The 57,161-nt window shown below is 61.1% G+C and carries 49 protein-coding genes, 2 tRNA genes and 2 pseudogenes (1 of these 53 only partly in view); 37 read left to right on the forward strand and 16 right to left on the reverse strand.

Annotated elements, in window-relative coordinates:
- Window positions 1–86 precede the first annotated feature (86 nt).
- A pseudogene (locus tag HX851_RS15290) lies at window positions 87–1,126 on the reverse strand (DMT family transporter).
- Here HX851_RS15290 and HX851_RS15295 point away from each other — a divergent pair.
- From HX851_RS15295 to relB, 15 genes and pseudogenes are all read left to right on the forward strand, one after another.
- Window positions 1,121–1,684, forward strand: a complete 564-nt coding sequence (locus tag HX851_RS15295; RefSeq protein ID WP_177060899.1) for a helix-turn-helix domain-containing protein — start codon at window positions 1,121–1,123, stop codon at window positions 1,682–1,684. The pseudogene HX851_RS15290 and the gene HX851_RS15295 sit on opposite strands and share 6 nt — an antisense overlap.
- Window positions 1,685–1,984: 300 nt before the next feature.
- Complete coding sequence (locus HX851_RS15300) at window positions 1,985–3,187, forward strand: SfnB family sulfur acquisition oxidoreductase (protein ID WP_177065898.1); 1,203 nt, start codon at window positions 1,985–1,987, stop codon at window positions 3,185–3,187.
- Between the two features lie 9 nt (window positions 3,188–3,196).
- Window positions 3,197–3,652, forward strand: a complete 456-nt coding sequence (locus HX851_RS15305) for an acyl-CoA dehydrogenase family protein (RefSeq protein WP_177060897.1) — start codon at window positions 3,197–3,199, stop codon at window positions 3,650–3,652.
- The gene (locus tag HX851_RS15310; RefSeq protein WP_177065896.1) at window positions 3,642–5,039 is read left to right on the forward strand and encodes an LLM class flavin-dependent oxidoreductase; all 1,398 of its coding nucleotides are present in this window, start codon (window positions 3,642–3,644) and stop codon (window positions 5,037–5,039) included. Before HX851_RS15305 ends, HX851_RS15310 begins: the two co-directional genes overlap by 11 nt.
- Window positions 5,040–5,251: 212 nt before the next feature.
- On the forward strand, window positions 5,252–6,247 hold the full coding sequence (locus HX851_RS15315; RefSeq protein WP_177065894.1) for an acyl-CoA synthetase: 996 nt from the start codon (window positions 5,252–5,254) through the stop codon (window positions 6,245–6,247).
- The gene (locus tag HX851_RS15320; RefSeq protein ID WP_177065892.1) at window positions 6,244–7,020 is read left to right on the forward strand and encodes an ABC transporter ATP-binding protein; all 777 of its coding nucleotides are present in this window, start codon (window positions 6,244–6,246) and stop codon (window positions 7,018–7,020) included. The genes HX851_RS15315 and HX851_RS15320 overlap by 4 nt, the downstream gene beginning before the upstream one ends.
- Window positions 7,020–7,901, forward strand: a complete 882-nt coding sequence (locus HX851_RS15325; RefSeq protein ID WP_177060891.1) for a branched-chain amino acid ABC transporter permease — start codon at window positions 7,020–7,022, stop codon at window positions 7,899–7,901. The genes HX851_RS15320 and HX851_RS15325 overlap by 1 nt, the downstream gene beginning before the upstream one ends.
- Before the next feature lie 3 nt (window positions 7,902–7,904).
- The gene (locus tag HX851_RS15330) at window positions 7,905–8,954 is read left to right on the forward strand and encodes a branched-chain amino acid ABC transporter permease (RefSeq protein ID WP_177060890.1); all 1,050 of its coding nucleotides are present in this window, start codon (window positions 7,905–7,907) and stop codon (window positions 8,952–8,954) included.
- Between the two features lie 36 nt (window positions 8,955–8,990).
- Entirely contained in the window at window positions 8,991–10,331 is a 1,341-nt protein-coding gene (locus HX851_RS15335) for an ABC transporter substrate-binding protein (RefSeq protein ID WP_177060888.1), read from the forward strand.
- 3 nt (window positions 10,332–10,334) lie between these two features.
- On the forward strand, window positions 10,335–11,102 hold the full coding sequence (locus HX851_RS15340; protein WP_177065890.1) for an ABC transporter ATP-binding protein: 768 nt from the start codon (window positions 10,335–10,337) through the stop codon (window positions 11,100–11,102).
- A 15-nt stretch (window positions 11,103–11,117) separates the two neighbouring features.
- Window positions 11,118–12,572, forward strand: coding sequence for an FAD/NAD(P)-binding protein (locus HX851_RS15345; RefSeq protein WP_177065888.1), 1,455 nt, complete (start codon window positions 11,118–11,120; stop codon window positions 12,570–12,572).
- A gap of 148 nt (window positions 12,573–12,720) precedes the next feature.
- Window positions 12,721–12,794: transfer RNA gene (locus tag HX851_RS15350), tRNA-Cys, on the forward strand.
- Window positions 12,795–12,956: 162 nt separating this feature from the next.
- Window positions 12,957–13,079: pseudogene (locus HX851_RS15355) on the forward strand (type II toxin-antitoxin system RelE/ParE family toxin); the annotation flags it as partial.
- Window positions 13,080–13,404: 325 nt separating this feature from the next.
- Window positions 13,405–13,830 (forward strand): hypothetical protein, encoded by a 426-nt coding sequence (locus HX851_RS15360; RefSeq protein ID WP_177065886.1) that lies wholly within the window; start codon window positions 13,405–13,407, stop codon window positions 13,828–13,830.
- Between the two features lie 24 nt (window positions 13,831–13,854).
- Window positions 13,855–14,055: a type II toxin-antitoxin system RelB family antitoxin gene (gene relB / locus HX851_RS15365; RefSeq protein ID WP_177060880.1), complete on the forward strand. Its 201-nt coding sequence runs from the start codon at window positions 13,855–13,857 to the stop codon at window positions 14,053–14,055.
- Between the two features lie 135 nt (window positions 14,056–14,190).
- Here relB and HX851_RS15370 read toward each other — a convergent pair whose 3' ends face one another.
- Both HX851_RS15370 and HX851_RS15375 read right to left on the reverse strand, forming a co-directional pair.
- Window positions 14,191–14,505, reverse strand: coding sequence for a hypothetical protein (locus HX851_RS15370; RefSeq protein WP_177060878.1), 315 nt, complete (start codon window positions 14,503–14,505; stop codon window positions 14,191–14,193).
- A 633-nt stretch (window positions 14,506–15,138) separates the two neighbouring features.
- Window positions 15,139–15,402, reverse strand: coding sequence for a helix-turn-helix domain-containing protein (locus tag HX851_RS15375; protein WP_177065883.1), 264 nt, complete (start codon window positions 15,400–15,402; stop codon window positions 15,139–15,141).
- Window positions 15,403–15,494: 92 nt separating this feature from the next.
- Between HX851_RS15375 and HX851_RS15380 the strand changes: the two genes are divergently transcribed.
- Complete coding sequence (locus HX851_RS15380) at window positions 15,495–15,680, forward strand: DUF1737 domain-containing protein (RefSeq protein ID WP_177065881.1); 186 nt, start codon at window positions 15,495–15,497, stop codon at window positions 15,678–15,680.
- An 85-nt stretch (window positions 15,681–15,765) separates the two neighbouring features.
- Here the strand turns inward: HX851_RS15380 and HX851_RS38705 are convergent, their stop codons facing one another.
- Window positions 15,766–15,900, reverse strand: a complete 135-nt coding sequence (locus HX851_RS38705) for a hypothetical protein (protein WP_017129131.1) — start codon at window positions 15,898–15,900, stop codon at window positions 15,766–15,768.
- 202 nt (window positions 15,901–16,102) lie between these two features.
- Here HX851_RS38705 and HX851_RS15385 point away from each other — a divergent pair, with 202 nt between their 5' ends.
- Window positions 16,103–17,323 carry a putative DNA modification/repair radical SAM protein gene (locus tag HX851_RS15385; RefSeq protein WP_177065879.1) on the forward strand — a complete coding sequence of 407 codons (1,221 nt, stop codon included), beginning with the start codon at window positions 16,103–16,105 and terminating at the stop codon, window positions 17,321–17,323.
- On the forward strand, window positions 17,320–18,168 hold the full coding sequence (locus tag HX851_RS15390) for a TIGR03915 family putative DNA repair protein (RefSeq protein ID WP_177060874.1): 849 nt from the start codon (window positions 17,320–17,322) through the stop codon (window positions 18,166–18,168). Before HX851_RS15385 ends, HX851_RS15390 begins: the two co-directional genes overlap by 4 nt.
- Before the next feature lie 139 nt (window positions 18,169–18,307).
- Here the strand turns inward: HX851_RS15390 and HX851_RS15395 are convergent, their stop codons facing one another.
- From HX851_RS15395 to nfsB, 5 genes are all read right to left on the reverse strand, one after another.
- Window positions 18,308–19,210: a DMT family transporter gene (locus tag HX851_RS15395; protein WP_177060872.1), complete on the reverse strand. Its 903-nt coding sequence runs from the start codon at window positions 19,208–19,210 to the stop codon at window positions 18,308–18,310.
- A 39-nt stretch (window positions 19,211–19,249) separates the two neighbouring features.
- A complete protein-coding gene (locus tag HX851_RS15400; RefSeq protein WP_177065876.1) occupies window positions 19,250–22,795 on the reverse strand; it encodes an amino acid adenylation domain-containing protein in 3,546 nt (1,181 codons plus the stop codon).
- Between the two features lie 36 nt (window positions 22,796–22,831).
- Window positions 22,832–24,139, reverse strand: a complete 1,308-nt coding sequence (locus HX851_RS15405; protein WP_177065874.1) for an aminotransferase family protein — start codon at window positions 24,137–24,139, stop codon at window positions 22,832–22,834.
- 92 nt (window positions 24,140–24,231) lie between these two features.
- Window positions 24,232–25,482: an iron-containing redox enzyme family protein gene (locus HX851_RS15410; RefSeq protein WP_177065872.1), complete on the reverse strand. Its 1,251-nt coding sequence runs from the start codon at window positions 25,480–25,482 to the stop codon at window positions 24,232–24,234.
- Window positions 25,483–26,074: 592 nt separating this feature from the next.
- Window positions 26,075–26,731 (reverse strand): oxygen-insensitive NAD(P)H nitroreductase, encoded by a 657-nt coding sequence (gene nfsB, locus HX851_RS15415; protein WP_177060864.1) that lies wholly within the window; start codon window positions 26,729–26,731, stop codon window positions 26,075–26,077.
- Window positions 26,732–26,837: 106 nt separating this feature from the next.
- On the opposite strand from nfsB, the gene HX851_RS15420 reads away from it, so the two are divergent.
- The 10 genes from HX851_RS15420 to HX851_RS15465 all read left to right on the forward strand — a co-directional run bounded on the left by HX851_RS15420 (window position 26,838) and on the right by HX851_RS15465 (window position 35,463).
- Window positions 26,838–27,755 (forward strand): LysR family transcriptional regulator, encoded by a 918-nt coding sequence (locus HX851_RS15420; protein ID WP_177060862.1) that lies wholly within the window; start codon window positions 26,838–26,840, stop codon window positions 27,753–27,755.
- A 269-nt stretch (window positions 27,756–28,024) separates the two neighbouring features.
- Window positions 28,025–28,111, forward strand: a tRNA-Leu gene (locus HX851_RS15425).
- 291 nt (window positions 28,112–28,402) lie between these two features.
- Window positions 28,403–29,572: an ABC transporter ATP-binding protein gene (locus HX851_RS15430; protein ID WP_177065865.1), complete on the forward strand. Its 1,170-nt coding sequence runs from the start codon at window positions 28,403–28,405 to the stop codon at window positions 29,570–29,572.
- Window positions 29,573–30,454, forward strand: coding sequence for an ABC transporter permease (locus HX851_RS15435; protein WP_218170682.1), 882 nt, complete (start codon window positions 29,573–29,575; stop codon window positions 30,452–30,454).
- 5 nt (window positions 30,455–30,459) lie between these two features.
- On the forward strand, window positions 30,460–31,248 hold the full coding sequence (locus tag HX851_RS15440) for an ABC transporter permease (protein ID WP_177065863.1): 789 nt from the start codon (window positions 30,460–30,462) through the stop codon (window positions 31,246–31,248).
- Between the two features lie 168 nt (window positions 31,249–31,416).
- Window positions 31,417–32,460, forward strand: coding sequence for an ABC transporter substrate-binding protein (locus tag HX851_RS15445; protein ID WP_177065861.1), 1,044 nt, complete (start codon window positions 31,417–31,419; stop codon window positions 32,458–32,460).
- Window positions 32,461–32,561: 101 nt separating this feature from the next.
- Window positions 32,562–33,545 carry an aldo/keto reductase gene (locus HX851_RS15450; RefSeq protein ID WP_177060836.1) on the forward strand — a complete coding sequence of 328 codons (984 nt, stop codon included), beginning with the start codon at window positions 32,562–32,564 and terminating at the stop codon, window positions 33,543–33,545.
- 8 nt (window positions 33,546–33,553) lie between these two features.
- Complete coding sequence (locus HX851_RS15455; protein ID WP_177060834.1) at window positions 33,554–34,423, forward strand: amidohydrolase family protein; 870 nt, start codon at window positions 33,554–33,556, stop codon at window positions 34,421–34,423.
- Between the two features lie 4 nt (window positions 34,424–34,427).
- Window positions 34,428–35,012, forward strand: coding sequence for a DUF1349 domain-containing protein (locus HX851_RS15460; RefSeq protein WP_177065859.1), 585 nt, complete (start codon window positions 34,428–34,430; stop codon window positions 35,010–35,012).
- A 10-nt stretch (window positions 35,013–35,022) separates the two neighbouring features.
- Window positions 35,023–35,463 carry an RbsD/FucU family protein gene (locus HX851_RS15465; RefSeq protein ID WP_177065857.1) on the forward strand — a complete coding sequence of 147 codons (441 nt, stop codon included), beginning with the start codon at window positions 35,023–35,025 and terminating at the stop codon, window positions 35,461–35,463.
- Between the two features lie 133 nt (window positions 35,464–35,596).
- Here HX851_RS15465 and HX851_RS15470 read toward each other — a convergent pair whose 3' ends face one another.
- Window positions 35,597–37,153 (reverse strand): UxaA family hydrolase, encoded by a 1,557-nt coding sequence (locus HX851_RS15470; RefSeq protein ID WP_177065856.1) that lies wholly within the window; start codon window positions 37,151–37,153, stop codon window positions 35,597–35,599.
- Window positions 37,154–37,312: 159 nt separating this feature from the next.
- Entirely contained in the window at window positions 37,313–38,230 is a 918-nt protein-coding gene (locus HX851_RS15475) for a LysR family transcriptional regulator (RefSeq protein WP_177065854.1), read from the reverse strand.
- Between the two features lie 266 nt (window positions 38,231–38,496).
- On the opposite strand from HX851_RS15475, the gene HX851_RS15480 reads away from it, so the two are divergent.
- The 4 genes from HX851_RS15480 (at window position 38,497) to HX851_RS15495 (ending at window position 43,234) form a co-directional block, all read left to right on the forward strand.
- A complete protein-coding gene (locus HX851_RS15480; RefSeq protein ID WP_177065852.1) occupies window positions 38,497–39,306 on the forward strand; it encodes a shikimate dehydrogenase family protein in 810 nt (269 codons plus the stop codon).
- Between the two features lie 33 nt (window positions 39,307–39,339).
- Window positions 39,340–40,587, forward strand: a complete 1,248-nt coding sequence (locus HX851_RS15485; protein ID WP_177065850.1) for a DegT/DnrJ/EryC1/StrS family aminotransferase — start codon at window positions 39,340–39,342, stop codon at window positions 40,585–40,587.
- Between the two features lie 60 nt (window positions 40,588–40,647).
- Window positions 40,648–41,571, forward strand: a complete 924-nt coding sequence (locus HX851_RS15490; RefSeq protein WP_177065847.1) for a dihydrodipicolinate synthase family protein — start codon at window positions 40,648–40,650, stop codon at window positions 41,569–41,571.
- A 97-nt stretch (window positions 41,572–41,668) separates the two neighbouring features.
- Window positions 41,669–43,234: an aldehyde dehydrogenase (NADP(+)) gene (locus tag HX851_RS15495; RefSeq protein WP_177065845.1), complete on the forward strand. Its 1,566-nt coding sequence runs from the start codon at window positions 41,669–41,671 to the stop codon at window positions 43,232–43,234.
- Between the two features lie 52 nt (window positions 43,235–43,286).
- On the opposite strand, the gene mrdA is transcribed toward HX851_RS15495, so the two are convergent.
- The 4 genes from mrdA to HX851_RS15515 form a co-directional block, all read right to left on the reverse strand.
- Window positions 43,287–45,179: a penicillin-binding protein 2 gene (gene mrdA / locus HX851_RS15500; RefSeq protein ID WP_177060822.1), complete on the reverse strand. Its 1,893-nt coding sequence runs from the start codon at window positions 45,177–45,179 to the stop codon at window positions 43,287–43,289.
- 194 nt (window positions 45,180–45,373) lie between these two features.
- Window positions 45,374–46,087: an ABC transporter ATP-binding protein gene (locus tag HX851_RS15505; RefSeq protein WP_177060820.1), complete on the reverse strand. Its 714-nt coding sequence runs from the start codon at window positions 46,085–46,087 to the stop codon at window positions 45,374–45,376.
- A gap of 2 nt (window positions 46,088–46,089) precedes the next feature.
- Complete coding sequence (locus HX851_RS15510; RefSeq protein ID WP_177065843.1) at window positions 46,090–46,920, reverse strand: ABC transporter permease; 831 nt, start codon at window positions 46,918–46,920, stop codon at window positions 46,090–46,092.
- A 33-nt stretch (window positions 46,921–46,953) separates the two neighbouring features.
- Window positions 46,954–47,946 carry an aliphatic sulfonate ABC transporter substrate-binding protein gene (locus HX851_RS15515; protein ID WP_177060816.1) on the reverse strand — a complete coding sequence of 331 codons (993 nt, stop codon included), beginning with the start codon at window positions 47,944–47,946 and terminating at the stop codon, window positions 46,954–46,956.
- Window positions 47,947–48,407: 461 nt separating this feature from the next.
- Between HX851_RS15515 and HX851_RS15520 the strand changes: the two genes are divergently transcribed.
- Window positions 48,408–49,532, forward strand: coding sequence for an MFS transporter (locus HX851_RS15520; protein ID WP_177060814.1), 1,125 nt, complete (start codon window positions 48,408–48,410; stop codon window positions 49,530–49,532).
- Window positions 49,533–49,698: 166 nt separating this feature from the next.
- Here HX851_RS15520 and HX851_RS15525 read toward each other — a convergent pair whose 3' ends face one another.
- Window positions 49,699–50,664 (reverse strand): aliphatic sulfonate ABC transporter substrate-binding protein, encoded by a 966-nt coding sequence (locus tag HX851_RS15525; protein WP_177060812.1) that lies wholly within the window; start codon window positions 50,662–50,664, stop codon window positions 49,699–49,701.
- Window positions 50,665–50,881: 217 nt separating this feature from the next.
- Between HX851_RS15525 and HX851_RS15530 the strand changes: the two genes are divergently transcribed.
- The 4 genes from HX851_RS15530 to HX851_RS15545 all read left to right on the forward strand — a co-directional run.
- Window positions 50,882–52,012 carry an AAA family ATPase gene (locus tag HX851_RS15530; protein ID WP_177065841.1) on the forward strand — a complete coding sequence of 377 codons (1,131 nt, stop codon included), beginning with the start codon at window positions 50,882–50,884 and terminating at the stop codon, window positions 52,010–52,012.
- Window positions 52,009–52,440 carry a bpX5 domain-containing protein gene (locus HX851_RS15535; RefSeq protein WP_177060808.1) on the forward strand — a complete coding sequence of 144 codons (432 nt, stop codon included), beginning with the start codon at window positions 52,009–52,011 and terminating at the stop codon, window positions 52,438–52,440. Before HX851_RS15530 ends, HX851_RS15535 begins: the two co-directional genes overlap by 4 nt.
- A gap of 68 nt (window positions 52,441–52,508) precedes the next feature.
- A complete protein-coding gene (locus HX851_RS15540) occupies window positions 52,509–54,329 on the forward strand; it encodes a hypothetical protein (protein ID WP_177065839.1) in 1,821 nt (606 codons plus the stop codon).
- Window positions 54,322–57,161 carry the 5' portion of a bpX6 domain-containing protein gene (locus HX851_RS15545; protein ID WP_177065837.1) on the forward strand. Its footprint extends 88 nt past the window's final position, so only the first 2,840 of its 2,928 coding nucleotides appear in the window; its start codon is at window positions 54,322–54,324; its stop codon lies beyond the right edge, outside the window. Before HX851_RS15540 ends, HX851_RS15545 begins: the two co-directional genes overlap by 8 nt.

A 57,161-nucleotide genomic window follows, 5' to 3' on the forward strand; every position in this document is an offset into this window, starting at 1 on the left:
TTCTGGACGCTCTGCGTCCGCTTTGTGACGCAGAGCGTCACGGGCTGCATTGCCCACGCGGAGCGTGGGAACGATCAACACGCGGTCTATGGGTTGTTCGAATCCAGCACTTCGTTCTCCACTTCGTCTTCGGTCGGCTCGGCCGCTTTGCCCTTGGTCTTCAGCTCGCTGACAATCACCGCGGCGACGATCAAGGCCGCCCCGACCAGCGCCAGCCCTGGCAGGCGTTCACCGGCCAGGCGTCCGGCGATCCCGGCCCAGACCGGTTCGCCGGCATAGATCAAGGTCGCGCGGGTCGGCGAAACGCTTTTCTGTGCCCAGTTCATCGCCACCTGGATCGCCGCGCTGGCCGCCCCCAGGCCGACCGCGCTGACCAGCAGCAGCCAGGAAAACTCCGGCAGCGCCTCCTGGGTCGGGACGATCATCAGGAACGCCAGCACCGAGGCGGTGCCCAGTTGCACCACGGTGACGCGACGCACATCGACCTTGCCCGCGTAGTTGCTGATCAGGATGATTTCGGCGGCAATGGCGATGGCGCTGATGATGGTGGCGATTTCCCCCGGGCTGAATTTCAACTGGGCGCCGTTCGGCCCGGACAGCAACATCAACCCGGTAAAGGCGAGCATGATGCCGATGCTCGGCATCAGCCCCGGCCGCTTGCCCAGTACCAGCCATTGCAGCAGCGGTACGAAAGGCACGTAGAGCGCGGTGATAAAGGCAGACTGGCTGCTGGGAATGCTCTGCAGGCCCACGGTTTGCAAGCCGTAGCCGAGCATGATCGCCGTGCCGATAAAGATCCCGGCCTTCATCTCGAAGGCGGTCATGCCCCGCAGGCTGCGCGCCGAAAACAGCGCGACGATGCAGGCCGCCGCGGCAAACCGCAGGCCGACGAAGAACATCGGTCCGCTGACGGTCATGGCGTTCTGTACCAGCAGGAAAGTGCCGCCCCAGATCATGGTGATCAGGATCAGCACGCACTCGGCTTTGCTGAACCGCAGGGTCGAAGGTAACAAACTGTTGGATTTCACCGGAGTCATGGCCTTGCGCGCTACCTGGGTGAGACGCACAATGCGCCGGAGCTGGGCAGTATACTGCGCAAACCCACTAAGTGAGCAATATAGTGCACAAAGAAACTTCGCAACGCGCCTCGGTCCTGCAACACGTCAGCCAGAATGTGCGGCGCCTGCGGCATGAGGCCCAGTTGAGCCAGACCGCGCTGTCGGAGAAATCCGGGGTGAGCCGGCGGATGCTGGTGGCCATCGAAGCCGGGGAAAAGAATGTCAGCCTGACCACCCTCGACCGTGTGGCCGAAGCCCTCGACGTGGCCTTCAGCGACCTGATCCAGGCCCCGGAGGCCCGTGACCCGAGTCGTATCAACGAACTGGCCTGGGCCGGGCTGATTCCCGGGAGCAAGGCGGTCCTGCTGGCCAAGGCGGTTGCCAGTCGCGAGGTGGAACTCTGGGAGTGGCGCCTGGAGCCGGGCGAGCACTACCACTCCGAGCCCGATGGCGATGGCTGGAGCGAGCAACTGTACGTTTTCGAGGGTTGCCTGACACTGTTGCTCGGCGAACAGGAGCAGCAGATCCATGCCGGCGAGTTCTTCATGTTCGCCAGCAACCAGCCCCACGGCTATCGCAACGATGGCGAGGTGGCAGCGCGCTTTGTGCGTAATGTGGTGATCTAGGGGCGCCCGATCGTTCCCACGCTCCGCGTGGGCAATGCAGCCCATGACGCTCTGCGTCACACAGCGGACGCAGAGCGTCCAGAGAGGCATTCCCACGCAGAGCGTGGGAACGATCAATCTAGACAGTCGGGCGCTGTTGGCCCAGCAACAGTTGATGGACAGTTTGCTGTTTTTCGTCTGTGAAAGTTTCTAGGTTTTAGTAATAAATATCTGATTTATAAGGTTTATTGTTTGTGGCATGGCTCCTGCTATGTCCTGTGCATGCGTTTTTCGCACTCATCAGGACTCTGGAGTCGGTCTATGACAACTGCCGCCAAACCCACCTACACCGCCCATGTCATTCGCTCGGATGAAGAGGCCATTGCCGCCGCCAGGACCCTCGCCGCGCGTTTTGCCGTCGAGGCGGGCGTACGCGACCGTGAACGACGCCTGCCGGCCGCCGAACTCGATGAATTCGCCGCCAGCGGCCTGTGGGGTATCACCGTGCCCAAGGCCTACGGCGGTGCCGGGGTGTCCTATGTGACGGTGGCCGAAGTGATCAAGATCATTTCCGCGGCCGACTCATCCCTCGGCCAGATCCCGCAGAACCACCTCGGCGTGCTCGACATCCTGTTGCAGACCGCCACCGAGGAGCAGAAGCGTCACTACTTCGCCAAGGTGCTGGAAGGCTACCGTTTCGGCAATGCCTTCTCCGAAGCCAAGAGCAAGCATGCCGGGACCTTCGATACCCGTATCCGCTTCGACGGCGACACGGCCTATATCGATGGCGAGAAGTTCTACTGCACCGGCGCCTTGTTCGCCCATATCGTCCCGGTGGTCGGCCTGGACGAAGCGGGCAACGCGCAGATCGCCTTTGTCGAGCGCAATGCCCCGGGCCTGACCATCGTCGACAACTGGGACGGTTTCGGCCAGCGCACCACGGCCAGCGGCAACGCGCTGTTCGTCAATGTCAGTGTGCCGCGCAGCAGCGTCATTCCAGCCCACCAGGCCTTTGACCAGCCCACCGCCAACGGTCCGATCTCGCAGATCATCCAGGCCGCCGTCGACACCGGCATTGCCCTCGGTGCCCTCGAAGAAACCAAGCGTCATGCGCGCCAGGCCCGGCCCTGGATCGACAGCCAGCAGGAGCATGGCTGGCAGGACCCGTTCAGCCTCGCCGCTATCGGTGACTTGGAGTGGCGGGTGCACGGCACCGAAGCGATCCTGGAAAAGGCCGGGCGGGCAGTGGACCACGCCCTCGCGCAACCGGGCATCGACAGCGTGGCCGAGGCCTCCGTGGTGGTGGCCCAGGCCAAGGTGCTGTCGGCCGAAACCGCCTTGCTCGCCAGCAGCAAGCTGTTCGAACTGGCCGGGACCCGCTCGGTGCTCGGCAAGCACAACCTCGATCGCCACTGGCGCAACGCCCGGACCCACACCTTGCATGACCCGGCGCGCTGGAAATACCACCTGATCGGCAACTACCTGCTCAACGGCGTCAAGCCGGCCCGGCATGCCTGGAACTAGGAGTTCGTGATGAACGCATTGAATCATTCCATTGCCCCTGATGCTTCGCTGGCCCGTGCCGGCGATGACCTGCTGGCGGCCCGCGCCGGACTTGAACGTACGCTCGCCGCCGTGCGCGCCCAGCCACGCCAGGCGCAAGACCCGCAGGTGATCAGCCAGTTCGGCGACCTGCACATCCGTATCGATGTGGCCGCCGCCCTGATCGAACGCGCCGAGCGTTTTGCCGTCGGCCCGCAGGACGAGGCCGAGAAAATCATTGCCGCTACCGAAGCGGCGATTGCCAGTGCCGACGCCTTGCAGCAGGTCGGCAATGTCGAGTGGGCGCTGACCGGGCAACGGGCGCAACTGGCGCCCGGCCATGATCCGCTGCAAGACCCCCTGCATCTGAAATACACGCTGATTGGCAACTTCCGCCTCAATGGCGTCGTGCCTGACCGTTCCAGGAGTGCTGTCGATGTCCCGTGAAATCCGTCTCAATGCCTTCGACATGAACTGCGTGGGCCACCAGTCCCCGGGTTTGTGGGCTCATCCACGGGATCGTTCCTGGCAATACAAGGACCTGGAGTACTGGACCGACCTGGCGAAAATCCTCGAGCGCGGCAAGTTCGATGGCCTGTTCATCGCCGATGTGCTGGGCATCTACGACGTCTACAACGGCAACGGCGACGCGGCGATCCGCCAGGCCGCGCAGGTGCCGGTCAACGACCCGTTGCAACTGATCCCGCCGATGGCGCTGGTGACCGAGCACCTGGGCTTCGGCCTGACCGCTTCGTTATCGTTCGAGCACCCGTATCCGTTCGCCCGTCGCCTGTCGACCCTCGACCATCTGACCAAGGGCCGTGCCGGCTGGAATATCGTCACCTCGTACCTGGAGAGCGGGGCGAAGAACCTCGGCCAGAGTGCCCAGACCGAACATGACGCGCGTTATGACTACGCCGAAGAATACCTGGAGGTCTGCTACAAACTCTGGGAAGGCAGCTGGGAGGACGGCGCGATCCTGCGTGATCGCGAGCGCAAGTTGTTCAGCGATCCGAGCAAGATCCACGAGATCCAGCACTTCGGCAAACACTTCCAGGTGCCCGGCATCCATCTGTGCGAGCCATCGCCGCAGCGTACGCCGGTGCTGTACCAGGCCGGCGCGTCGAGCCGGGGCAAGCAGTTCGCCGCCGAGCATGCCGAATGCGTCTTCGTGGCCGCGCCCTCCAAGGTGCTGCTGAAGAAGGTCGTGGCCGATATTCGTCGGCGCGCGGCTGAAGCCGGACGGGACCCGCGCAGCATCCTGATTTTCAACCTGCAGACGGTGATCCTCGGCGAGACCGATGCCAAGGCCAAGGCCAAGTTCGAGGAATACAAATCCTATGTCAGCTACGAGGGCGCCATGGCGCTGATCTCTGGCTGGACCGGGATCGACTTCAGCCAGTTCAAACCGGACGAACCGCTGCGGCATGTGCACACCAACGCCATCCAGTCGGCGGTGGAGACCTTCTCCACGGCGGACCCGAACCGGATCTGGACCCCCAACGAACTGGCCGACTGGGTCGGTATCGGCGGCTTCGGCCCGCTGTTTGTCGGCAGCCCGGAAACCGTCGCCGACCTGTTGCAGGAGTGGGTCGAGGACACCGATGTCGATGGTTTCAACCTGGCTTATGCGCTGACCCACGAAACTTTTGTCGACGCGGTCGAGTTGCTGGTGCCGGAGTTGCAGAAGCGTGGCGTGTACAAGACCGAGTACGCCCCGGGCACCTTGCGCGAGAAGCTGTTCGGCGCCGGGCCGAAGCTTTCGGATATCCATCCGGGAGCGGGCTTCCGGGATCTGGCGGCCTTGCGGGAAAAAGGGCTGCGTTCGGCTTGACGGTGAGGGTGGTCGGGAAGGCCCTTTCGCGGGCAAGCCCGGCTCCTACGGGTTTTGTGTCGTCCACAACGTTTGCGGACACGCTTTCCTTTGTAGGAGTCGGGCTTGCCCGCGAAGAGGCTCGCAAAATCGCCACTGCCCTCAAAGACAGACATGAACTCCACATCCGCCAGCGGACCACCGCACGCCAAACGACTGAACGAGGTGAGCCCATGAGCGTGCACGAACTGAAGCGTCCGCCGGTTATCCATCCGCCCCACGGCGAAACGGTCTCGATCTTTCCCGGTGCCCTTGAGCAATTGCGCCACTGGGCACAGGTCAGTCCGTTGCAGGGCGCCCTGCGCCACAAGCGCCATGGACAATGGCACAGCTGGCGCTGGATCGATGCCCTGCGCGAAGTCGAGCGCCTGGCCGATGGTCTGCGTCAGCAAGGTTTCAATGCCGATTCGCGCCTGGCGGTCAGCGGTGCGCTGGAGCCGAACCTGTTGTTGCTGGCATTGGCCGCCCATTCCATCGGCGGCCAGGTCCTGGGCCTCGCTCCGGAACTGAGCACCGAAGCCCTCGGCCAGGCGTTCTGGCGCCTGCAACCGAGCCACGGTTTTGTCGACAGTCGCCAGCAACTGCTCGACTGGCTGGATGTCGGCGATTCCGGCGCCGCTCCTGGCGTGCTGATCGCCAATCAGTTGCCGGGCCGCCTGCCGGGGTCGCCGAGGCAAACCGTCCTGGCCTTCGCCACGCTTTCGGGTGATAGCCAGGAACCGCGGCCGCTGGTGCTGTGGCGCACGGCAAGTGCCCAGTCGCAACTGTGGAGCGAGGAGGACACCCACTGGCAGGGCGGCTTGAGCGTGCTGCTGGAGCAATGGTTGCACACCGGTCACAGCCTGGCCTTCCCGGAAAGCAGCGACAGCGCCAGTCGTGATCGACGCGAGGTCGCACCCTCCGGGTTGCTGCTGTCGGCGGAGCGCCTGCAAGCCCTGGCGGACGAGATCGAACAGCGTCTGGCGCCGCAGGAAAGTTGGCGCCGACGCCTGTGTGAATGGGCCCTGGCCCATCCCGAACGATGGGTGGCCCGCCTGTTCAAGCAACGGGTGCGGCGCCTGCTGGGCTTCCAGCACCTGCAATACATCTGGCAAGCGTCGAGCCCGGCGCAATTGCCGGCCACCTTCAATCAATGGCGGGTCGATGCCCCGGGACGGAAAAGCGCATGAGTGTGGCCGAGTCGATTCTGCAGGTGCGTGGCGTGTCACTGTCGTTCAAGGGGGTCAAGGCCATCAATGAACTGTCGTTCGATGTCCGTCGCGGTGAGATCTGCGCCCTGATCGGCCCCAACGGGGCGGGCAAGAGCTCGCTGCTCAACCTGTTGAACGGGGTCTATCGCTTCGACAGCGGCGAGATCGTTTTCGAGCAGCGCCGCTTTCGCCGTATCGATCCCCTGCAGGCGGCCCGCCAGGGCATTGGCCGGACGTTCCAGAACAATGCGTTGTTCAAGAAGATGAGTGTGATCGACAACCTGCTGACCGGGCTGTCGCGGCATATGCGCAGCCATTTTCTCGAACAGGCCCTGGGATTGCCCCGGGCCCGCCGCGAAGCCGAGGCTTTTCGCCGCAAGGCCCAGCACATTCTCCAACTGCTTGAGCTGCAGGCGCTGCGCGACGTGCCGGTGGGCACGCTGTCCTACGGCCTGCAAAAGCGTGTGGAGCTGGGTCGGGCGCTGATCGCCGGGCCCACGCTATTGCTGCTGGACGAGCCCATGGCCGGCATGAACGCCGAAGAAAAGCAGGAAATGGCGCGGTTTATCGCCGACGTCAATCGCGATCTCGGCACCACCGTGGTGCTGATCGAACATGACATGGGGGTGGTGATGGGCTTGTCCGATCATGTGGTGGTGCTCGATTACGGGCGCAAGGTCGGCGACGGGACGCCGGCCGAGGTGCAAGGCAATGCCGAGGTGATCGCGGCCTACCTGGGAGCGGTGCACTGATGGGCTTTTTCCTTGAAACCCTGATCGGTGGGCTGCTCGCCGGCACCCTCTATTCGCTGGTCGCCATCGGCTTCGTGCTGATCTACAAGGCCAGTGGCGTGTTCAATTTCGCCCAGGGCTCGATGCTGCTGTTCGCCGCCCTGACCTTTGTCAGCCTGCACGATCAGGGCGTGCCCTTTGTCCTGGCGCTGCTGCTGGCAGTGCTGGTGATGGTGATCGGTGCGCTGCTGATCGAGCGCCTGGTGCTGCGGCCGCTGGTCAACCGCTCGCAGATCACCCTGTTCATGGCGACTCTCGGCCTGTCGTTCATTATCGAAGGCCTGGCCCAGGGGCTGATGGGCTCGCAGGTCCGCGCATTGGACCTGGGCATCGACGACGTGCCGCTGTTTATCCACGGGGTGATGCTCAGCCAGTTCGACCTGATTGCCGCCGCCACCGCCGTGGTGCTGGTGGTGGTCCTGGCGCTGTTGTTCAACAAGACCCGCATCGGCGTGTCGCTGCGGGCGGTGGCCGACGACACCACGGCGGCGCTGTCCATTGGCATCAACCTCAATCGCATCTGGCAGATCGTCTGGGCGGTGGCCGGCTGCGTCGGCCTGGTGGCGGGGCTGCTCTGGGGCGCACGGCAAGGGGTGCAGTTTTCCCTGTCGCTGGTGGTGCTCAAGGCCTTGCCGGTGCTGATCATCGGCGGCTTCACCTCGATTGGCGGGGCGATTGTCGGCGGGCTGATCGTCGGCGCCGCCGAGAACCTCGCCGAAGTCTATATCGGCCCGCTGATCGGCGGCGGCATCACTCCCTGGTTCGCCTATGTCCTGGCGTTGGCCTTCCTGTATATCCGCCCGGCCGGCCTGTTCGGCGAGCGGGCCATCGAGCGAGTCTGAAGCATGTCTGTTCCCGTGATAAGTGAAACGGCGCCCTGGGTGCTGGTCGAGCGGCGCTTGCCGTGGTCGCTGCTCGGCCTGCTGGTGCTGGCCTTCGGCGTGGTGCCGCTGGTGGGCAACGATTATTGGCTCAGTGCAATCCTGATTCCGTTCCTGGTGCTGTCCCTGGCCGGATTGGGGCTCAACCTGCTGACCGGCTACACCGGGCAGACCTCGGTCGGCGCGGCCGGCTTCATGGCGGTGGGGGCCTTTGCCACCTACGGTTTTCTCCTGCGCCTGCCGGAGCTGGGCCTGCCTTTGGCACTGCTCGGCGGTGGCATCATCAGTGGTGGGGTGGGCCTGCTGTTTGGCTTGCCCAGCTCGCGGATCAAGGGTTTCTACCTGATGGTCACCACTCTGGCCGCGCAGTTCTTCCTGGAGTGGCTGTTCGTCAAGTTTCCCTGGTTCTACAACTACGGTTCGTCCGGGACCATTTCCGCGCCGAGCCTGTCGCTGTTCGGGCATGACCTGAACACGCCACTGGGACGCTATCTGCTGACCCTGGTCACGGTGCTGCTGTTGACCTGGGTCGCGCGCAACCTGGTGAACAGCCAGACCGGGCGCAACTGGATGGCGATCCGCGACATGGACACCGCGGCGGCGGTCATCGGCATACCGGTGGCCCGCTACAAGCGCCTGGCCTTTGCTGTCAGTTCGTTCTACCTGGGCATCGCCGGGGCGTTGTGGGCGTTCGCCTACCTGGGTACGGCGAGTGCCGGCAGCTTCGATATCAACCGCTCGTTCCAGATCCTGTTCATCATCATTATCGGCGGCATGGGCAGCATCGCCGGCAACTTCGTCGGCGCGGCCTTTATCTGTCTGCTGCCGATCCTGCTCAGTCACCTCGGCCAGGCCCTGCTCGGCGGGGCGGTGGATGCCGGGCAGTTGCAGAACCTGCAGAAAATCATCTTCGGCGTGCTGATCATCCTGTTCCTGATCAAGGAACCGGACGGGTTGATCCGCCTGCTGGGCAATACCCGCGACCGACTGCGGCACTGGCCGTTGCGTTTCTGACTTCCCGACTTCCCATCCCTGGAGAACGATTCCACCATGCGTGCACTTTTCAAACGTTCACTGACCGCCGCGGCCCTGGCCCTGACGGTGCTCGGCACCGCCGTACCGATGGCCCAGGCCTCGCCCGACCAGCAGTTCTTTCCCCTGGCCACCTACAGGGTCGGTGCCTACGCCTCCAGCGGCGTGCAGGTATGGGCCGGGATGATCGACTACCTCAACTACATCAACGAAGTGGAAGGCGGCATCAACGGCGTCAAGCTGGTGTGGCAGGAGTGCGAGACCGAATGGACGGCGGAGAAGGGCATCGAGTGCTACGAGCGCTTCAAGAACGGCCTCGACGGCGCGCCGGTGGCGGTCTACCAACCTAACGGTGCGCCGGCGGCCTATGCCCTGAGCGAACGCGCGGAAGTCGACAAGATCCCGCTGATCACCCTCGGCTACGGGCGCACCGAGGCCACCGACGGCAAGGTGTTCCCCTACAACTTCCCGGTGATGCTGACCTTCTACAGCGAAGCCTCGACCCTGGTGAACTACATCGCCCAGCGCGAAGGCGGCTTCGACAAGCTCAAGGGCAAGAAGATCGCCACCGTCTACCACGACTCGGCCTATGGCCGCGAAACCCTCGGTCCGTTGAAACTGTTGGCGGAAAAATACGGCTTCGAGAATATCCAGATCCCGGTGGCCGACCCGGGCAACGAACAATCGGCGCAATGGCGGCAGATTCGCCAGCTCAATCCGGACTGGGTGTTCCTGCGGACCTGGGGCGTGTCGACGCCGGTGGCGGTCAAGACCGCCGCGCGCTTCGGCTTCCCGGTGGATCATATCGTCGGCGATATCTGGGCCAGCTCCAGCGAAGACGTACTGCCGGCGGGCGCGGCGGCCAAGGGTTACCTGGCGTTGACACCGTATCCGGCGGGTGCCGACTTCGAGATCCACAAGCGCCTCAAGCAGTACATCCTCGACAAGGGCAAGAGCGATCTCAAGGACCTGAACAACTTCGGCAGTGTCTACTACAACTCCGGTCTGGTGAACGCGGCGATTGCCGTGGAAGCGATTCGCACCGGCCAGGGCAAATTCGGCAAGCGGCCGCTGCACGGCGAAGAAGGGCGCTGGGGCCTGGAGCACCTGGACATCGACGATGCACGACTCAAGGCCATGGGCTTCTACGGCCTGATGCAGAACCTGAAGCTGTCCTGCAGCGACCATGAAGGCGGCGGTTCGGCGCGGGTGCAGCAATGGGACGGCGCCCACTGGAGCCTGGTCAGCGACTGGATCGCGGCGGATCGGGCGTTGCTGCGGCCGTTGATCGACGAGAAATCGGCAGCCTTTGCCCAGGAAAAACACCTGACCCCGCGCACCTGCGCGGCAGGCGAATAAGCCATGGGCCAGCCGGCACTTGAAACGGGTGCTGCGCCGCTGTTGCAGGTGGCAGACATCGAGGTGATCTACGACCGCACGATCCTCGCCGTGTCCGGGGTCTCCCTGAGCGTGCCCAAGGGCGGTATCGTCGCCTTGCTCGGGGCCAACGGCGCCGGTAAAAGCACCACTCTCAAGGCCATCTCGGGGCTGGTGCGGTCCGAGCGGGCGCAGGTCACGCGCGGCAGCATCCACTTCCGGGGAACGGATAGCCTGGAGGTCGATCCGAGCCAGCGCGTGCGTGACGGCCTGGTGCATGTACTGGAAGGTCGCCATGTGTTCGGCCAACTGACGGTGGAGGACAACCTGCGCAGCGGCGGTTTTGTCCGCGGCCTCGGGCGGCGGCAGATGCAGGAGGACCTGGAGCGGGTGTATGCCTGGTTCCCGCGCCTGAAAACCAAGCGCAAGACCCAGGCCGGGCTGACCTCCGGCGGCGAGCAGCAGATGGTCGCCATTGGCCGGGCCTTGATGACACGACCGACTTTAGTCTTGCTCGACGAACCTTCCATGGGCCTGGCGCCTATTATCGTCCAGGAGATCTACGAAATCGTCGCCCAGCTCAATCGCGAACAGCAGGTCAGCTTCCTGATTGCCGAACAAAACATTAACGTAGCGTTGAAGTATGCGACCCAGGCCCATGTGCTCGACACCGGCCGGGTGGTGCTCAGCGGTACGGCGGATGAATTGCTGGCCCGGGGCGACCTGCACGATTTCTACCTGGGCAAGCACTGAACAAGAGAGCGAATGATGAGTGAAACCCTGAGCGGACAGGCGACACACGCCATCCCGGCGGCCGATGTGGTGATTGTCGGTGGTGGCCTGAGCGGCGCGATGCTGGCGGTGCAATTGCTGCGCCTGCCGGGCCGGCGGCGGATCCTGATCGTCGAGCCGCGTGCCGAACTGGGGCGGGGTGAGGCCTACAGCGCCACGGAGCTGGGCCATACGCTGAACGGCAATGCGGCGCGGATGAGCGTCGACCCGGACAATCCCGATGACCTGACCCAATGGTTACAGGCCCATATCGCCGCCGGCGGCTGGCCCGAGTCGGACCGGCAGCATGTACCGGTCAGCGAACTGTTCCCGCCTCGCGGGCTTTTTGGCGTGTACGTCCAGCAGCGCCTGGCCGAAGCCCGGGAGCAGGGCGCGACCCGGGGTTCGACGGCCGAGCATGTGCATGGCGAGGTGGTTGATCTGCAAAGCGACAGCGACGGCGTACGCCTGACCCTGGCCGACGGCCAGCAACTACAAGGCACCCGTGCCGTGCTGGCCACCGGCATGTTCCCGGCGGCGCGCACCCGCCAGAAGCAATCCAGTGGCTTGAATGCGGCGGCGGTGGACCCCTGGGATGTGGCGACCATGTCGCGGATTGATCCGCAAGGCACGGTACTGATCATCGGTTCCGGCCTGACCATGGTCGATGCCGTGGTGTCCCTGGAGCAGGCCGGGCATCGCGGACCGATCCGGGTTATTTCCCGGCACGGGCTGCTGCCCCATGTACGCCGCCAGCCACCGGCCTGGGTGGATTTCCTGGCGGCGGATCACAGTCTCCGCAGCCCTCTGCAGTTGCTGCGCGAGGTGCGTCGCCAATGCACCTTTGCGCTGGAGGCCGGGATTGACTGGCAGGCGCCGTTGGACACGGTACGGGCGCATATCGGTCGGTTGTGGAGCCAGGCCAGCGATGTCCAGCGTCGACAGTTCGTCCGTCACGTCCGTCCGTGGTGGGAGAGCCATCACCACCGTTCGCCGCCTCTGAGTGCCGAACTGATGGAGCGCCTGCACAGGGAAGGGCGGCTGACCATCGAAGCGGCGTCGCTCAAGGGCCTGGGCGAGCCACGGGACGGCGAGGTGAGTATCGCCATCCGGCCACGGGGCGAGTCGCAGACGCTGACGATCAGCGGCGCGGCCTTGATCAACTCCACGGGTATTGAATATGACTGGCGCCGGGTGGATCGCCCGCTGCCCCAGCAGTTGCTGGCGCGCGGACTGATCCGACCGGGGCCATTGGCCTTGGGGATCGCGGCTGATCCGGGCGGCGCGGTGGTGGATGCCGGGGGCGACACCTCCACGCGGCTGTTTGCCATGGGGCCGCCGTTGCGGGGGCAGTGGTGGGAGAGCACGGCGGTCACCGATGTGGCGAGCCAGGCCAAGGCGCTGGCGGCGCGCCTGGCGCACCTGGAGGTTGCGCAGAAAGCCCTGGGCTGACCTAAAAATTATTAGAATTCAGGGGGTTGCCAGTGTCATTCAACTAGGACATAATGCGCGCCATCAGCTCGGACGGCAACGTCGCGAACGCTGAAGAATCAAGGAGTTGCGGCAAGCCAGTCTTGCAAGGGCGCTCGATTCGACCTGAGGCCGAGTAGCAAAATGGTTATGCAGTGGATTGCAAATCCATCTACGCCGGTTCGATTCCGACCTCGGCCTCCACTATTCGAAAGCCCCGTAGATTAGCGTCTACGGGGCTTTTTCTTTGCTTCGGAAAAGTAAGTCGCTGCACACGGACAATGGATGCCATTATTGAAGAGGCAAAGCGCAAGCAGAAAAACATCGCTTGATGTTACCGATTATCTGGCTTGAAGAGGTGCTTGCCGACATTCGGGTACGCGCGAGCTTGTTGTCCACCCGAACTACATGATTGTTTATCGGGTCGCGGCAGATAGAATCGAAATCGTGAACGTTTTGCATACTCGGCAAAACTACCCTGCGCCTTAGGCGCTCGGCGTGCGAACAAGCTGACCAAGAAAACTCATATTTCCCACATGCTTCAGGCGTGGGAGAATATTGCGTGCGCCAAAGGCCGAGGCTACTGTTCAAGTGTCGCTGCAAATTCAGCGACACGGGTGTGGAAACTCGTAAAGGAATCGGCGCACATTGCCGCATAAGCGGCATTTTTGTACTCGCTTTATGGCGGGCTGTGCGTGGGACACCTATGGTGTGCCGGGTTCCTATTCTCCGGTTTTCCACCCCGCGTACAGTTCGCCACCCTTCGCGTGGAAACGAATATGGCGAACTCCTAAATCTGAATAGGGAGGTCACCATGACCAAGAAAATTACGCCCGATCCACCGACTGCTGGCAAAGTCCCAAACACCCACGACAAGGATGTGTTCCTGTGTCAGATCCTCAACGACCCTTCGAGGCCTGACGAGTCGGAAGTGGCGAACGCACCGCGTTTACTCGATACCCTCACGTTCACATGCTCCAAGCCTGTTACGCCACAAGCCCGGGATAAGCCTTCATTGTTCGCCATCCAACCGGGCATCAATGCCCAGGATGCACTGACCTACGTTTCCCATCTGCTCGAAGCGGCAGAGCTCAACGGTGATGAAATCAGCCTGCACGCCAATCCCGTCGAACGGGCATTGTTCTGGAACATGTTGCATTCGGTGGAGGTGGCGCGTGCGGTGGTGGATGCGCTGCTTGAGGGCTCTTCCTCGTCTGATCAGGCATTGCCCGAGGGCTGATATCCCTGTCCATAGGAGGCCATCATGAGTACTCGACTTTCCCCGGTCGTTTCGGAGTTCGAGACAGAAGAGCAGGCGGCCAGTTATGACCGTTGGTTTCGTGCCAAGGTGCAGGCGTCGCTTGATAATCCGGGTCCTGGCATTCCGCATGACCAAGCGATGGCTTTAGTGCAAGCGGCTCTGGACGAACGCAGGTCGGCTCGTACGAAGCGCTCGCTGGACTAAAAGACCGCCAGTGACCTGGTGGAATCGTCGATTATTTTGAGTTGCACAACGGTCCTTCTATACGAAAAGAGAGCAGATTTACTTTCACGATTGTTGTAGACGTGAAAGTAAAGCTGCCCCCGTTTTCTATTGATATCAGCTGTAGTCTTTAAACGTCTTGTCCTGCCATTCGCCGGAGTTTGGGTTGTACACTTTGTCCGGTTTTTGTACTGATCCCGAGGCACCAGACCCTGTGTAACCCCTTTGGATCGAGGTGATTCCGCTTATTGGGACTTCATTGATCTGGCCGCTGTAGGTCGTCGATTCAAGAAAGGCCTTTCCTGCCAGGGTGTCCACATTCCTCAGCTTGCCCTGTATGCATTGGGGCGACATGGCTCCAGGAAATTGCCCCCAGATACGAAGGTATTCACCAGTAGGAATACTGTTAAGTTCTTCAGCGAAATTACTCATTCTGGTTCCCTCAGAAAGTTATAAAAATAAGCAGGTGCCTGGAAAATATAATCGCTCGATTTTTGGCTGTTAGAACTTTTGCTATTTTTGCATATAGCGTTTTATTTTTTGTTGGATGCTGATCATGTGCTATTGGGCGTCTCGATACCTGTAGATGGTTCGCGTGGTGGTGTTTTTCGAGGCGTGTTTATATGTTTAATTATTTATGGTTTTTGTTTAAATTTGTTAGTGGTGTATCGTATGTTTCTTTAGATTTAAAAACCTGCGCCGAACCAGCTAAAGCTCCCTTAGCGCCTATGAAATATTTGTCAGTTGTCCCGAACCGCTACGACACGGGGCGTGGCTCGGAATCAACGGCAATCATGCTATTTCAACACGAGGGAAATCTGTTCCATGCATCAGAAAAAATGCTCACCGCGGCACACTGTCATCAGAGGACGAAAAATGACCAGCAAAGCGCCCCAACCAATGCCGTCGTCCGGACGCAAGGGAATTGCGCATGACGGTAAAAACCCTCCACCGCCGAGAGCTGTTATCAGGCCAACTGCTCCTTCGGCTCCTCCTCCGCCCAAGAGATGAGAATGGAGCCCCGGCGTCAGGAAGGTCGTCGGTGTGGCATCAATCCTGGCTGAGTCAAGTTGCCAGAGCGTTGAGCACATGCACAGGGTCATTATGAATGGCTCTCAGAAGTGCTTTCGCTGGACCAGTGGGTTCCCGCCGACCTTGCTCCCAGTTGCGCAGGGTGCCCAACTGGACATCGATCATCGCTGCGAACTTGGCCTGGCTCAGCCCGGTAGCCTTGCGAATTTCTTTGATCTGCAAGGCGTCGACGGTAAATTCGCGAGAGGGCTGACGTTCACCTCGCACAATTTCGTCCATTTGCTGAACGCTTTCCATCAGCTCAAGTCTCGCTCCATCCACGCATCATCGGACAAACCCAGGCCAGGTAATCCAGGCAGGTTTCCTTATCCATTCATACAGGTGCAGCCATGCAGAAGCCCCCTCCCGAAGGCTTACCCATTTATCGGATCCTGACAGGCAAGGATGACGCGTCATTCTGCCATCGAGTGTCTGAAGCCCTTGCCCTGGGCTACCAGCTTTATGGCTCGCCAGCGGCAACGTTCAACGGCGAGTTTGTGGTGGTGGCGCAGGCTGTCATCTGGCCGGGCAGGTAGGTTTCCTGTCGGGCAACAGGCCCCCGGGCCGTTCGCCGGGCCTTGTGTATCGGGCAGGCATGAAGCCGTTCGAAAGACCGGGTCGCTACTCCACGGTGCAGACCCAGCGATGGTTGTGCCGGTAGGGGGCCCGGGTAAACGCAACGTCCGCTACCAGTATCATGCCGCGTTCTTGCAGCGCTTCGGTCAGTTGTACGAGTGTCTCTGCTTCGATAGTCATTGCTGTTACCTCGTCAGATTGACTGCGTTCATAATTCCTGACCAGGAGGACAGGCGGCTAATTCAATTTTTCTACCTCGGCGATACAGGCCTCCTTGATCTGGCAGGGCTTTTATCGGTTCGACGCCTGGCTGGCCCGATGACGCTTGCATACGGACGTATCTCGGAATACTGTATGGATAATCAGTATCGAGATAGATCCCATGCAGCTTATCGCCAAGCTCGGCATCCTCGCCGACGCCGCCAAGTACGACGCTTCGTGCGCCAGCAGCGGCGCACCCAAGCGCAGCTCCCGTGGCCGTGAGGGGATCGGTGCCACCGATGGCATGGGCATCTGTCACAGCTATACCCCCGACGGCCGCTGCGTGTCGTTGCTCAAGGTGCTGCTGACCAATTTCTGCCTCTACGACTGCCAGTACTGCGTCAATCGCCGCTCCAGCAATGTGCCCAGGGCGCGTTTCACGCCGGAGGAGGTGGTGCGCCTGACCCTCGACTTCTATCGGCGCAATTGCATCAGCGGGCTGTTCCTGAGCTCCGGCATCATCCGCTCGGCCGACTACACCATGGAGCAGTTGGTGCGGGTGGCGCGCTTGCTGCGTGAGGAACACCAGTTCCGGGGCTATATCCATCTCAAGACCATTCCCGACGCCGATCCCTTGTTGATCGAGGAGGCCGGACGCCTGGCGGACCGCCTGAGCGTGAACATCGAGTTGCCTACGGAGGCGGGCCTCAAGCTGCTGGCCCCGGAGAAGCAACTGGTCACCATTCGCCAAGCCATGGGCACCATTCACCGCGGCCAGCAGGCGGTGGCTGGAGAGCTCAGGGCGCCGCGCTTCACCCCGGCGGGGCAGAGCACGCAGATGATCGTCGGGGCCGATGCCAGCGACGACCGTACGATCCTGCGCAACGCCGAATCGCTCTATCAGGGCTATGGCTTGCGGCGGGTCTATTACTCGGCATTCAGTCCGATTCCCGACAGTCCCGGCAGTGTGCCTCTCGCCGCGCCGCCATTGCTGCGTGAGCATCGGCTGTACCAGGCCGATTTCCTCATGCGCGGCTACGGCTACAAGGCCGGCGAGCTGTTGACCCAGTCCACCCACCTGGCGTTGGACATCGACCCCAAGCTCGCCTGGGCGCTGGCCAATCGCGAAGTCTTCCCGCTGGACGTGAACCGCGCCGAGCCGCCATTGCTGGCGCGCATCCCGGGGATAGGCCTGCGCAGCGTGCAGCGGATGGTGGCGCTGCGCAATGAGCGGCGCATCCGCTATGACGACCTGATCCAGATGCGCTGCGTGCTGGACAAGGCACGGCCCTTCATCGTCACCAGTGATTATCGACCGCCCCAGGCGGAGATACGCAGCGGCCTCTTGCGGGCGCGCCTGCGCGAGCCCCAGGCACCCTTGCAAATGGGGCTGTGGGGATGATCGCGCTGGACTGTGCCGACGACTTCGGCACTTGGCGTGACCAGGCCCGCAGACTGCTCGGCCACGGTATCGACCCGGTGGATGTGACCTGGACGCAAGGCCCGATGGACGATCTGCTGGCCGTGCCGGCGCCGTTGCCGGCAGGCCCGGGGCAATTCTGCGCCCGAGTCCCGGCGGTCTTGCTGGCCCAGCTCGAACAGGCTGCGCGCTATCGCGGTGAGCAGCGCTGGAACCTGCTCTACGAAGTGCTCTGGCGTGTTGCCCATGGCGATCGCACGGCCATGCTCGCCGGCGATCGCCTGGGCAGCGAACTGCAACGGCGGATCCGTCAGGTCAGTCGTGAAGCCCATCACCTGCATGCCTTTGTGCGTTTCGTGCCGTTGCCCGAAGCGCTCGCCGAACGGCTGCAACTGGATCTGGTGGCCTTCCACGAACCGGCCCACGACATCCTCGAAAGCGCCAGCGGCCATTTCGCCGAACGGTTGGGCCGGCAACGCTGGCTGATCGCAACCTCTCGCGACGGCATCCGTTTTGACGGCCAGGTGCTGGACTATCGACGCACGTGCCCCGAGGAATGGCGGCAGTGGGCTTGCCATGCCGATGACCCGGGTGCCGAGTTGTGGCTGACCTACTACCGGCACATCTTCAACCCGGCCCGGGTCAACCCGGATGCGATGCGCCAGCACATGCCGGGTCGTTTCTGGCGGCACTTGCCGGAAGGACCGCTGATTCCTCGGCTGGTGGGCCTGGCCCGACAGGGCAAACAGCGCGATGGGCAGGCGCAGGAAGTGGGCCAGCAGAACGGCAAGCGGATTGCGGTCGGGGAGGGAATGACTGGGCAGTAAGGTTGCGTAAGCGGCCATTTCAGTTTCGACTGGAGCGCCTACAACGATCCGCATCGTCGCTACTGATTCCTTTCGACGAGCGTCCGACAGCCCCGTGTCATACGGGGTTGTCGGATCATGGCCGGAGCCGGCTTGAGACTCAGCCCAGGGATGTCCTTTGGGTCTGGCTTCGGTCCCCGATCAGACACAGCACCAGCGAAAGCACGATCGCTCCGATGCTCACATTCATCCATGGAGTGATTTGCTCATCCAGCAACAACGCAGACCACGCAATCCCCGCCGCCAGTGCCGCGAAACTGGCAAATGAAACATATATCCCACCTGCCCGTCGTACCAGTTCGAAGAAGGACCAGACCTCAACTGCGGTGACGATCACCAGTAGTGCCACTTCCGATCCATGCTGGACGAGATCCTGGTAGCCCACCTCCGACGTCGATGTAAAGAACAATGGGAGTGCCAACAACGCAGCCAGCACCGACTCATAGGCGGCCATGGTGAACACCCCCAGGCCTTTCGGCCAGGCCGCGGCAACGTACAGGTTGTACAGCGCGTAACTCACCGGAACCCCGATGGCCACCGCCAGCCAAAAACGGGACGATCCCTGCGGAAGCGCTGCACTGGGCAGCAGGAGCATCATGGCTGCACCAATACCCAGTGCGGCACACAGCACATGCCAGAACGTGACCGTTGCCAGACGAAGCAGAAAGCCCAGGCAAATGCAGAAAACCGGTGTGCTTGTGACGATCAGGGTAAGCAAGGTCGAGTCAATGTAAGGCGCCACCACCAGTTCGAGCCAGATCGGGAATGCATAGCCAAGTACACTGCAGATGATCAGGAAGACCCACCATGACCGGTTGGTGCGCCACGAACTGCGTGTGACGACCATCATTGCCAGGAACGCGATGGCCACACCGACCAGCGTCGGGAACAGGATCAGATCTGCTTGAACCCCGACGCTGGTGATTTTCTTGACGAGTACGAAGTGGAGCCCCCAGGTGCTGCCCATCAAGGCCAGCAGTAGAAAATTGATGTAGCGCGTCAATTCGGTATCTCCCTTTTAAATGAAACTCGCGGTTCGGCATCATCCATGCGCGACGGTTTGAGCCTGTAAGGATGGGGGAACTGATCCAGCCATCACGGTATAGGCCATCTGCTCCGGCGTGAGGCCTGGAGATTTTTCTTGCCCCCAGCATTCATGTGAGGCGATCGCTTCAGTGATCGTAAGGTCATCCATGCAGTCGGAAAGCGACAGCGACTTCACGACAGCGAACACTCTCAGCGCCGGGACATCCTGCGGGTACGCCAGAATGTGAGCGTTCAGCGTTGCCAGCCATGTTGCCGAGTTCACCAGGACCAGGTCTTTCACCTGCTGACGCATGGCTTGATGGATTTCGTCCATCGTGTAGCTTTTGCTGGAGCATAGATGATAGGTGCTTGTGGCCGTCGAGGGGAGGCTCGCCGGGTTTACTACGCGGGAGGCAATCTGGCCCGCGATGCGATCCGCCGGGCAGACTTCCAACTGCATGGGCATGATCGGAAATTGTCCGATTCTCTGGCAGACACTCAAGAACTGGAAGACATAGTCATTGCTGGCTTCACCCACGTTCGTGGTACTGCCCCACAGGCGACCACAGCGATAGATCGTTGCCTTGAGGCCCTCAGCCCGGAGCTGCTCCAGCAACATTTCGATCATCCATTTGCTTTGCAGATAACCGGAGGTCACGCTATCCACTTCCGCCATTTTGGTGCTGGGGGATAGGTGCGCGAGACGCGGTTTGGTGTCAAACAAGGCAAGAGATGAGGCAAAGTGGAAGCCGGCGCCGCTTGCAAGAGCCAGGTTGATGAGGTTCAGGCTTCCGAGGACGTTGGTCGTCATCAGCTTCGAATAGGGTGACAACATATGGGTATCGGCGGCGCAATGCACGATATCGGCGACGCTGTGTTGCAATGCGTGCAGACAATCCTCGTCCAGCCCCAGTTGGTCGCGGTTCAGGTCGCCCACGATGACATGCAGTCTTTGCCGCTCTTCATGGCACACGTTCAGCGTTTGCATCAGTTTTCGACGAAGGGCTTCGGGGCTTTCAGCGGTCGAACTGCGAACCAGGCAGTGGATTGGACGTAGCGTTCTTTTCAGCAGGTCCTTGACCACATGGCGTCCGAGCAGCCCCGTAGCACCTGTCACAAGAATGCCTTCTGCGATACGAGTGGAAGGGGGCGTGCCGACCCGGAGCAACCCCTTGAGCCGATCGAGTTCCGCATCGCGCCAGTCGCGGAAGTGTCGGGCCCTGTGTTGTACGTGTACCGATTTACCGGCGTCGGTGAGAATCGTGCGCAGGCTCGCACAATGGTACAGCGTCGATACCGGCCATTCCCGACCGCTGTGCCGTTCCAGAAAGACAGCCAATCGCACGATCTCCAGTGAGTCGGCGCCATTCTCCGCCAGGCTGGCATCCCAGTTCAGTTCGCGTGCGCCCAGTATCGAGCGTATGCCTGCCATGAGTTCGCTCTCTGGTTGTGGGTCGAGATCGCCGTTCTCCCTTGTCTTGGCAATGGCGGTCGCGAGAGCCCGCACCCTGTTGTAATCGATCTTTCCAGCAAGAGTGCGCGGCATTTCGTCGAGCAGGACAAAGCTGTTCGGAACCATATAGGACGGAAGATCCAGGCTCAGCTGGTGACGCAAGTCAGTTTGTGTCACCTCGATACCAGGCATCAGTTGCACGGCGCACAGCAGCTTGGCATTACTACCTGCGTCGGTCATGAGCACACAGCAATCCGACACTTCGGGCAGCGTTCGGACGATCGACTCGATTTCGCCCAGGCTAATCCTGAAGCCCTGGCGTTTCATCACATTGTCCATGCGGCCGTGATACTCCAATGCGCCGTCGACGCCGATGCGCCCCAGATCCCCACTCTTGTAATAGCGATGCTGGCTTCGATCACTCTCGACCCGGATGAAGAATTTCTCATCGGTCATTTCAGGGCTGTTCAGGTATCCGGTGGCCACGCCCGGACTGGATATGCATATCTGCCCCATGCCCCCGAGCGGTGCCGGCCGGTCAAACCGGTCGAGCAAGACAATCCTGCTGCCGGCAATGGGGCGACCGATGGAGATAGCGTTTTTTATCTCGTCCCCGGAACAGGGCTGTCGCACGCGCTGGAGGGCTGTGACAACCGTCGTCTCGGTTGGGCCGTAGGAGTTGATCAGGTGTGGACGAGGTGGCGGGAGACGGAACCAGGCGTGGATATCGGATTTGTAGAGTGCTTCTCCGCCAATGACAACCAGATTGACGCTGGGTGGAAAGTGGAGGTTCTCCGATAGGCAGGCCAGACTGAGCTCTCGCCAGTAGCCGGTGGGCAAGTCCAGAAAAGTGATGCGTTGTTCATGCACGAACTGCAGAAACCTGGCGGGTCGCAGATCGACCTCCGAATCACGGATAATCAACGTTCCGCCGGCCATCAGGCAGGGATAGATTTCCTCAACGGAGGCGTCAAACGAGACGGTGGCAAATTGCAGGACCCTGGCATGACTCGTGAGACTGAAGGTGTGCCTGGCAACGCTGGCGTAGTACGAAAGCGATGAGCGTGAAACCATCACTCCCTTGGGGCGTCCGGTTGTGCCAGAGGTGAACAGCACGTACCCGCAACCCGAGTTGCCTTCGGATTCGGTTTCGGCCATCGAGCGAATCCTTGTTATTACCCCATCGCCCTCAATGATCCATCCCGCCCGAGCATCTTCGAGCATCAGTTTGCTGCGCTCGACTGGCAGTTCGAGGTCTATTGGAATGTAGATGGCATCCAGCGAAAGCAACGCCAGCGCGGCAATGATAAAACCGCTTGAGCGTGGCAGGCGTAGTGCGACACGGCTGCCGGCGGTTACCCCCTCGCGTGCCAGCTCTGTGGCGAGCTTGCGGGCCTGCGCCGATAACTGTCCGTAGCTGATCGTTGTGCCGGCATCACAAATGGCTGCTTTTTCAGGGTTCCGACCTGCATGGCTCTCGAATGCCTCCAGCACATCCTGATCCACGACGCCCTGCAGTTTGCCCAGCAACTCGGAGTTCGACTGTACAGGTCTTGCGAACTCCACAAGCTGTTGTGGAGTGAGATGATTGTCACTCTGAAGAGCCATCGCGATGGCCAGAAGCGCATCGAGGATCTCGTGAGCCAGGTCTTTTTCAAGCACCTGCCTGTCGAACAACAATTCGACCGAGGCTTCGCGGACATTCATCTGCAACTGGGCGGCACCGAACAAGCCCTGGCATTGCTCGGTGTCCGACCAGGCCCGTACCTGCCAGGGCGCGTGCTGTGCGCCGGACATGTCGTTCAGGGCTTTTCTGCAATCAGCACGAAGTGCGCTTGCCGATGCCAGCGGATCCACATTCGGGCAGTCGAGATGCCCTGCGTGAGAGACGACAACGCTGCTCACTTCTTCCGCCCAGTTGGCGTACCAGCAAGCGGCTACCAGCCAGGCGGTGAGCAGGCTGGCCTCGAATTCGGCGCCGGTCGTACCCACGGCGTCCGCTCGCTCCAGGCTGACCGCTGCCTGGCTCACTGTCGAACTTTCGCTTTCCACGCCTGGCACTTGTGTATCGCGCACCGAATCTGTGTGTTCGATTTCATCGAATGTCATCTCTTATAGTCCTTTATGTTTTCGGCTCAATGACAGTTATTTCAGTGCTTGCTGGATAACCAGGCAGAGATGATCGATTTGTTCCTGATTGATACACAGCGGGGGCGCGATCTCGATCGTCGGATCGTTGCGGGTGTAGTACAGGGAGGTGATCACGCCATGGTTCAACAAACGATCGCGAATCACTGCGACTTCTTCCGTCGTGGCGGGAGCCGGGGAGTCAGGTGACTTCAGGTGGATGGCCTGGAGCAGGCCCGTCCCGGTGAGACCGGAGACCTTTGGATGTCCTGCGAACAAACCGTGCAGTCTGTCCTTCAGGTAGACACCCATGGACGAGGCGTTCCCGAGCAGTTGCTCGTGATCGAGAATCCTGATGTTTTCCAGTGCGGCCGCGGCTGCGGCTGGACGACCACCGAAGGTGGCGCCATGGGTGAACATGCTGTCGTTGCCCTGGGCGAAGGCAGAAGCGACACGTTCGCTGACGATTGTAGCCCCGAGGGAGTCGTATCCACTTGTGAGGCCTTTGGCGCAAACGATGATGTCTGCTTCGAGACCATAGTGTTCAGCGCTGAACCAGCTGCCCATACGTCCGAATCCGGTAATGACTTCATCGACGATCAACAGGGCGCCGGTCTCCTCGCGCAGCCTGCGTAGTCCATCAAGATACTCGGTGCCGGGCGTCACCATGCCGTTGCTGGTTTCGATGGTTTCCAGCAGTACGCCTGCGACATCCTTGCCACGACCTGGGGTGGCCTTCAGGAGGTCATTGAAGGGATCATTGCTGTCGTGCATCGAAGGAATGGTCGCGGTCATGGGCAGAAGTGGACCGAACTCTTCTTTCAACGATGCAAAACCGCAGACCGACAGCGCGCCCAGCGTAACGCCGTGGTAGGCATGATCGCGGGAGACCAGCCATTTGCGCTGGCTTTCACCACTCTTGACGGCAAAGGCCCGGGCAATTTTCAGCGCGGTTTCTACTGCCTCCGAGCCGCTGTTGGTGAAGAACACCCGTGCATTGGCTCCGACGACGGGGGACGCCAGGTTTGCCAGGGCCTGAGCCAACTGGGTGGAATAGGGGTTGGAAAAACTGAACGGAGAGCAGAATGCTAGCGTCTTGGCTGCCTGGCTGGCGGCATCGACAATCGAGTCACGACCATATCCGACATTCACACAGTACGCACCGCTGATGGCGTCCATATACTGGCGGCCCTGCGAATCCGTTACGTAGATGCCTTGTGCCTTAACCAGGGACGAGGGGAAAGCATCGGTCTTGCCAAGTTGATCGGAAGGGAAGAAGTGCAGCCAGGTATTGTCGTGTTCAGACAGGGACTTTTCTACAGGCATGGGGAATCCTTGCGCTTGTTATGCAAGCGCTTGTGTCATCAGGTTTCGGTGAGCGCGCGATTGATGGCGTATCAATTGCGCGCCACGTGTTATTAGTTGTAGTGCGCGCCGTTGTTGCCGGCTTTGATATGGGCCGCAGTAAAGGGTGGAAGGCGAATCAGTCCATGTTCTGACGAAGTGCTGGCGGCCAAGGGGTCGGTAAGGAATAGTTTTCCATCGCCCTGAAGATTGATTAGAAGCTCCTGAGCAGAGAAAAGATGTTCGGTCTGGCCGGAGGCGACATGATTCGAAAGTCTCAGGTCCGAGCTTGTCAGTTCCGTGGAGTCAGCGGTTGTGCCTGTCAATATCTGATGGTCAAGCTCCAGCCCGAAAATATCCTGGTAGATCATCAACTCTACAAAACCGCGCAATATATGAGGCGCGGCATCATCACCAAAGCGATCCAAGGCATGGGATATAAGGTTGTCAAGAACCCAGCGACCATGTGCCTGGTCGACCGAAGTGTGAACGTCGAAGTAGTGACAGTCGACTTTTCCGCTGTAGATTTCGCGAACGGATTCACCCAGTTGTTTCTGCCATACAATGAAGCACGCTTCATTGCGGAAGAATGCGCCCAGGTAACGCAAGAACTTACTTTTATCGTGGCAGATCTGGTAGGTATAGGCCGAGACCAGCATGTTGCTGGTGAGGAAGTGGTCCTGGTAGGCATCCGGTGTATCGCTCAGACCAAGATCCACCATCGTCTTCTCATACAAATGGCTGTGTTTGTCCTCAGGGACGCCATTGCCCATCTCGTCCTGGTAGACCCGCAGCAAATGAGACTGCAAGGTGCCGAACGCGCCTGTTGCGTAAAGTCCCATCGGCGCGCCTTCGATGAGGAACTCGATCGAGAACTGCGTCAACAGGCTCCTCATCAGTGCCTGGCCGTTTGGGTCGTTGAGGATGTAGGAAAGCGTAGGGTCAAACTCGCCATTCTTGAGTCGACCAAATTCCTCATCCAGCTGTATGCCGAAGAACGACTTCAACTGCTCTGCCGAAACCGAGAAGTCGACTTTATCCAGTTGCGAACTGATCGGTGCAAATACGACGGCTTCGAGGGTTCTCAGCTCATCCAGGGCTTTCTTGCTTTTATCACGACCATATCGTTCGTCGAGATGCTGCTGGATGTCTCCTTCGATTTCCTTGTTCAGGAATAGCATGTCCTGTTCGTAGCAACCAAGCAGGCGCTTCACATTTTTATTCATGCGAGCGCCCAGGAGTTCCTCTGTTGCAAGATTGAGTTTTACAGTTTTCCCATTGGGGAGCGGATAGGAAAGATGGATAGCATTGTCCAGAAGCTTCATAGAGGTCCTTTCATTTTATAGGCGAAACTTTTCCTGCGCTGTATTCCGGCGCAAGGTTCAAGCTAATTGGCATTGTAGATATTGCACCCGCAAGTAATGACATTCGCTGAGTTGAATCTCGGCGGGAAGTCGATGCGAATAGATTTCAGGTATCCATAAGATGCCGCAGTGCGGAGGGATCAGGTACGGTTGTTCCAACTAGGAAGTGTTGCTGAATCGCGTTGCGATGGGGGAGTCATGAAACGATGAAATGCACAAAAGGGTATGGCGGGGCATTGATTTCATTCCATGAAAGTATCGTGTCCTTGTTTCGAATCATAAAGTCGTAAAGCTGTAACTGTCAATGTGGAAAAGATAATGTTGGTGTTCGATATTGTGTTCGTGGTTAGTTTGCTTTTAGGCGGGCTGAAACCGGGAGGCTAGAAAAAATTCAATATTTTCATGGAGTAGCAAGAGCCTCATTGGAGGCGTTAGTAAAATATAATGAACGCAAGGGTTGCCTTGTTAACTCCCGGGCGATGATATCGGGATGGCCGAACCGCCTGCTCACGAGAGTCAGGCAGTCCGGCCCTGTCAAGGACTGCTCAGGTGCTCAAGCCAGGTGGGTGAACAGATAGTCCTGCGGCAGGCGCGACTTGGGCAGGGCGGCGTTGAAGTCGCTGTCGCTGCGATAGCCCAGGCAGGCGATAACCACACTGGTCAGTCCCTGTTCGTGCAGGTTCAGTTCGGCGTCCAGCGACTTTGCGTCGAAACCTTCCATCGGCGTGGCGTCAATGCCCAACGCAGCGGCACCGAGCAGCAGGCTGCCAAGGGCCAGGTAGGTTTGTTTTTCCATCCAGTGTTGCAGGTCTTTCTGGTCGTAGCGGTGCAGGTTGACGAAGTTCGAGCGGATTTGCTGCTGGCCGCTCCTGGCGGTGTCGGATGGGAAGCGCCCGTCCTGTTCTTCCTGTTTCAGTATCGTGTCCAGGTGCTCGTCGCTCATGGCCGTGCGGGTGCACAGCACGATCACGTGGGAGGCGTTCAGCACCTTCGGCTCATTGTAGGGGAAAGCGCCCAGGGCACCCTTGGCCAGGCGGGCCTTGCCCTCGGCGGTCGAGGCCACGATAAAGTGTGACGGCTGCGAGTTGACCGAAGAGGGGGCGTTGCGCAGCAAGGTCAGCAGTTCGTCGATGGTCGCCTGGGGAATGCTTTTCGAGGCATCGAAGGATTTGGTGGTGTAGCGCTGGGTGGTGATCTGCGCGAGGTTCATCAGGTTCTCCAGGGGAATGGGCTGAGGCGTTGGCGGCGATTTTGATCTTCGCGATCAGGGAGATAAAGAGGTAGCATCGGGTAGCTCTTTCACTCTGGGTGTGAAAATGATTCGATTCGATGACCTGGCGCTTTTCGTGCGTTCCGCCGCGCTGGGCAGTTTTTCCAACGCCGCGCGGGAAGTCGACCTGTTGCCTGGCCAGGTCAGCGCGGCGATCCAGCGCCTGGAGCGTGAACTGGATATCCGCCTGTTCGCCCGCTCCACCCGCAGCCTGCGCCTGACCGCCGAGGGCGAACGCTACCTGCCCTATGCGCGCGGCGTGCTGGACACCCTGCGCGAAGGGCATGAGCAACTGCATGTCGAGCGCCTGGAATTGCAGGGTACGCTGCAGATGGCGGTCTCTTCCGACCTGGGGCGTAACCTGTTATCGCCCTGGCTGATCGAGTTTCGCCGTCTGCACCCACGGTTGATCCTGCGGCTGTTCGTGTCTGACCAGGTCTCCGATGTGTTCCGCGATCCGGTGGATGTCGCGGTGCGCTACGGACAGATCAGCGATGCGAGTTTTGTCGCCTTGCCCCTGGCGGAAAATCGTCGGGTGCTGGTGGCGGCGCCGTCTTATCTGGACGCCCGCGGTCGCCCGCAACGCCTGGAAGAGCTGGCCGAGCACAGCTGTCTTTGTTACGTGTTGCAGGGACGTTTCTATGACAAATGGGGGTTCTACAAGGACGGGCAACGCCGTGAAGTCTCGGTGACGGGAACGCTGTTCAGCGATGATGCCGATGTGGTCCGGCGCTGGGCGGTGGCGGGCGAGGGCATTGCCTACAAGGCCTGGCTGGAGGTGCGGGCCGATGTCGCGGCGGGTAACCTGGAACTGCTGCTGCCCGACTATCACGGAGAGCATACCCGGCTCCAACTGGTGTGCCCGCACCGCCGGCAGATCTCGGCGTCGGTGCAGGCCTTGTATCAGTTTCTCAAGGGAAAATTCCTCGAACTGGATCAGAAGGGACCGGTGTTGCCGCCTTGAAAATGCCGGTGAGGATGTGGGAAAGCGCAAATGGTAACCGGCATGCGCCGCGATATTCCGCAGGCTCGCTCGGAGCGACACGCAATCCTTTGAAAATCATAAGCTTGCGAAATAGGTCGATTGCCGAAAATTGACGCCGGCAAACTTGCTTCAAGGGGAGGGGATGTATATATTCGTCCCCTTGTCGCACAGGCATCAGGACCATCAAAAGGTTATGAGGCCATACGGTTCCCGAGGAGCTGTTGTGTTGACCGCTTCACCGCGCTACCGCCCGAATGGCGAAATTGGTAGACGCATGGGACTTAAAATCCCCCGCTCGTAAGGGCGTGCCGGTTCGACCCCGGCTTCGGGCACCATCTTGCATTCCACAGAGCACTTACGCGTTCTCTGTAACCCCCAAAAACCTGCCTTCTGGCGGGTTTTTTCGTTTTTGCGTTCCGTCGAATTCCAGGCCGTTCTGCTGGGGCCCGCTCCCGGTCCCGCCGCAAGCCAGTGCTTGCTGGAACGCCGCTCCCCCTGGGGATAGCCAACGGTTATCGGCAGGGGCGCACTTCTCATTACTCGCCCCGCATGAAGTGAAGTATTTTCAACTCATCCCACCGACGCCGGCGGGCTCGATTTCGTGGGACCGGGGCGACTGGACCAGGGTGTCTGAAGTCAGTTGGTATTTGTCTAAGGTCAGGGTGAGAACAAGAAAAATGACGGTTTTAGCTAATCCTGTTTCGTCCATATCTACATCCACATCGGACTTGATTCGTCTCGTTGGTGTAACCAAGTCATACGGCAGTATCAACGTATTGAAGCCCGTTGACCTGGACATCAAGGATGGTGAATTCCTCACTATTCTTGGCCCGTCCGGGTCCGGTAAAACCACCATTCTACGGATGATTGGCGGGTTCACGGCGCCTACCTCTGGCCAGATCCTGTTGCGCGGCACCGACATCGTGAGCCTGCCGATATTCAAAAGACCGTTCAATACGGTCTTTCAGGATTACGCGCTTTTTCCACACATGACCGTGGCGAGCAACGTTGGGTACGGTCTGCGTATTCGACGTATGCCTGCCGACCAGATCAAGGCGAAAGTCAGGGCGGTGCTTGAAACCGTGAATCTGGCGGATAAGGCTGACCGATACCCTGCGGCACTCTCCGGAGGCCAGCGGCAACGCGTAGCCCTGGCAAGGGCCATCGTCTGTGAGCCGCAAGTGGTCCTGCTCGATGAACCCCTGGCCGCACTGGACGCCGAACTGCGTCGTTCGATGCAGGAGTTTCTCAAGGATCTGCAACGCAGAATCCGTACCACCTTTGTCTTCATCACTCACGATCAGGAGGAAGCGATCTCGATGTCGGATCGCATCGCGGTGATGGATCACGGCAATCTCGTTCAAGTCGGAACACCCAAGGAGATTTACTACAGGCCGAAAAGTGAGTTTGTAGCAAAGTTCTTCGGGGAAAATAATTTACTGCCGACGACCACGGATACCCAAGGGGGGGCATCCATGATTGAAAGCCCGCTGGGCCGACACGTGTCGCCAGGGCCGAAGGGCAAGGATTTTCAACTGGCAATCCGCCCGGAAAGCTTCAGCCTGCATGATGGCAGCGAGTGCAAGCCGGATCAGCGGGTCACCACGGCGAAGCTTGAAGGTGTGACATTCCTTGGACCGACTACGCAGTTATCGCTTTCGCTGGGGGCAATGGAGGTGCACCGAATCAAGGTCCGTATACCGACCGCACTGTGGGCGAACAATCTCGGTGTTGGCGCAGAGGTCTCGCTGCGGTGGTCGGAATCCGATGTCAGTTTCGTGCCGAGAGAATCCTAGATGACAGCCCTGACCCTGAATATGGAAACCGCCGGCCCGAAGCGGCTACAGCTCACCAGGTTCATTGTGAAGCTGGTTATCTACGGTGTGCCAACGGTGATGGTGTTGGTCCCGCTGGTGTCCTTCCTGGCTTACAGCTTTCTGGAACAGAAAGGCGGCGTCCTTACCGGAAGCCTGACCCTGGCCAACTATGCAGGCTTTTTTGCAGGTAGTTATCTCAAGGTCTTTTTAGGCACGCTGAAGCTGGCATTCTTCGTTGCTTTTGTCGCCTTGGTGTTTGGCTACATCATTTCGTACCTGATCTGGCGCCTGGAGGGGACGGCCCGTTATCTGCTGCTTTTGTTCAGTGCGCTGCCATTGGTCATGAATTACGTAGTAAAGATTTACGCAATGCGAAGTATCCTCGGGTACAACGGTTTTTTGAACTCGATTCTGTTGTCTCTGGGCGTCATTGATACACCCAGCCGGCTTTTTATATTCAACCAGACAGCCGTGATGATTGCGATGGCGGTCATCTATCTGCCATTTGGCATATTGCCGATATTCCTGGCACTGGACCGTATTCCACAATCATTGATCGCCGCTGCCGCCGATCTGGGGGCGAAGCCCGGCAAGACTTTCATGACCGTAATCCTGCCGCTGAGCCTGCCCGGATCGATTGCCGGCGCGCTATTTGTGATGGTGATTGCCGTCGGTGATTACCTTACGCCACAAATGGTCGGTGGGAGCGAGGGGTTTACTTTCGGGCGCGCGATCTGGAGCCAGTTCGGTATGGCCTTCAACTGGCCGTTCGGTGCAGCGCTGGCAGTGGTGCTGCTTGTTGCCGTTATCGCCATAATCGGGCTTGCGTCCCTGATTTCCCGTGCAGGGAGAGTAAAATGACACCCATGGAACGTATTACCGTTGCTGTGCTGTGGATTATAGGTATTTTCGCTTTTGCCGTACTTTATGCCCCGGCAGCCATTGTGGTCACACTGTCGTTCTTCAGTATTAAAGATCATCAGGTCGATTGGTCAGATTTCAGCTTGAAGTGGTACGGCAAGTTTTCTGAGAACTCTCAGTTGCTGGACTCGCTGGGGAACTCATTACTTGTCGGCGCCTGTGCTGTAGTGATCGCAACAATCATTTCGCTGGCGCTCGCCTATTACATGAAGACTGGCGCCCGCAAGGGGCAGAAGTATATTGAGTTTGTAATATTCCTGCCGTTCGTACTGCCTGCGATTATCACCGGGATTTCATTGCTGGTGGCTTTTCGGGAAGTCGGCCTGGAACGTAGTCTTGTGACCGTCACCATAGGGCACGTCGTGCTGATTCTGGCTGTTATCTACCGGATGATAATGATCAGACTCGACACGCTTGAAAGCTCGCAGATCGAAGGATCGCTTGACCTTGGCGCGAATGGCTTCGAAACATTTATCTATATTGTCTTTCCTCAGCTTCGTTCCGCGTTGGTGACCAGTTCTTTACTCGCCTTTGCCCTTTCTTTCGATGAGACGTTGGTGACGTTCTTCCTGGTCGGGGGAGATAGCACTCTGCCGATGCGCTTGTGGGCAATGATGCGAACCGGCTTCACCCCTGAAATCAATGCACTTGTCTCGGTGGTGCTATGTGTAACGCTGGTTTTTGCAACGCTGGGCGCTATATCCCTGCGCCAAAGTATTGAGCGCAAGGCATAAGGGGAGGGGCGTCAGACTGGAAATAAAACCATGACAAATGGACGTGGGAAAAACCTTGGGAAATTGCTTCGCGACTGCCGTTCTTGTTGTAGCAACTTAGGATGAGCGGGAAATTACGCTCATGGAATATTGCACATAATAACTTAAAAAATATCGAGAGAGGGCGAAATGAAAAGACGTGACTTTTTGGCTTTGAGCACAGTCGTCGCAGCAAGTGCGCTAATTACTCCAGGTTTCATGCGTTCAGCGAGTGCGGCAAGCAAGGAACTGAGGGTCTTGACCTGGGAAGGTTACGCTGACGACCAATGGGTGAAGGCCTTCGAGAAAAAAACAGGCGCTTCTGTGAGCGTCACTTATGCAGCCAGTGTCGATGAGATTTTTGCAAAGATGACGGCTTCGCAAGGCGCCGATTATGACGTGATCGCCATCGAGACCTCTTCCTACAAGCGTCTGACCCAGGAAAAGCTGATCCAGCCACTCGACCCGGCCAAGCTGCAGAACGCCAGGAATCTGATGCCTGCTTTCCAGAATGTTTCGGCAATCATCTTTGATGGCAAAACTTACGCGGCACCCTTCGCCTGGGGTTCGATACCGCTGATTTACAACGCTGATGTATTCAAGGTCGCCCCTGATAGTTGGGCAGTGCTCTGGGACGAGAAATACAAAGGGCGGATGATCATGGTCGATGATGCCAACAACGCTATTGTCACCGCAGCGTTGACGTTGGGGATCAAGGATCCGTTCAATTTGACGGATGATCAATTCGGCTTGATCAAGGCGAAGCTGTTGGCGCAAAAATCCAATATCGCCAGCTATTACTCCGGTTTCGACGATGGGGTCAGTATCTTTGCCCAGGGTGGCATCGACTTGATGATGTCCATGGGCGAGCCTCAAGCCGCGATGCTCAAGAAACGGAACGTCAATGCCAGCCTCACCATTCCCAAAGAAGGCGCCATCGGCTGGATCGATTGCTGGTGTATCAGCGCCAAGGCCCGCGATACCGGTCTTGCGCATGCCTGGGTCGATGCCATGCTTGAGAAAGATGTCGGTACTTATATCAGCGAAAAAACCGGTTATGGTAATTCCACGAACGAAGATGCCAATACCAGGATCGGTCTGAATTACTCCGACAAGCTGGTCTTTCTGCAGGCGCCCGAGGACTTTGGTCGTCGCATAGAACTATGGAATGAGATTAAAGCAACAGCAGTGTAATGAGATCGCTACTTCCATAAGAACAAGAAGTGCCGGTCATTATTATTTTCTGCTGTGATGAAAGGCATATTCGAAAGTGTGCACGTGAGAGGAAAAATTTCATGAAGGAAATATTTGGGGCCGTGCCTCTGGGACTGACTGACCTTCGAGTAAGCCGGTTGGGGGTCGGTACTACGGCAATCGGTGGTCTTTACTCGCCGACCAGCGCTACTAGCGCCGAAGAAACGCTGGAGGCCGCCTGGGACATCGGTGTGCGCTTCTTTGACTCCGCACCCCAATACGGTAACGGCATGGCTGAATACCGCCTGGGTGCTTTCTTGAAGAGCCAGCCTCGTGATGAATTTGTCGTGTGCACCAAGGTCGGCCGTCTCCTGCGGGTACCTGAAAAGCCGGTGGTGGATGGCTACTACAAAGACACTCCGCCCGAGCGACCGGTCTTCGACTTCAGCTATGACGGCGTGATGACTTCGGTGGAAGAGAGCCTGGCCCGACTGGGCCTCGATCGCATCGACGTATTGCATATCCATGACCCTGACGCGAGTTATCGGCAGGCCATCGAGGGGGCCTATAAAGCGCTCGACCGGTTGCGCTCCGACGGCACTATTGGCGCGGTCGGTGCGGGTATGAATCAAAGCGAGATGCTCGCCGAGTTTGCTCGCAATGGCAATTTCGACTGCTTCCTGTTGGCCGGCCGCTACACCCTCCTGGAGCAAGGTGCCCTCACGGAGCTGTTGCCTCTTTGCGTGCAGAAAAATATCTCGATCATTATTGGCGGGGTCTATAACAGCGGTATTCTCGCCAATCCGAGTGCCGGCGCGAAATTCAATTACGAGGACGCGGACCGCGCACTGATAGAGCGAGCGTTGATGCTGGAGAAGGTCTGCCTGAGCCATGGTGTGCCGTTGAAAGCCGCCGCGATACAGTTCCCCCTCGCTCACCCGGCGGTGGCCAGCGTGCTCACGGGGCCCAGAACCCCCGAGGAAATGGTTGAAAACGCCGAGCTGTTCCGCAGGCCGATTCCAGGTGCCTTGTGGCAGGATCTCAAGGCCAGGGGCCTGATTTCTGCTGATGCTCCAACGGCGTGACGAACATCATGTCGAATCAGATAATCGATACCCATCAGCATTTCTGGGACCTGTCCACCGGGTCCTACCCATGGATGGCGGGTGATGAAATGCGCGCTTTGCGCCGCAATTTTGGCCCCGACGATCTGCAGCCGCTGTTAGCCGATAATGGCGTCAGCTCCACGATCATCGTGCAATGCCGGCATGATCTGGCAGAGACCCGGGATCTCCTGGCGATAGCCGCTACCCATGATTTTGTCATCGGTGTCGTCGGCTGGGTCAACCTGGAATCAGGCGACGTGCCGGAGCAGATCGCCGCCTTGCGCGCGCTAACCGGTGGCGACAAGCTGGTTGGTATTCGCCATAACGTCCATGACGAGGCGGATCCCGACTGGCTGTGTCGCTCCGCGGTACAGGAAGCCGTTGGCGCGGTGATCAACGCCGGATTGACCTTCGACCTGCTTGTTCGAAGCAGAGAGCTGCCCGCTGCCACACTTCTGGTAAGGCGCTATCCGCAAGGTCGTTTCGTCCTTGACCACCTCGCCAAACCTCCGATCGCCGAAGGGTTCAGTCCCGCCTGGCGCGAAGCGTTCGAACTGCTCGCCGAAAACGACAACGTCTGGTGCAAGGTATCCGGCCTGGTCACCGAGGCGGACACCAACTCATGTGGGGCAGACACCTTCGACCTGTATACGCGTACCGCACTGACGGTATTTGGACCAGAACGCATTCTATTCGGGTCGGACTGGCCCGTTTGCACCCTGGCGGCCACCTACTCCGGGGTAAAGGCAATCGCCGAGCGACTCGTCGAAACGCACCCCGAGATTGCTTCGCGCTTTTTTCAACTCAACGCAATCGCCGCCTATAACCTGCGTCAAGGCTTTGGAAGAAAAGGATAACGATATGAGCATCGACATCAGTACCGGAACGTGGCTGAACCCACCCGCCCATTGGGTGACGGATGACGGCGGCCTCACCATGACCACCGACGAGAACACCGACTTCTGGCGCAAAACCCATTACGGCTTCATCCGGGACACGGGGCACTTTTTCGGTTTCCCGACGGATAGCGGGTTCACCGCGCAGATTCGTATCCGGGGGCAATTTCGTGCGCTTTACGATCAGGCCGGTCTGATGGTGCGGATTGACGAAACGCGCTGGATGAAAACCGGCGTGGAATTCACGGACGGTGAGTTGTTTCTGAGTACCGTCATCACGGACGGCCAGTCGGACTGGTCGGTCTCCCAGCCTTTCAAGGAACTGGAGGACTTCTACCTGAGGGTCACCGTGGCAAAAGGCGCGATGCGCATCCAGGCCTCCCGTGACGGTATTTTCTGGCCTCTGCTGCGTCTTGCGCCGTTCCCGGAGGCGGACAGCTATCAGGTGGGGCCGACCGCTTGCACACCAGAACGAAGTGGCCTGACCATTCGTTTTTCAGAGTTTTCCATCGGCCCGGCCACCACCAAAAATCTCCACGACTTGAGCTAAAGGAATTCCCATGCTGATTGGTATTGACCCGATCCTGAACGCCGACATCCTTTTTGCCTTGCGCGCCATGGGGCATGGTGACGAGATCGTCATTGTCGACGGCAGTTTTCCCGCCCAGACGGTGGCCAAACGGTTGATTCGCATGGAAGCGGCTGACCTGCCACGGATGTTGAAGGCCATTCTCTCAATCATGCCGATTGACGAGTCCGAACCTGATCCGGTGATCGGCATGCAAGTGATCGACGAGCCCGACACGATCGTAACGGCGCACACCGTGATTCAGGACGCATTGAACGCGGTGCCCGGCGAATCACCGAAGCTTTATCGTATCGAGCGCTTTGCTTTCTACGACCGGGCCAAGGAAGCCTTTGCCATTATCGCGACGGGTGAAACGTTGTTCTACGGCAACGTGATCATCCGCAAAGGTACCGTCAACCTCGGCGGAAACTGACATCGACAGGGCGCCTGGGACAGGCGCTCTTTCACGTCGTTGGTGCTCTGACTGTCAAAGTGACTTGATGCGGGGTGAACTCAGGATGATCACCCATGCAATTACACAGCGCTAAACCGTAGGTTCCCGCGTTTCAGGTGATGGCGCCAATCTGCCAGGGCACGAACTCATTCTGTCCATAGCCGTGGCGTTCGCTCTTGCTGCGCTCGCCGGAAGCCACGCGCAGCATCATGTCGAAGATATGCGCGCCCCGTTCCTCGATGGTATCGGTGCCGTCGGCGATGCCACCACAGTTCACGTCCATGTCCTCTTCCTGATGATTGAACATGTGCGAGTTGGTCGCGATCTTGATGGAGGGCGAGGGCGCTCCGCCGAACGCCGATCCACGGCCGGTGGTGAAGGCAATGAGGTTGGCACCTCCGGCCACCTGGCCTGTGGCCGAGATCGGGTCGTAGCCGGGGGTGTCCATGAACACCAGGCCATGGGCGGTGACCGCTTCGGCGTATTCGTAGACATCCACCAGATTCGTCGAGCCGCCCTTGGCCACGGCGCCGAGGGATTTCTCCAGGATGGTCGTCAGCCCGCCTGCCTTGTTGCCGGCCGACGGGTTGTTGTTGAGCTCGGCATTCATGCGTTGGCAGTAGCTTTCCCACCAGCGGATACGGGCGATGAGCTTTTCACCGACCTCGCTGCTTACCGCGCGGCGCGTCAGCAGATGTTCGGCGCCGTAGATCTCCGGCGTTTCGGAAAGGATCGCCGTGCCGCCTGCCGCCACCAGCCGGTCGACCGCATTGCCCAGGGCCGGGTTGGCGGTGATCCCGGAGTAACCATCTGAGCCGCCGCATTGCAGCCCGACGATCAGGTGCCCGGCACTGACCGCCTCCCGCTGGACCTGATTGGCGGCGGGTAGAAGCGCCTTGATCTGCTCGATGCCGCTGGCGATGGATTTCGAGGTGCCCCCGGTCCCCTGGATGGTGAACACACGCAGGTGCGGACCGGCCTGCAAGTGCCGGGCCTTGAGCAGGTCGTCGATCTGGTTGGTCTCGCATCCCAGGCCGATCATCAGGACGGAATGGAAGTTGGCGTGGACCGCATAACCCCCCAGCGTTCGCTGCAACATCGCCAAAGCCTCGCCACCGGGGTCCACGGCGCAGCCTATGCCATGGGTCAGGGCCACCACGCCATCGACCTCCGGGTACGGCGCGAGGGCTTCGGGGTGGATGTCGCGACGGAAGTAGTCGGCGATCGCCCGCGCCACGGTGGCCGAGCAGTTCACCGAGGTCAGCACGCCGATGTAGTTGCGCGTCGCCACGCGACCGTCCGGGCGAACGATGCCCATGAATGTCGCTTCCCGATGCTCTGTCTGCCTGGCGTCGATGCCGAATTGATGATCGCGTGAAAAGTGCGCCATGCCGAGGTTATGACTGTGCACGTGTTCACCGGCCTCGATCGGGGCAGAGGCGACGCCGATGATCTGGCCGTAGCGGCGAACGCTCCCGCCGGCCTCGATACGCCGCACCGCGACCTTGTGCCCGGCAGGAATCGCCTGCTGGACAACGACGCCTTCCGCTTCCAGCAAAAGACCCGCCGGGAGCGGCTGGCGTGCGATCAGCACATCGTCATGCGGATCCAGCCGGATCGTGGCGGCCACGATCTGGCTTTGCGCACTTGTTTTAGCAATCAATTCCATTACGGCACCTTACTGGGGAGAAAAGCGGATGCTTTGCTGCAGGGTTCATGGCGCGATCCTAGCGCCGGCCCGACAGGGTGGGTAATGAAAATCCGGAGGCTTGAGATAACCGAGCGTTATCTGTGTCACCGAGCCGGGCAGGCTCCGGCACAAGGCGTATTACTTCGTCAGTTCCTCGATCAGCAAGTGCGTCAGTTGCGAGAGTTCCACCTGGGTACGCGTGACGATGGCGAACGGCTCGGTCTTGGGCGTGATGGTATAGGGCAGGGACGTCAACATGGCTTGCAACAACGGCAGTTCCGCCACGTCAGTGGGCAATACCGCGATCAGATTGGGATCGCTGATCAGCAGCAGCAACGTGGCGAAGGTGGACGAGGTTTCGATGGGGTGGGCTGGAAAGTTCACGCCTGCTTCATGGAACTCGCGCTCCAGGGTCTGACGCAGCGGCATGTTCGCCGAGAAGATCACCCAGCCTGAATCCGCCAGATCCTCCAGGGTCAGTGACGTGCGTCCCACCAGCGGATGCCCGGGGTTGGTCATGACCACCAGGGCTTCGGGTTTTATGCTGATGCTGTTGTAGGCCGTGGGGCGCGGGCTGACGCTGGGGTAGCACAGCGCCATGTCCAGGCGTCCCTGGTCCAGCAGGCTCAGCAGCTTGACGCTGGTGTCCTCGACAATCTCGATGGTCGCCTGCGGTTGGCGTTTGCGCAGTTGCAGCAGGCTGGCGGTCAGCAGCGGTACGCCACCCATGATCGTGCCGACGGTGATGCGTCCCCCATGTCCCTGGAAGATCCCGTGCATCTCCTGCCTAAGATGGGACAGGTCGGTCAGGATCAAGCGTGCGTAGCGAATCGCGCAACGACCCATCGCATTGGCGTTCAGTCCCTTGCTGGTGCGTTCGAACAGCGTCGCGCCGAGGGTTTCTTCCACATCGTGCAGGGCCTTGGTGGCACCGGGCTGGGTGATGCCGATGATTTCGGCGGCCCGGTGGATGGAGCCGTGGTCGTCCAGTGCAATCAACAGGCGCAACTGCTTGAGGCGAAGGCGCGAGGAGATGGTTTCCAGGGTCGGCATCATCGTCAGGGCGGCGCTTTTTCAGGGGGTGACTCGCATTAGGCATCAGCAGGCGGAAAAACTCCAGCCACCCCCGACCCTGGCACAAGCACCTGTCGCGGCAGCCCGCCATGCGGGGATAGCCAGGGGTTATCGAGAGGGGCGTACTTCTCATTACTCGCCCCGTATGAAGTGCAGTACTTTGGGTTCAGCCGATTTAGCGGTGTTTATTGTTGCGTCGCGCAGCCCGCAACACGATCCGGGTTGTTTTATAGAGAGGAGCCATGTACATGCCTGACAGGCTGGAAAACCATAGCGAAGTGACGGGCAGAACCCGCGTACTGGGTATTCTTGCTCACCCGACCGAACATGTAAAAGCGCCACCCAAGATCAACAGGATTGCGCGTGAGCGTGGCTGTGACGCGATCATGGTGCCCATGAATGTGGCCCCTGAAGACTTCGAACGTTTCGTCAATAGTCTGCGGACACTGTTGAGCTTCGATGGCGCCATTGTCACGGTGCCCTTCAAGCAAGCCATCTTGCCGTTGTGCGACGAACTCAGTGAACAGGCCGCCGCCGTCGGCGCCGCCAATGTCATCCGGCGCCTGGCCGATGGCCGCCTGGTCGGCGACCAACTGGATGGCATCGGCTTCCTGCGGGGGCTGCAGCATGCCGGCATCGAAGTCGCCGGCCAGTCGGTCTACCTGGTCGGTGCCGGTGGCGCGGCGAACGCTGTCGCCTTCGCACTGGCCCGGGCCGGCATCGCCCGGCTGACCCTGGCCAACCGCAGTGAACACAAGAGCGTTGAACTCAAGGAGCGGCTCCAGCGCCACTATCCGGCCCTGGATGTCTCTTTGGGAAGTGATCCCAGTGGCCATCAGCTGGTCATCAACGGCACTTCGCTGGGCATGCATGCCACGGACCCCTTGCCGTTGGATGTCACCAGGCTGACCCCGCAGATGACCGTGGCGGAAGTGGTCCAGGAGCCGGAGCGCACCGCGTTGCTGATCGCGGCCGAGGACATCGGCTGCCGGGTCCATCTGGGGCGCCACATGCTGGAACACCAGGTGCAGTCGATGGCGGACTTCCTTGGCCTGTAACGGATCGCACTCATTTAACAAGAAGGATTGATGATGAACGAATTAGCCATCCATGGCGGACCACGCGCCATAGAAGGGACGCTGCCCAGCTTCCGTGACGCATCCGGGCGCACGTTCGGTGCCGAGGAAGAACAACTGCTGCTGGAAGTGATCCGCTCCGGCAGCCTGTCCTTCCTGGTCGGACCCAAGACCCGACAGTTCGAGCAACGCTTTGCCGAGATCTATGGCGTGTCCACGGCCGTGGCTGTGGCGAATGGCACGGCGGCCTTGCATACCGCGGTGATCTACCTGAACCCGGAACCCGGCGATGAGATCATCCTGTCGCCGGTGACGGATATCGGCACGGTCATTCCGGTGCTGGCGCAGCTGGCGGTGCCGGTCTTCGCCGATGTCGACCCACTCACGCAGAACCTCGATCCGGTTTCCATCGAGAAGAACATCACCCCGCGGACCCGCGCGATCATCGTCACCCACGTGTTCGGCCATCCGGCGGACATGGACGCGATCATGGCGATTGCCCGCAAGCACGATCTGTTCGTCATCGAGGACTGCGCCCAGGCGCACCTGGCCTACTACAAGGGCACGTTGTGCGGCACCATCGGCGATGTGGGCTGTTTCAGCTTCCAGCAGTCCAAGCACATGACCACCGGCGATGGCGGCCTGGTGATCAGCAACCGGGACGAATACAACGGTCGTCGCCTGCGCGCGTGCAGCGACAAGGGCTGGCCGCGCGAGCGCGGTGGCCGTGATCACCTGTTCCTGGCACCCAACTACCACATGACCGAATTGCAGGCCGCCGTCGGCTTGGCGCAGGTCGAGAAACTGCATCAGTTCGTCGATGCGCGCGTCGCGTCGGCCGATCGCCTGACCGGGTTGCTGGACGGATTGCCCATCCAGCCGGTACTGCCATTGCCGGACACCCGTGGGGTCTACTTCTTCTATTCGTTCCGCGTGGACACCGCGCAACTGACGGTCCCGATGCGCGATGTCATGCAAGCGCTGGTGGCGGAGGGCATCGACGGCTTTATCGGCTATCCGGGCGAGGTGCCGCTCTACAGCTACCCGGTCATCCGTGAACGCAAGACGTTCGGCACGTCGGGGCTGCCCTTCACCCTGCCGGGCGTGAGCCCGCAGGACTTCTCCAGCAGTGTCTGCCCGGTGGCGGAAACGGTATGCAAGGAAACGGTGTGCATGTGGTGGACCGACCGTTTCGAGGAGAAGCACCTGCAAGGCATCGCCCACGCGATCCGCAAAGTACTGACGGCCTACGGCCGCGATTGACTCATGTCTGCGACGGGCCGTTTCCGGCCTGTCGTTTTCCAAATGGAAGAGGTTTTTGCGATGCAAACGACTGGGCCGTACTCGGGGCTGTTTCCTGTTGCCCCGACGCCATTCTCCGACGCCGGCGAACTCGATTTCGAGGGGCAGGGGCGGGTACTTGACTGCATGATCGACCAGGGCGTGGATGGCATCTGCATCCTGGCCAACTACTCGGAGCAGTTTCTGCTCTCGGATGAAGAGCGGCGTCAACTGACGGAATTCTGCCTGGAGCATGTCAAGGGGCGGGTGCCGGTGATGGTCACCTGCAGCCACTTCAGCACCCAGGTCGCCGGCCAGCGTGCGCGCCACGCGGCGGACCATGGGGCCGCGCTGATCATGATGATGCCGCCTTACCACGGCGCGGGTATCAAGCTCGAACCGCGGTTGATCCTCGATCACTTCGCCCGCGTCGCGCAGGCGTGTCAACTGCCGATCATGATCCAGGACGCACCACTGAGCGGCGTGATGCTCTCGACCGCTTTCCTGGCGGAAGTGGCGCGCACCCTGCCGCTGGTGCGTTACTTCAAGATCGAAGTCCCTGGCACCGCGGCCAAGCTGCGCGAGCTGATCAAACTGGGTGGCAGCAGCATCGTGGGGCCTTTCAATGGTGAAGAGGCGATCACCCTGATGGCCGACCTGGATGCCGGTGCGCGTGGGGTCATGGCCAGCGCGATGATCCCGGATCTGATCCGACCGGTGATGACCGCCCATGCCGAAGGCCGACGCCAGGATGCGATCCAGGCTTATGAGCGGATTCTGCCGCTGATCAACTATGAGAACCGCCAGTGTGGCCTGCGTGCGGCCAAGACGGTCATGAAGGAGGGCGGTGTGATCAGGTCCGACAGTGTTCGCCATCCCCTGGAGGCATTGCATCCGCAGACCCGTGACGGCCTGCTCGAACTGGCCCGTGCGGCCAATCCGATCGCGTTGCAATGGGGTAAGTAAACCGGCTGTCCCGGCGTGAAACGACAGCGCCGGGGTGGCTGGCCCCGTTCATTTCATAGGTTTCGGCAACGCGCCGAGGCAATAGAGAGAGTTGAAAATGCTTCCTGTACTTGGCCAGCAGTTCATCGCGGGTGCCCGTAGCGGCCTCGGCGAGCCCCGTCACCAGAGCTTCGATGCCACCAGCGGTGAAGCCCTGTCTTGTACCTTCCACCAGGCCACGCTCGAAGAAGTCGAGCAGGCCGCCCTTGCCGCGAAAAATGCCTTCGGTCCCTATCGTCAACTGAGCCCGGCGCGACGCGCGGAATTCCTCGAGGCGATCGCCGAGGAGCTGGATGCACTGGATCAGGACTTCGTCGCCATCGTCTGCCGGGAGACCGCGCTACCGGCCGCGCGTATCCGGGGCGAACGCCTGCGCACCAGCAACCAGATGCGCCTGTTCGCCCGGGTGTTGCGTCGTGGTGATTTCCTCGGTGCGCGTATTGACCTGGCACTGCCGGGTCGCCAGCCTCTGCCACGGGTCGACCTGCGCCAGTACCGCATCGGCGTCGGCCCGGTGGCGGTGTTCGGTGCCAGCAATTTCCCCCTGGCCTTCTCCACGGCCGGGGGCGACACGGCCTCGGCGCTGGCGGCGGGTTGCCCCGTGGTCGTCAAGGCCCACAGCGGCCACATGGCGACCGCCGACCTGGTGGGCTGCGCCATCGAGCGCGCGGTCATGCGCACCGGCATGCCGGCGGGCGTGTTCAACATGATCTTCGGCCAGGGTGTCGGCGCGGACCTGGTCAGGCATCCGGCGATCCAGGCCGTGGGCTTTACCGGCTCGCTGCACGGCGGGGAAGCGCTGTGCCGGATTGCCGCCGAGCGTGCGCAGCCGATCCCGGTGTTCGCCGAAATGTCGAGCATCAATCCCGTCATCCTGCTGCCCGGCGCCCTGGCCGCCCGCGGCGCGACAATCGCCGGCGAGCTGGCCGGCTCGGTGGTGCTGGGAGCCGGGCAATTCTGCACCAACCCCGGCCTGGTGATCGGGATGCGTGGCGCGGCATTCACGGCGTTCACCGCGCAGCTCCAGGAGCACCTGTCGGTACAGGCGCCGCAGACCCTGCTCAATGCGGGTGGCCTGGACAGTTACCGCAAAGGTGTCGATGCCTTGAGGCTGTGCCCGGGCGTCGTGCACCTGGCAGGTCAGCCGCAGGAGGGCGGCAAGGCCCAGGCGCAGTTGTTCAAGGCTGACGTCGGACTGCTGCTCGAAGGACATCCCTTGCTGCAGGAAGAGGTCTTCGGCCCGGCCACCGTCCTGATCGAGGTGGCCGACGACGCAGAGCTCGAGCGTGCGGTGCTGGCCCTGCGCGGTCAACTGACAGCGACCCTCATCGGTGAACCGCACGACCTGCGTCAGTACCAATGGCTGGTGCCACTGTTGGAAGAGAAGGTGGGCCGCATCCTGGTCAACGGCTATCCGACCGGTGTGGAAGTGTGCGACGCGATGGTCCATGGCGGCCCTTACCCGGCGACAAGCGATGCGCGGGGCACCTCGGTCGGCAGCCTGGCGATCGATCGGTTCCTGCGTCCGGTCTGCTACCAGAACTACCCGGACAACCTGTTGCCCGCTGCGTTGCAGAACGCCAATCCCCTGGGCGTGAAGCGCCTGGTGAATGGTGAATGGTGAGTGGGGTGGCGACGTCATTTTGCCGTAGCGAAGCTACTCGGCTCAGCCCCGATCAGACCTTCGGGTCCTCATGGAGCTTGAGCGGATGCGCGTATTGCGGCTTGAGCTTGCCGTCCTTGTCCAGCAGCCACGCATCGAGGATCTCGCGCACCACGGGGCCGGCTACCCGGCCACCGGCTTCACCGTTTTCGATCATCACCGAAATCACGATCTGCGGATCTTCCGCCGGGGCGAAACCGACGAAGAGGGCGTTGTCGCGGTTACGCTCCGAGGTCTTCAGGCGGTCGTAGCGCTCGCCCTGCTTGATCGCCACCACCTGCGCGGTACCACTCTTGCCGGCAATCCGGTACTGCGCGCCGACGGCCGCCGCCCGGGCGATGCCGCGCGGGTCATGCATCACCAGTTGCATGGCGTAGTTGACCTGTTCCCATTCCTTGGGGTCGCGCAAGACGATATTCGGGATCGGGTTCTCGTCCACCGGCGCCACCTGGCCGACCGACTTGGCCAGGTGCGGGCGATTCCACACGCCCTTGTTGGCGATCAGCGTGGTGGCCTGGGCCAGTTGCAGCGGGGTGACCTGCATATAGCCCTGGCCGATCCCGAGAATCACTGTTTCCCCCGGGAACCAGGTCTGGCGGCGGGTGGCGCGCTTCCATTCGCGTGACGGCATCAGCCCCGAAGACTCTTCGAACATGTCCAGGGAGACCTTCTGTCCAACGCCGAACTTGTTCAGGTAATCGTGCAGCCGATCAATGCCCAGCTTACTCGCCAGGTCATAGAAATAGGTGTCGTTGGAACGCATGATCGCCGCGTTCAGGTCGACCCAGCCGTCGCCACTGTGGTTCCAGTTGCGGTACTTGTGATCTACATTGGGCAGTTGGAAATAGCCTGGGTCGAACACCCGTGTCGAGGGCGAGATCACGCCGCTGTCGAGGCCGGCGATGGCCACTTCCGGCTTGATCGTCGAACCGGGGGCGTAGAGCCCGCGCAGGGCACGGTTGAACAGCGGACGGTCGATGGAGTCGCGCAGGGCCGAGTAGTCCTTGGCACGGATGCCGGTGACGAACAGGTTCGGGTCGAAACTCGGCTTGCTGACCATCGCCAGCACTTCACCGGTCTTCGGATCGATCGCTACCACCGAGCCGCGGCGGTCGCCCAGGGCGTTCTCGGCGGCTTCCTGGAGCTTGATATCCAGGCTCAGGACGATGTTCTTGCCGGGGATCGGATCGGTGTGCTTGAGCACCCGCATGACGCGGCCCTGGGCATTGGTCTCGACTTCTTCATAGCCGACATGGCCGTGCAGTTCGTTCTCGTAGAAGCGTTCGATGCCGGTCTTGCCGATGGATTGGGTACCCCGGTATTCCACCGGATCGAGTTGCTTGGTCTCCTTCTCGTTGATCCGCCCGACATAGCCCACCGAATGAGCGAAATGATCGCCCAACGGGTAGTGGCGCACGAATTGCGGTTCGACCTCGATCCCCGGCAGCTTGAACTCGTTCACGGCCAGCAGGGCGATCTGCTGTTCGGTCAGTTCGTAGAGCAGGGTCACCGGTTCGAAGGGATGGCGCGACTGCTTGAGCGCCTTGCCGAACATTGTGCGGTCTTCTTCCGGCAGGTTGAGGATGCTCATCACCGTGTCCAGCACCTGGCCGACGTCACCGGCGCGTTCGCGGGTGAGGGTCATGTTGAAGCTGGGCTGGTTGTCGGCGAGTACTTCGCCGTTGCGATCGTAGATCAGCCCGCGTTCCGGCGGGATGGGCAGGACATGGACCCGGTTGTTTTCCGAAACCGTGGAGTTATAGGAAAACTCGGTGACCTGGAGAAAGTACAGGCGGCCCACCAGGGCGGCAGCGAGGCCCAGAACCAGCAGGCCACAGGCGATCAGGCGCTTGTTGACCAGGCGTTTTTCGGTCTCGTGATCCTTGAGATGAATGGGATCGGTCATGAGGAACCTGTTTTGTGCAAGAAAAATTGACGATATAGGGTGTGGCTGATAGAAAAAATAAATAGGTAGCTACTTAAATCGGCGCACACGATACCAAGAAGCGCCGGATTTAGGGGCTTTATTGCTGGAGGATCCGCCAAAAGGCGGTAGGGACAGGGCCTGATGCAAATCCTTTTGGGCCAGGCAGGGCGGAACTAGATCACGTGGGCCAGGTGCAACTCGGTCAGCGATTGTGCCTTGAGGGCGGCCAGCACCGGGTCGCGGCGATCACGGGGATGGGCCAGGTCGACCGACAGGGTCTGGCGAATACGGCTGGGGCGGTTGTCCATTACCAGCACCCGGTCACTCAGGTACAGCGCCTCGTCGACGTCGTGAGTCACCAGCAGCAGGGCAATGCCGTGGCGTCTGGCCAGTTGCAGGAGCAGGTCCTGCAGTTTCATGCGGGTGAAGGCGTCCACCGCGCTGAAGGGTTCATCGAGCAGCAGGATACGCGGCTTGCTGTACAGTCCCCGGGCGATCGCCACCCGTTGTGCCATGCCGCCGGACAGCGCCTTGGGCAGTGCCTGGGCAAAACCGGCAAGGCCGACTTCCTCGATCAGTTGCGTGACCCAGGCCCGATCGTAATGGTCGTCTTCGCTGAAGCCGATATTCTGCTCCACCGTCAGCCAGGGCATCAGGCGTGGCTCCTGGAACACAAAGGCGATGGGCGCGGTGGTGTGTTTCAGCTCGCCCTGGAAGTCCTTTTCCAGCCCGGCGACGATCCGCAGCAAGGTGCTTTTGCCGCAGCCGCTGGGGCCCAGCAGGCTCACCGCCTCCTGTTCATGGAGTTGCAGGCTGACCTGCTTGAGTACCGTGGTCGCGGCAAACGCCTTGCGTTCGACATACAGATCCAGCAATGGCTCGTTCATGTTCATGACTCCCGATCCTGGCCGTTGAACGTGTCGCGCCAGGCCAGGAAGCGTTTTTCCAGACCGGCCAGCAGGCCGTCGCTGAGCTTGCCCAGCAACGCCAGGACAATAATGGCTGCCAGCACGATATCCGGGCGTGAGGTTTCCCGGCCGTCACTGAGCAGATAACCCAGGCCACGGGTGGCGGCGATCAGTTCGGCGGCCACCAGAAACATCCAGGCCAGGCTCATGCCGCTGCGCAGGCCGGTGAACAGGCCGGGCAGGGCGGCGGGCAGGAGAATCCGCCGGACCAGGCGATAGCGGCTGAAACCGAGCATCTGCCCGACCTCCACCAGTTTGCGATCGATATCGCGAATCGCCGCCACGCCGTTGAGGTACACCGGGAAAAACGCGCCAATGGCGATCAGGACGATTTTCGAGGTTTCGTCGATACCCAGCCACAACAGCAGCAACGGCACCCAGGCCAGGCTCGGGATCGAGCGCAGCCCGGCGAAGGTCGGCTCCAGGTACGCTTCGGCTTCCCGGCTCAGGCCGACCCAGGCGGCAAACACCAGGGCCAGGCCGGCACCGATGGCAAAGCCGCTCAGTACCCGCAACAGGCTGGCGCTGATGTGTTTCCACAAGGCGCCTTCGGCCAGGTCACGCAAGGTCAGGACGATTTCGCTGGGGGCCGGCATCTGGTAGGACGGCACCCAGCCGATGCGCACCACGAACTCCAGCAGGACGATGATCGCCACTGGCACGACCAGGCCCTTGAAGTTGCGCCGCCAACCGCCTGTACGCAGGGAACCGGCCGGCAGGACGCCGGGCAGGGATTTACTCTTGCTGGTCATGGGCACTCCTGGCTCGCACGGTGGTTACCCGAGTCACTGCCTGGCGACGGCGACGTTGCTGAAGCGGGTATCAATCAACTGGTCGATCACCTGGTCGACGTTGACGCCACGACGGACAAGCTCCTCGGACACGAGGATCGGTGCCGCGGCTTTCGATGACAGCAGGTCCTGCGGGCCCAGGCGGGCGTTGCTCAGGTCGGTGCGCGACAGTTGCAGCTTGGCGACGTCCAGGGGCAGGCCGGATTCGGTCGCCAGCAGCCGGGCCAGTTCATCGGGATTGTGCTGGGCCCACTCACGGGCTTTTTCGTAGGCACCGAGCACTGTCTCGATGGTCTGCGGGTGTTCCTTGGCGTAGGTCTCGGTGACGCTGATCACGCCGTAGCTGTTGAAGTCGGGATTGCGATACAGCAGGCGCGAACCGGCCTGGATCTGGCTGGCGGCCATATGCGGATCGAGTCCGGCCCAGGCATCGACATCGCCTTTTTCCAGCGCGATGCGGCCATCCGGGTGTTGCAGGTGGACCAGCTCCACATCGTCCTTGCCCAGCCCGGCCTGTTGCAGGCTGCGCAGGGTGAAGAGGTACGGGTCGGTGCCTTTGGTGGCGGCAATCTTCTTGCCCTTGAGGTCGGCGAGGGTCTTGTAGGGTGAGTCCTTGCGTACCAGCAGGGCCGTCCATTCGGCGCGGCTGTAGACATAGACCGATTTGATCGGGCTGCCGTTGGCCCGGCTCAGCACCGCCGCCAGGCTGGCCGAGGACGCGAAGTCGACGCCACCGCTGTTCAGGTATTCCAGGGAGCGGTTGCTGCCCTGGCTCAGCACCCAGGTGACTTTGCTCTGCGGCAGGGCTTTTTCCAGCCAGCCGAAATGCCGCAGCACCAGGCTCACGGGAGAGTAATAGGCATAATCCAGATGGACTTCGGCCGGCACGGTTTCGGCGGCCTGGGCCAGCGGTTGCAGGCCCAGTGCCAGGGCCGTGGCGGCGGCGAGCAAGCGGGCGGCTCGGGTGATCGGGGTGAGGGTTTTCATCGGATGCTCCAGGAGAGGGACTGCGGTGCTTATTTCGGAATAAGCAGTCATAACTCCGATGAACTGCTTAAATGGAATAATGCAGGCTCTGTGCCAGTTGCCTGTCGATCGTTGCTGATCGTTTGATCGTTCCCACGCTCTACGTGGTAACGCCTCACTGGATGCTCTGCATCCGCCTCTGTGACGCGGAGCGTCACGGGCTGCATTCCCACGCGGGAGCGTGGGAACGATCGAAGCCTTTAGTGCCCTCAAGGACCTCATGGCCGGCAAACCGGCTCCTACAGGTAAGCGGTCAGCCCGCCGATTTGGGCGGGGCGGGTGAGTGTCGTTTCGCGAACACTCTGCTGAAGCACTGTTGCTCCAGCAACATCGGCAACCGGTCTCACAAAAACATTGTCAGCGATTGTTTCAAACCGGCATGCTGACGGGCTTCTCCTCCCCGTTGTAGAGACCCGTCCCACATGCCTGCCGTGGCTGCTCACCCGACCGACTCCGCCTCCCGCCGTTCCGCCATCGTCCTGGCCCTGTGCCTGCCCAGCGATGTCCTGCTTTACCTGCTGCTGCCGATGAACACCGCGGCCTTTGGCGTGACCCTGGCCCAGGCCGGGGTATTGCTGGCGGCCAACCGCCTGGTACGGATCTTCGGTTACGGTTATGTACTGCGTTATTACGCCCGTCACGGCGACCGCGCGACGTTGATGCTGGCCGCCGGGGCCAGTGCCTTGTGCGCCTTGGGCAATTCGTTGATCTCCGGCTTTTTCTGGCTGTTGCTGTTACGCCTGGGCTGGGGCTTGTCCTACGCGGCGTTGAACCTCTCGACGCAAGTGTTGGCGACCCTCGAACCGAGTGGTGCCGCGCGTCGGGCAGGGCGCTCGCGGGCGGTGATTGCCATCGGGCCGATGATCGCGTTGTCCGTGGGCGGCTGGTTGAGCCTGCAGTTCGGCCCAAGGCTGATTTTCCTGCTGCTGTGTGCGGCCTCGCTGATCGGCTGGTGGGTGGCGCGTGGCCTGCCGACGGTGGGGCATGAGTTGTCGGCACCTTCCGGGCGGCGTTTCAACTGGCCGGACAGTGTGGCGATCTGGTCCTTTGTCGAAGGCGTGGCGCTGGACGGGTTGTTTATCTTCGGCCTGTCGTTGCAGGCTTCCGCCGTGCTGGGCGGCAACGCGGTGATCATTGCCGGGGTGTTGATGGCCCTGCGTTATGTCTCGGAAATGCTCCTCAGTCCCTTGGGCGGTCGGGCCGCCGACAGCTATGGCGTGGTGCGCATGCTGCTGCTGTTCTCGATCCTCAGCGGCCTTGCGCTGGCCGCTTTCGGCAGCCACTGGCTGATTCTCGGTGCCGGCTCGGTACTGGTCCTGCGGGCGCTGCAACTGCCGCTGGTGGTGACCCTGGTGGCCCAGCGCAATCCCGGTGCCGGACGGGTCCAGGCCCTGGCCTCCAATGCGGTATGGCGCGATATCGGGGCCGGTGTCGGGCCGTTACTGGCGGGTGTGTTGTTGCCGGTGGCCTCGGCCAGTTGGGTCTACTCCCTGGCCGGCCTGGCGATTGCCCTGAGCGCGGTGGGCTGTGTGGTCTGGCGCCGCTGATGGGTTGATCGCTCCTATGTCTTGCGCTGATCGTTCCTATGCTCTGCGTGGGAATGCGCCTCTGGACGCTCTGCGTCCGCCTTTGTGACGCAGAGCGTCATGGCTGCACCCCCACGCTGGAGCGTGGGAGCGATCAACGAGCCTGTAGCGATCGACAGTCACAGGTTCAAGGCTGCCAGATACCCACATCCCGGGTATCGATCTTCTGCGGTAGCAGCCCGGCGGCGAGGAACGCATCGGCGATCTGCTGCTGTTCGCCCAACTGATCGACCGTGACCGCCTGCACCGCATAACTGCGATGACGGTTGGCGGCCTCGACTGTCACCGCGTCCAGGCCGCCCCACAGCGGACCGAGGATCTCGGCGGCGTCCTTGGGATGGGTCTTGATCCAGGCACCGGACTTTTGCAGTTCGGCAAACACCTGCTTCAAGACGTGCGGGTGGGACTGGGCGTAAGCCGTGCTCGCCAGGTAATAACGTTTGTAGTTCGCCAGGCCCTGGCCGTCGGCCAGGGTGCGGGTCGGCAGTTGACGCTGGACGCTGCTGAGGAAGGGCTCCCAGGTCACCCAGGCATCGACCTTGCCGTTCTCGAAGGCGGCCCGGCCGTCGGCGGGCGTCAGGTAGGCCGGGGTGATATCGCTGAACTTCAAGCCGGCTCTGGTCAACGCCGCGATCAGCAGGTAATGGCTGCCGGCGGCCTTGGTCACCGCGACCTTCTTGCCCTTGAGGTCGCCCAGGGCCTTGATCGGTGAATCGCTCCTGACCACGATCGCCTGGGCTTGGGGAGACGCGGCCTCCTGGGCGAAGTAGGTCAGTCTGGCCTGGGCCGCCTGGGCGAACACCGGCACCGTATCGGCGACATCCGCACTGATATCGACGTTGCCCACATTCAACGATTCGAGCAACGGCAGGCCGCTGGGGAACTCATGCCAGCTGACCTCGATATGCTCCTTGGCCAGGGCTTTCTCCAGGGTGCCCTGGCTCTTGAGCAAGGTGATCAGGGTCGAGGATTTCTGGTAGCCGATGCGCAGGGTTTCATTGGCGTCGACATAGGAAGCGGCCAGGGACAATGTGGCGGCCAGCACTGAAAACAACAGACGGGAACGGGTAATGCCGGGAACCGGGGCGACCATGAACACCTCGCAGGAGCAACAGTGAGAAGGGGGGGGCCGGTGGTCCGGTGGGTGGAGCTTATGAGAGGCGGAGGGCTTTGGTTAAATAACCTCTTCGCATAACCATAGAGGCGACTGCACGGGTGCCTGTCGAAGCAAGGAAAAAGCGTGAAGGCTCTTTGCTATCAGCGATGTTTGAGGCAAGATCCGCACTTTTGTTCCGGGAAGGATCCGTCGTATGTTGGCCGCCATACAGCTAGCCGCGCAACACATTCGCCAGGGTGTCAGGGCGGCAACCGAAGGACTGATCGGACGTGAGCAGTTGGCCGAGCTGATCGTGCTGGCCGCCGTGGCCCAGGAGTATCTGCTGGTGGTCGGCCCGCCGGGAACGGCCAAGAGCGCCGTGGTGCGTCGCGTGGCCCAGGCCATGGGCGGGCGCTATTTCGAGTACCTGCTGGGGCGCTTTACCGAGCCGTCGGAGTTGTTCGGCCCGGTGGACCTGAAGAAACTGCGCGAAGGCACGGTCGAGACCGATGTCAGCGGCATGCTGCCGGAAGCTGATATCGTCTTCCTCGACGAGGTCTTCCTCGGATCTACGGCGATCCTCAATACCTTGCTCGGCGTGCTCAACGAACGCCGCTTCCGTCGTGGGCATACCCAGATCAACTGCCCGCTGCGTATCTGTGTCGGTGCCGCCAACGGCTTGCCCGACGACGAAGCGCTGGCTGCGTTCGGCGACCGTTTCCTGTTGCATCTGTTTGTCGATGCGGTCCCGGATAACCAGCTCGAGGCGCTGCTCAGTGGCGGCTGGCAATCGGACCGGCTGCCGGTTCGGCAATTGATGAGCCTGAGTGAACTCGACACTCTCAGCCAGGCACTGCCGCAAGTGGACATGGAGACGGTGCGGCCGGCACTGGCCAACGCGATTCGTCGCCTGCGTGCGGCGGGCATCCAGTTGTCCGACCGGCGCATCGTCAAGTCCCAGCGACTGATTGCCGCCGCCGCGCTGCTCGGTGGCCGTCTGCAGGCCAGCGAGGCGGATCTGTGGCCGCTGCTGTATGCGCTGGCGACCAGGGAAGCCCAGCAGCATGGCCGTGAGGTGCTGCGCGATGTCCTGCAACTGTCGAGTAATCGCAACCTGTTCAGTGCCGTCGAGGAGGCGACGCTGCAACCGCTGTCCCGCGCCAGTCGCCTGGTGGAGACCGCGCACAACTGCCTGATGCGCGTGGCTTCCGGGCAGGTGCTCGATCCGGCCGAGTCCGAAGCGGTACTGCGCGAGATCGATGCGAACTTTTCACAGGACAGCATGCCTCCCGAACTGCTCGGCCTGAGAGGACTGCTGGCCAAGCAACTGACGCCTGCGACATGAGCCAATCCCCCCTGTTGACCTGGGGCTGGACAGCACAACCCGACCCCGCGCCTCCGGTTGCCGCGGTGGCCTGGGGCTCCGTGGCCAGGCAACTGCATGCACACCTGTCGTCGATGAGCGGCGAGCGGCGGCGGGGCCTCCAGGCCACGGCCAATCGTGACGTATTGATCGTCGGTGGCGAGGCATCGCGCCTACCCTGGGTCGCGGGTGTCGATTACGCCTGCGCCTGCGAGCATGCCCCGCAGCTCTGGCTGCCAAGCCTATGGCAGCCGGATGCGGCGCTGGATCTGCTGGCCCAGGCCTTGCTGGCGAAGTTCAATCGACAGCCGCTGCTGGTATGGCATCAACCGGCAACCTGTGTGCCGCTGGATCGCTTGCTGCCGGTCAGCGCCGAGTGGTTGGCGCGCATCGACACCTACTGGGGCTAGCGGCATGCCGGTTCTTTTGCTTCCAAGCCGTCCCCGTCCCCGTCGTCGTTCGGTGCCATAGGTCTGTCATGCAACTACCCGAATCCTTGCAACCCTGGCGCCAATGGCTGGAGTGGTTTGCCCCGGAACTGGTGCCGACCCTCGGTGCCTTGCTGGGTTGCATCAGCCCCGTGCTGGGGCCTTTCAGGGGGACGCAACAGGGCGGCGTTCCGGAGCCGGATGGTCTGGGCGACCTGCGCCGGCGGGGCTCCTATGAGCGGCTGCTGACCAGTGAATGGCTGCTGGCCGACGAGTTTGCCGATGAGTTCCTGCGCCGGGCCTCCAGTGGCGAGCATCTGTTTCTCGCGCCGCAACTGCGGGCGCAACAGGCCTCGCGGCTGATCGTCGTACTGTTCGATGCCGGTCCCCTGCAACTGGGGGGCGCACGCCTGGTCCACCTGGCGCTGATGATCCTGCTGGCCCGGCGGGCGGGCGAGCACGGAGCGCAGTTCCGCTGGGGCGTATTGCAACAGGAACCCGGGCTGTTCGACCTGCATTCGTCGTCGCAGCTGCGCCGCCTGCTCGATGCCCGCACCCATGCGGTGGCGACCGACCAGCATTGGCAGCGCTGGCAGGCGTTCCTGGACGAGCAGGAAGAGTCGGTGAGCGAGTGCTGGCTGGTGGGCCAGCGCCTGCCGGTGGCGCCCGATTCGCAAGACCGCTCGGCACGTCGCCTGCTGATCCGGCAGGGGCTGTTCGGCCAGGCACTGGAACTGCAGATGCAGCCTTCGGGCGGCAGGCCGATTGTCTTGCCGCTGCCCGACGAGGCGGCGGCCAGGCGGTTGCTCAAGGGGCAGTTCGATCATTCTGTGCCGGTGGATGCCCACAGGACCACGACCGCCAGGATTGCCTTGACCTTGCCGCCGATGATTTCCAGTACCGGATCTCATGTAGCCGTACGCCTGCTCGATGATCCTGGTGTGCTGATGTTCTCGATTCCGAGGATCGGGCAGAAGAAAGCCGCGAAGATGGTTCGCCAACTCTGGCCCCGCGAGGCGACGCCACTGGGGGTGACCTTTCAGAACCGGCAAATCGGCGCGGTCCTGAGTGCGGGCGACCAGTTGCGTTTCTGGCAGATACCGCGCATGACGCCGGCCAGCCGGCCGCCGCAGGAAGAACTGCTGGTGCCCGCCGCCACGGCGACCTTGCGGCCTGTCGTATGGTTGCACTCGGCCAAGAGCAGCCGGGTCTTCCTGTTGACGAGCAATCGCACCCTGGCGTTCTGGATGGCGGCCGAGAAGGACGCTGCGTCGGGCTCTTCGGCGAATATCACCCACTACCGTGATCGTGATGTGCTGGGCATGGTGCGGGTTGATGACGATACGCTGGTGTATGCCAGTCGCAGCGCGGGCCAACTGTCTGTGCGTCACGTCACCCTCAACGCCACCCGTTACGAACCCTTTGCCCTGGGCGACGGTCGCGAGGCGACGCAGGTACTGTTTTCCCTCCTGCCGTTCTGGCGTCGTCGTTTTGGGGTCTGTGCCGTGCAGAACGGTCATGGCAAACGGGAGCGCTGGACAGTGTTTACCCCCAGCAGCCATCCCCAGCCGATGACCCGCATCGAACTGATGCCAGGTCACCGGGCCATCGGTCTGTTTCATGACAACACGAGCGGGCAGTGCGCCCTGGTGGTCAGCACAGGCGGTGGCACCGGTGTCCTTCTGGTCGGTTCCGAAAGGACGGAGACGCTCTATGCGGCGACCTCGCGAATCCTGAAAATCAGCTTCTGCCCAGCTTCCGGGATATTGGCCCTGATCACCGAAGCGCGTGAACTGGTGGTCTACGACGTGAATGAACGCCAGATTCGGCTACAGATGCAGACCGCCCGCAAGGAGCTGTCCGATGAGTGAAATCCTTGCGATGGCTATCCGGCGTCCCGGGCTGGCCGGCTGGCAACCGGTCGATGCGTTGTGGTTTCCCCGTGACTGGTTCGACGAAGCGGCGAGTCAGGCGCAGATCGTCCGGCACTGGCAGCCGGGGGCTCGTGCCTACCGCTTTGCCGAGGGCGATGTACTGTGCTTCAAGGCGGCCACGTCGATGGCCTGCGACCGTCTCAGGCCCTGGCCGTTGGTCCGCCAGGGGCGGGCACTGTGTTCGGCAAGGCTCGAACCGGCTGAAATCAGCGCGCTGCCCTTGGCGGATCTCTGGTTGATCCGCGATGCCCGGGTCCAGGCGTTGAACCTGGCTGACGGGGTCGAATTGCAACCGGGCCAATGGTTCGATATCGATCACTATGGCTTGCTGGAAACCTACGACTGCCGTGAGGTCCTGCCTGAACCTGTGCTGGAGGCCTGGGAGCCGCAGGATATTCACCAGGTACTGGGCGATGTGATCGGTGCCCCCAGCGCCGAGCGCGAGGTGATGAGCAAGGCGCTCAAGGCTGCTGCCACCAAGCCCAAGGCGCGCGCTGCAGCGGCAGGCAACTCCCGTGAGTCACGGGAAAAGTCCTCGGCACGGACCTGGTTGATGCCGGGGCTGGCCGTCGTGGCGATACTGGTGATTTATTGGGAGAACGCGGTACTTTCCCCGCCGGTCTTGCCTGGCAAGGCCGTGCCCATGCGAGTGGCCGAGGCGTCGACCGGTGGAGGTTTCGACCCGGTCTGGTTTTTTCTCTCGGCGGCAGTGCTGACCTTTATCCTGTGGCTGTTGCGACGTGCGCTGTACGGGCGTATCGAGATCGAGCGCCAGGCCCTGGCGGCCCAGGCCCGCAAGCACCAGGCCCCGGCGGCTGCACACGCAGACGCCCCCGCGGTTCCCGAGCGCAGGCCGCGCGACCGTGACAAACCATCGCTTTGGCGTCAATGGCTGGGGCGGATGGCTATGGCCTCGCAGTTGAAAACCTTGCTGGATCGGCGCCAGGCGGCCTATATGCAGCGCATGCTCGATATGTTCGAGCAAGGCGATATCGCCCAGGCCCTGCGCCATGCCATTCCCCTGGACAGCGACCAGCCTTCCGCCGGGCAGGCCTTTGGCGCGCCCAAGCCTCGGGATGAACTCAAGATGGGCCAGGCCAGGGGACCCGCGCTGACCTTCAATCTGGCGGAGGATTTCCAGGCTCATCTGCGCAAGCTCTATCGTCAGACCTTCGAACGTCTCGATCGCCAGGGACGGATTGAAGAAGCGGTGTATGTCCTCGCCGAGCTGCTGCACGTGCGCCCGGAAGCCCTGGACTATCTGGAAAAACACCAGCGCTACCAGCAGGCGGCGGAACTGGCGTTGACTTGGGATTCACGCTCGGCGGTGATTGTGCGCCTGCTGTGCCTGGCCGGCGACTGGCAGCGGGCGTTGCAGGTGGCCCGCCGTGATCGTGCGTTCGCCGACGCCGTCCTGGGCCTGCAGGCACAATGGCCGCAAACCGCTGAGCGCCTGCGCCTGGAGTGGGCCGATATGCTGGTGGGGCAGGGCGATTGGCTGGACGCCGTGGATGTGATCTGGGCGCTGCCCGGGGAGCGCGAGCGGGCCCGGCAATGGCTGCTCAACGCCGAGGCCGCTGGCGGCACCCTGGCCGCGGCTGCGCTGGTCAAGCGCGCGGTACTGCTGCCCGACACCCTGGCGGTTTATGAGTCTTACATCCGTGCGTTGCGCGATGATATCGAGCGTGCTGACGAGCGTGCCGTCCTGGCCATCGAGCTGATCAGGGTGTCGCCGGCGTCGTCCAGTGTGCAGTCGATAGCGGCGGCGATGGTCCATGGGGTGCTGGCCGATCATGCCGGCGGCCATCCCGGAGTGACGGCAAGGGACCTGGGCGCCCTGGTGAAGCTCAGCGGTGACGGATTGCTCAAGCTCGATATGCCCTCTGGGGTCGTCCCCCCGAATCAATCAAAGGCATTGCATCCGGTGATTCCCCTGCCGCACTGGTCGGCACCGTCGCCGGGCAGCTATGCGCTGTACGACGCCGTATCGCTGCGTGACGACAATTACCTGGTGGCACTGGGCGAGTCGGGGGTGGCGGTGGTGGACCGCCTGGGTAGCATCGGCCAGCGTTTCATCGTACCGGCCAGTCACCTGGTGATCGGCAACAATTGCCGGGTTGCCCTGGCACTGATACAGCGCGATTCGGTGTGGCGCATCAGCAAGCTTGACCTGGTGACCGGTACCGCGACGGACCTGGGTGTTCTGCCCCTGGCGCTTTTTGCCAGGCGTTTCGATGGCGTGGCCTGGACCGTCGTGACCCACGGACAGGTCAGGGTGGTGGATATCGACAGGGACTTTGCCACGCTCTGGCATGTCGGCGATCTACCCGGTCCCCTGGTGTCCCTCGATGTCACGGCGGATCATGAGTACTGGCTGTTGCGGTTGCCTGATAACACGCTGGAGCAGTGGACCTACGGCCTGCCCGAGCGCCGGTTGAAGTCCCGCGATCCGCAACCGAAGCCGATCCGGGCGAGTATCTCCTGGCAGTTGTACTGCCTGGGCGAATGCATCGAATGCTGGTTCGAGTCACCGGCCGACGACCAGCAGGAACTGGTGATCAACGGCCAGAGTCGCCTGCGGCGCTTTCGTTTTCCCGAGATCACCGAGGATACGCAAGCCCGCGTATACGCCGACGAACAATGGCTGGTGATGGGGTTTTCGGTGTACGGCAAACGACTACGCTTTCACTTCGCGAACCGTGGCCTTTCGCAGTTATGCGCAATCCTGGATTGGCCCGAGGAGCAGACGCTGCGTGTACGCCAGAGTGG

It is taken from the genome of Pseudomonas gingeri, assembly GCF_013385635.1.
In the GTDB taxonomy this organism is placed as follows: domain Bacteria; phylum Pseudomonadota; class Gammaproteobacteria; order Pseudomonadales; family Pseudomonadaceae; genus Aquipseudomonas; species Aquipseudomonas gingeri_A.

Excerpts from the sequence above, each read along its gene's own strand:
- HX851_RS15300 (WP_177065898.1), top strand. The coding sequence starts at position 1,985 with ATGACAACTGCCGCCAAACCCACCTACACCGCCCATGTCATTCGCTCG.
- HX851_RS15305 (WP_177060897.1), top strand. The coding sequence starts at position 3,197 with ATGAACGCATTGAATCATTCCATTGCCCCTGATGCTTCGCTGGCCCGT.
- HX851_RS15310 (WP_177065896.1), top strand. The coding sequence starts at position 3,642 with ATGTCCCGTGAAATCCGTCTCAATGCCTTCGACATGAACTGCGTGGGC.
- HX851_RS15315 (WP_177065894.1), top strand. The coding sequence starts at position 5,252 with ATGAGCGTGCACGAACTGAAGCGTCCGCCGGTTATCCATCCGCCCCAC.
- HX851_RS15320 (WP_177065892.1), top strand. The coding sequence starts at position 6,244 with ATGAGTGTGGCCGAGTCGATTCTGCAGGTGCGTGGCGTGTCACTGTCG.
- HX851_RS15325 (WP_177060891.1), top strand. The coding sequence starts at position 7,020 with ATGGGCTTTTTCCTTGAAACCCTGATCGGTGGGCTGCTCGCCGGCACC.
- HX851_RS15330 (WP_177060890.1), top strand. The coding sequence starts at position 7,905 with ATGTCTGTTCCCGTGATAAGTGAAACGGCGCCCTGGGTGCTGGTCGAG.
- HX851_RS15335 (WP_177060888.1), top strand. The coding sequence starts at position 8,991 with ATGCGTGCACTTTTCAAACGTTCACTGACCGCCGCGGCCCTGGCCCTG.
- HX851_RS15340 (WP_177065890.1), top strand. The coding sequence starts at position 10,335 with ATGGGCCAGCCGGCACTTGAAACGGGTGCTGCGCCGCTGTTGCAGGTG.
- HX851_RS15345 (WP_177065888.1), top strand. The coding sequence starts at position 11,118 with ATGAGTGAAACCCTGAGCGGACAGGCGACACACGCCATCCCGGCGGCC.
- HX851_RS15360 (WP_177065886.1), top strand. The coding sequence starts at position 13,405 with ATGACCAAGAAAATTACGCCCGATCCACCGACTGCTGGCAAAGTCCCA.
- relB (WP_177060880.1), top strand. The coding sequence starts at position 13,855 with ATGAGTACTCGACTTTCCCCGGTCGTTTCGGAGTTCGAGACAGAAGAG.
- HX851_RS15370 (WP_177060878.1), bottom strand. The coding sequence starts at position 14,505 with ATGAGTAATTTCGCTGAAGAACTTAACAGTATTCCTACTGGTGAATAC.
- HX851_RS15375 (WP_177065883.1), bottom strand. The coding sequence starts at position 15,402 with ATGGAAAGCGTTCAGCAAATGGACGAAATTGTGCGAGGTGAACGTCAG.
- HX851_RS15380 (WP_177065881.1), top strand. The coding sequence starts at position 15,495 with ATGCAGAAGCCCCCTCCCGAAGGCTTACCCATTTATCGGATCCTGACA.
- HX851_RS38705 (WP_017129131.1), bottom strand. The coding sequence starts at position 15,900 with ATGACTATCGAAGCAGAGACACTCGTACAACTGACCGAAGCGCTGCAA.
- HX851_RS15385 (WP_177065879.1), top strand. The coding sequence starts at position 16,103 with ATGCAGCTTATCGCCAAGCTCGGCATCCTCGCCGACGCCGCCAAGTAC.
- HX851_RS15390 (WP_177060874.1), top strand. The coding sequence starts at position 17,320 with ATGATCGCGCTGGACTGTGCCGACGACTTCGGCACTTGGCGTGACCAG.
- HX851_RS15400 (WP_177065876.1), bottom strand. The coding sequence starts at position 22,795 with ATGACATTCGATGAAATCGAACACACAGATTCGGTGCGCGATACACAA.
- HX851_RS15405 (WP_177065874.1), bottom strand. The coding sequence starts at position 24,139 with ATGCCTGTAGAAAAGTCCCTGTCTGAACACGACAATACCTGGCTGCAC.
- HX851_RS15410 (WP_177065872.1), bottom strand. The coding sequence starts at position 25,482 with ATGAAGCTTCTGGACAATGCTATCCATCTTTCCTATCCGCTCCCCAAT.
- nfsB (WP_177060864.1), bottom strand. The coding sequence starts at position 26,731 with ATGAACCTCGCGCAGATCACCACCCAGCGCTACACCACCAAATCCTTC.
- HX851_RS15420 (WP_177060862.1), top strand. The coding sequence starts at position 26,838 with ATGATTCGATTCGATGACCTGGCGCTTTTCGTGCGTTCCGCCGCGCTG.
- HX851_RS15435 (WP_218170682.1), top strand. The coding sequence starts at position 29,573 with ATGACAGCCCTGACCCTGAATATGGAAACCGCCGGCCCGAAGCGGCTA.
- HX851_RS15440 (WP_177065863.1), top strand. The coding sequence starts at position 30,460 with ATGGAACGTATTACCGTTGCTGTGCTGTGGATTATAGGTATTTTCGCT.
- HX851_RS15445 (WP_177065861.1), top strand. The coding sequence starts at position 31,417 with ATGAAAAGACGTGACTTTTTGGCTTTGAGCACAGTCGTCGCAGCAAGT.
- HX851_RS15450 (WP_177060836.1), top strand. The coding sequence starts at position 32,562 with ATGAAGGAAATATTTGGGGCCGTGCCTCTGGGACTGACTGACCTTCGA.
- HX851_RS15455 (WP_177060834.1), top strand. The coding sequence starts at position 33,554 with ATGTCGAATCAGATAATCGATACCCATCAGCATTTCTGGGACCTGTCC.
- HX851_RS15460 (WP_177065859.1), top strand. The coding sequence starts at position 34,428 with ATGAGCATCGACATCAGTACCGGAACGTGGCTGAACCCACCCGCCCAT.
- HX851_RS15465 (WP_177065857.1), top strand. The coding sequence starts at position 35,023 with ATGCTGATTGGTATTGACCCGATCCTGAACGCCGACATCCTTTTTGCC.
- HX851_RS15470 (WP_177065856.1), bottom strand. The coding sequence starts at position 37,153 with ATGGAATTGATTGCTAAAACAAGTGCGCAAAGCCAGATCGTGGCCGCC.
- HX851_RS15475 (WP_177065854.1), bottom strand. The coding sequence starts at position 38,230 with ATGATGCCGACCCTGGAAACCATCTCCTCGCGCCTTCGCCTCAAGCAG.
- HX851_RS15480 (WP_177065852.1), top strand. The coding sequence starts at position 38,497 with ATGCCTGACAGGCTGGAAAACCATAGCGAAGTGACGGGCAGAACCCGC.
- HX851_RS15485 (WP_177065850.1), top strand. The coding sequence starts at position 39,340 with ATGAACGAATTAGCCATCCATGGCGGACCACGCGCCATAGAAGGGACG.
- HX851_RS15490 (WP_177065847.1), top strand. The coding sequence starts at position 40,648 with ATGCAAACGACTGGGCCGTACTCGGGGCTGTTTCCTGTTGCCCCGACG.
- HX851_RS15495 (WP_177065845.1), top strand. The coding sequence starts at position 41,669 with ATGCTTCCTGTACTTGGCCAGCAGTTCATCGCGGGTGCCCGTAGCGGC.
- mrdA (WP_177060822.1), bottom strand. The coding sequence starts at position 45,179 with ATGACCGATCCCATTCATCTCAAGGATCACGAGACCGAAAAACGCCTG.
- HX851_RS15505 (WP_177060820.1), bottom strand. The coding sequence starts at position 46,087 with ATGAACGAGCCATTGCTGGATCTGTATGTCGAACGCAAGGCGTTTGCC.
- HX851_RS15510 (WP_177065843.1), bottom strand. The coding sequence starts at position 46,920 with ATGACCAGCAAGAGTAAATCCCTGCCCGGCGTCCTGCCGGCCGGTTCC.
- HX851_RS15515 (WP_177060816.1), bottom strand. The coding sequence starts at position 47,946 with ATGAAAACCCTCACCCCGATCACCCGAGCCGCCCGCTTGCTCGCCGCC.
- HX851_RS15520 (WP_177060814.1), top strand. The coding sequence starts at position 48,408 with ATGCCTGCCGTGGCTGCTCACCCGACCGACTCCGCCTCCCGCCGTTCC.
- HX851_RS15525 (WP_177060812.1), bottom strand. The coding sequence starts at position 50,664 with ATGGTCGCCCCGGTTCCCGGCATTACCCGTTCCCGTCTGTTGTTTTCA.
- HX851_RS15530 (WP_177065841.1), top strand. The coding sequence starts at position 50,882 with ATGTTGGCCGCCATACAGCTAGCCGCGCAACACATTCGCCAGGGTGTC.
- HX851_RS15535 (WP_177060808.1), top strand. The coding sequence starts at position 52,009 with ATGAGCCAATCCCCCCTGTTGACCTGGGGCTGGACAGCACAACCCGAC.
- HX851_RS15540 (WP_177065839.1), top strand. The coding sequence starts at position 52,509 with ATGCAACTACCCGAATCCTTGCAACCCTGGCGCCAATGGCTGGAGTGG.